Origin of the sequence: Bacillus sp. 22190 (assembly GCF_052045575.1) — a bacterium.
Taxonomy (GTDB): Bacteria; Bacillota; Bacilli; order Bacillales; family Bacillaceae; genus Bacillus; species Bacillus altitudinis.
The window spans coordinates 229,064-286,734 of record NZ_JBQEPF010000001.1 but is presented as its reverse complement, the minus strand read 5'-3'; the positions used below and the strand labels follow the sequence as shown (position 1 = coordinate 286,734).

General features: G+C 42.4%; 56 protein-coding genes (2 of these 56 running past the window's edge). 28 read left to right on the top strand and 28 right to left on the bottom strand.

The genetic code is table 11. The features are described from left to right. The 7 genes from ACTJKA_RS01505 to ACTJKA_RS01475 all read right to left on the bottom strand — a co-directional run. On the bottom strand, positions 1-1,350 hold the 5' portion of the coding sequence (locus ACTJKA_RS01505) for a response regulator transcription factor (RefSeq protein ID WP_440607587.1). 72 nt of this gene lie to the left of the window's left edge; only the first 1,350 of its 1,422 coding nucleotides appear in the window; it begins with the start codon at positions 1,348-1,350; its stop codon lies off the left edge, out of view. Next, positions 1,344-2,786, bottom strand: coding sequence for a sensor histidine kinase (locus ACTJKA_RS01500; protein WP_081114201.1), 1,443 nt, complete (start codon positions 2,784-2,786; stop codon positions 1,344-1,346). Before ACTJKA_RS01500 ends, ACTJKA_RS01505 begins: the two co-directional genes overlap by 7 nt. Further along, on the bottom strand, positions 2,783-3,784 hold the full coding sequence (locus ACTJKA_RS01495) for a sugar-binding protein (protein WP_375830792.1): 1,002 nt from the start codon (positions 3,782-3,784) through the stop codon (positions 2,783-2,785). The genes ACTJKA_RS01500 and ACTJKA_RS01495 overlap by 4 nt, the downstream gene beginning before the upstream one ends. 70 nt (positions 3,785-3,854) lie before the next feature. Continuing rightward, positions 3,855-4,310 carry a GNAT family N-acetyltransferase gene (locus ACTJKA_RS01490; RefSeq protein ID WP_375830790.1) on the bottom strand — a complete coding sequence of 152 codons (456 nt, stop codon included), beginning with the start codon at positions 4,308-4,310 and terminating at the stop codon, positions 3,855-3,857. A 109-nt stretch (positions 4,311-4,419) separates the two neighbouring features. Then, a complete protein-coding gene (locus tag ACTJKA_RS01485; protein WP_058213532.1) occupies positions 4,420-5,028 on the bottom strand; it encodes a bifunctional 4-hydroxy-2-oxoglutarate aldolase/2-dehydro-3-deoxy-phosphogluconate aldolase in 609 nt (202 codons plus the stop codon). Then, positions 5,000-6,016 carry a sugar kinase gene (locus ACTJKA_RS01480; protein WP_039963659.1) on the bottom strand — a complete coding sequence of 339 codons (1,017 nt, stop codon included), beginning with the start codon at positions 6,014-6,016 and terminating at the stop codon, positions 5,000-5,002. Before ACTJKA_RS01480 ends, ACTJKA_RS01485 begins: the two co-directional genes overlap by 29 nt. Positions 6,017-6,102: 86 nt before the next feature. Beyond that, entirely contained in the window at positions 6,103-7,113 is a 1,011-nt protein-coding gene (locus ACTJKA_RS01475) for a LacI family DNA-binding transcriptional regulator (RefSeq protein ID WP_216099177.1), read from the bottom strand. A 257-nt stretch (positions 7,114-7,370) separates the two neighbouring features. Between ACTJKA_RS01475 and kduI the strand changes: the two genes are divergently transcribed. From kduI to ACTJKA_RS01450, 5 genes are all read left to right on the top strand, one after another. Further along, positions 7,371-8,198 (top strand): 5-dehydro-4-deoxy-D-glucuronate isomerase, encoded by an 828-nt coding sequence (gene kduI / locus ACTJKA_RS01470; RefSeq protein ID WP_052320917.1) that lies wholly within the window; start codon positions 7,371-7,373, stop codon positions 8,196-8,198. Between the two features lie 4 nt (positions 8,199-8,202). Next, the gene (kduD, locus tag ACTJKA_RS01465; protein WP_052320916.1) at positions 8,203-8,976 is read left to right on the top strand and encodes a 2-dehydro-3-deoxy-D-gluconate 5-dehydrogenase KduD; all 774 of its coding nucleotides are present in this window, start codon (positions 8,203-8,205) and stop codon (positions 8,974-8,976) included. 104 nt (positions 8,977-9,080) lie between these two features. Further along, positions 9,081-10,547, top strand: coding sequence for a spore germination protein (locus ACTJKA_RS01460; RefSeq protein WP_035389723.1), 1,467 nt, complete (start codon positions 9,081-9,083; stop codon positions 10,545-10,547). A gap of 3 nt (positions 10,548-10,550) precedes the next feature. Then, positions 10,551-11,651 carry a GerAB/ArcD/ProY family transporter gene (locus ACTJKA_RS01455; RefSeq protein ID WP_017368171.1) on the top strand — a complete coding sequence of 367 codons (1,101 nt, stop codon included), beginning with the start codon at positions 10,551-10,553 and terminating at the stop codon, positions 11,649-11,651. Then, complete coding sequence (locus ACTJKA_RS01450; RefSeq protein WP_216099178.1) at positions 11,648-12,793, top strand: Ger(x)C family spore germination protein; 1,146 nt, start codon at positions 11,648-11,650, stop codon at positions 12,791-12,793. Before ACTJKA_RS01455 ends, ACTJKA_RS01450 begins: the two co-directional genes overlap by 4 nt. A 204-nt stretch (positions 12,794-12,997) precedes the next feature. Here the strand turns inward: ACTJKA_RS01450 and ACTJKA_RS01445 are convergent, their stop codons facing one another. Together ACTJKA_RS01445 and ACTJKA_RS01440 are read right to left on the bottom strand one after the other, a co-directional pair. After that, a complete protein-coding gene (locus tag ACTJKA_RS01445) occupies positions 12,998-14,395 on the bottom strand; it encodes a glycosyltransferase (protein ID WP_440607586.1) in 1,398 nt (465 codons plus the stop codon). 285 nt (positions 14,396-14,680) lie between these two features. Continuing rightward, a complete protein-coding gene (locus ACTJKA_RS01440) occupies positions 14,681-16,045 on the bottom strand; it encodes a sugar porter family MFS transporter (RefSeq protein ID WP_089374136.1) in 1,365 nt (454 codons plus the stop codon). A 270-nt stretch (positions 16,046-16,315) separates the two neighbouring features. Between ACTJKA_RS01440 and ACTJKA_RS01435 the strand changes: the two genes are divergently transcribed. Beyond that, positions 16,316-17,281 carry an LCP family protein gene (locus tag ACTJKA_RS01435; RefSeq protein WP_035389731.1) on the top strand — a complete coding sequence of 322 codons (966 nt, stop codon included), beginning with the start codon at positions 16,316-16,318 and terminating at the stop codon, positions 17,279-17,281. 348 nt (positions 17,282-17,629) lie between these two features. After that, the gene (locus tag ACTJKA_RS01430; protein ID WP_265153825.1) at positions 17,630-18,511 is read left to right on the top strand and encodes a Cof-type HAD-IIB family hydrolase; all 882 of its coding nucleotides are present in this window, start codon (positions 17,630-17,632) and stop codon (positions 18,509-18,511) included. Positions 18,512-18,567: 56 nt separating this feature from the next. On the opposite strand, the gene ACTJKA_RS01425 is transcribed toward ACTJKA_RS01430, so the two are convergent. From ACTJKA_RS01425 to pgsB, 5 genes are all read right to left on the bottom strand, one after another. Beyond that, positions 18,568-19,791: a C40 family peptidase gene (locus tag ACTJKA_RS01425; RefSeq protein WP_017360003.1), complete on the bottom strand. Its 1,224-nt coding sequence runs from the start codon at positions 19,789-19,791 to the stop codon at positions 18,568-18,570. A gap of 106 nt (positions 19,792-19,897) precedes the next feature. Beyond that, positions 19,898-20,068, bottom strand: a complete 171-nt coding sequence (locus ACTJKA_RS01420; RefSeq protein ID WP_008343253.1) for a hypothetical protein — start codon at positions 20,066-20,068, stop codon at positions 19,898-19,900. Continuing rightward, the gene (locus tag ACTJKA_RS01415) at positions 20,065-21,231 is read right to left on the bottom strand and encodes a CapA family protein (protein ID WP_017360004.1); all 1,167 of its coding nucleotides are present in this window, start codon (positions 21,229-21,231) and stop codon (positions 20,065-20,067) included. The genes ACTJKA_RS01420 and ACTJKA_RS01415 overlap by 4 nt, the downstream gene beginning before the upstream one ends. A gap of 18 nt (positions 21,232-21,249) precedes the next feature. Next, positions 21,250-21,699: a poly-gamma-glutamate biosynthesis protein PgsC gene (pgsC, locus tag ACTJKA_RS01410; RefSeq protein ID WP_007497520.1), complete on the bottom strand. Its 450-nt coding sequence runs from the start codon at positions 21,697-21,699 to the stop codon at positions 21,250-21,252. Between the two features lie 15 nt (positions 21,700-21,714). Further along, positions 21,715-22,896, bottom strand: coding sequence for a poly-gamma-glutamate synthase PgsB (gene pgsB / locus ACTJKA_RS01405; protein WP_007497522.1), 1,182 nt, complete (start codon positions 22,894-22,896; stop codon positions 21,715-21,717). 747 nt (positions 22,897-23,643) lie between these two features. On the opposite strand from pgsB, the gene ACTJKA_RS01400 reads away from it, so the two are divergent. The 9 genes from ACTJKA_RS01400 (at position 23,644) to rbsB (ending at position 33,107) form a co-directional block, all read left to right on the top strand. After that, entirely contained in the window at positions 23,644-25,125 is a 1,482-nt protein-coding gene (locus ACTJKA_RS01400; protein WP_046526701.1) for a spore germination protein, read from the top strand. Further along, positions 25,115-26,212 carry a GerAB/ArcD/ProY family transporter gene (locus tag ACTJKA_RS01395; protein WP_440607585.1) on the top strand — a complete coding sequence of 366 codons (1,098 nt, stop codon included), beginning with the start codon at positions 25,115-25,117 and terminating at the stop codon, positions 26,210-26,212. The genes ACTJKA_RS01400 and ACTJKA_RS01395 overlap by 11 nt, the downstream gene beginning before the upstream one ends. Next, positions 26,202-27,344 carry a Ger(x)C family spore germination protein gene (locus ACTJKA_RS01390; protein ID WP_025208103.1) on the top strand — a complete coding sequence of 381 codons (1,143 nt, stop codon included), beginning with the start codon at positions 26,202-26,204 and terminating at the stop codon, positions 27,342-27,344. Before ACTJKA_RS01395 ends, ACTJKA_RS01390 begins: the two co-directional genes overlap by 11 nt. Positions 27,345-27,461: 117 nt before the next feature. Beyond that, positions 27,462-28,460, top strand: a complete 999-nt coding sequence (locus ACTJKA_RS01385) for a LacI family DNA-binding transcriptional regulator (protein ID WP_129547924.1) — start codon at positions 27,462-27,464, stop codon at positions 28,458-28,460. Next, a complete protein-coding gene (gene rbsK, locus ACTJKA_RS01380) occupies positions 28,457-29,335 on the top strand; it encodes a ribokinase (protein WP_129547925.1) in 879 nt (292 codons plus the stop codon). Before ACTJKA_RS01385 ends, rbsK begins: the two co-directional genes overlap by 4 nt. Further along, a complete protein-coding gene (rbsD, locus tag ACTJKA_RS01375) occupies positions 29,332-29,724 on the top strand; it encodes a D-ribose pyranase (RefSeq protein ID WP_052320906.1) in 393 nt (130 codons plus the stop codon). Before rbsK ends, rbsD begins: the two co-directional genes overlap by 4 nt. Positions 29,725-29,739: 15 nt before the next feature. Further along, positions 29,740-31,221: a sugar ABC transporter ATP-binding protein gene (locus ACTJKA_RS01370; protein ID WP_025208107.1), complete on the top strand. Its 1,482-nt coding sequence runs from the start codon at positions 29,740-29,742 to the stop codon at positions 31,219-31,221. A gap of 1 nt (position 31,222) precedes the next feature. Continuing rightward, positions 31,223-32,176 (top strand): ribose ABC transporter permease RbsC, encoded by a 954-nt coding sequence (gene rbsC, locus ACTJKA_RS01365; protein WP_007497532.1) that lies wholly within the window; start codon positions 31,223-31,225, stop codon positions 32,174-32,176. 13 nt (positions 32,177-32,189) lie between these two features. Further along, positions 32,190-33,107: a ribose ABC transporter substrate-binding protein RbsB gene (gene rbsB / locus ACTJKA_RS01360; RefSeq protein WP_046526705.1), complete on the top strand. Its 918-nt coding sequence runs from the start codon at positions 32,190-32,192 to the stop codon at positions 33,105-33,107. 233 nt (positions 33,108-33,340) lie between these two features. On the opposite strand, the gene ACTJKA_RS01355 is transcribed toward rbsB, so the two are convergent. Then, the gene (locus ACTJKA_RS01355; RefSeq protein ID WP_171465851.1) at positions 33,341-33,958 is read right to left on the bottom strand and encodes a flavin reductase family protein; all 618 of its coding nucleotides are present in this window, start codon (positions 33,956-33,958) and stop codon (positions 33,341-33,343) included. 59 nt (positions 33,959-34,017) lie between these two features. After that, positions 34,018-34,905 carry an acetoin biosynthesis transcriptional regulator AlsR gene (gene alsR, locus ACTJKA_RS01350; protein ID WP_008343276.1) on the bottom strand — a complete coding sequence of 296 codons (888 nt, stop codon included), beginning with the start codon at positions 34,903-34,905 and terminating at the stop codon, positions 34,018-34,020. 150 nt (positions 34,906-35,055) lie between these two features. Here alsR and alsS point away from each other — a divergent pair, with 150 nt between their 5' ends. The 5 genes from alsS to ACTJKA_RS01325 all read left to right on the top strand — a co-directional run bounded on the left by alsS (position 35,056) and on the right by ACTJKA_RS01325 (position 39,323). Next, entirely contained in the window at positions 35,056-36,756 is a 1,701-nt protein-coding gene (gene alsS / locus ACTJKA_RS01345; protein ID WP_136944600.1) for an acetolactate synthase AlsS, read from the top strand. Positions 36,757-36,800: 44 nt separating this feature from the next. Beyond that, positions 36,801-37,562, top strand: coding sequence for an acetolactate decarboxylase (gene budA / locus ACTJKA_RS01340; protein WP_370529243.1), 762 nt, complete (start codon positions 36,801-36,803; stop codon positions 37,560-37,562). A 153-nt stretch (positions 37,563-37,715) separates the two neighbouring features. After that, a complete protein-coding gene (locus ACTJKA_RS01335; RefSeq protein ID WP_017360010.1) occupies positions 37,716-38,192 on the top strand; it encodes an Lrp/AsnC family transcriptional regulator in 477 nt (158 codons plus the stop codon). A gap of 37 nt (positions 38,193-38,229) precedes the next feature. Continuing rightward, on the top strand, positions 38,230-38,790 hold the full coding sequence (locus tag ACTJKA_RS01330; RefSeq protein WP_212046989.1) for a chromate transporter: 561 nt from the start codon (positions 38,230-38,232) through the stop codon (positions 38,788-38,790). Beyond that, on the top strand, positions 38,790-39,323 hold the full coding sequence (locus ACTJKA_RS01325; RefSeq protein WP_007497548.1) for a chromate transporter: 534 nt from the start codon (positions 38,790-38,792) through the stop codon (positions 39,321-39,323). The genes ACTJKA_RS01330 and ACTJKA_RS01325 overlap by 1 nt, the downstream gene beginning before the upstream one ends. Before the next feature lie 40 nt (positions 39,324-39,363). On the opposite strand, the gene ACTJKA_RS01320 is transcribed toward ACTJKA_RS01325, so the two are convergent. Further along, positions 39,364-40,683 (bottom strand): UDP-glucose dehydrogenase family protein, encoded by a 1,320-nt coding sequence (locus tag ACTJKA_RS01320; protein WP_322536065.1) that lies wholly within the window; start codon positions 40,681-40,683, stop codon positions 39,364-39,366. 114 nt (positions 40,684-40,797) lie between these two features. Then, positions 40,798-40,941, bottom strand: coding sequence for a hypothetical protein (locus tag ACTJKA_RS01315; protein ID WP_003214884.1), 144 nt, complete (start codon positions 40,939-40,941; stop codon positions 40,798-40,800). 186 nt (positions 40,942-41,127) lie between these two features. Here ACTJKA_RS01315 and ACTJKA_RS01310 point away from each other — a divergent pair, with 186 nt between their 5' ends. Further along, positions 41,128-42,735: an SWIM zinc finger family protein gene (locus ACTJKA_RS01310; RefSeq protein ID WP_440607584.1), complete on the top strand. Its 1,608-nt coding sequence runs from the start codon at positions 41,128-41,130 to the stop codon at positions 42,733-42,735. Beyond that, positions 42,722-45,499: a DEAD/DEAH box helicase gene (locus ACTJKA_RS01305; protein ID WP_008343293.1), complete on the top strand. Its 2,778-nt coding sequence runs from the start codon at positions 42,722-42,724 to the stop codon at positions 45,497-45,499. Before ACTJKA_RS01310 ends, ACTJKA_RS01305 begins: the two co-directional genes overlap by 14 nt. 72 nt (positions 45,500-45,571) lie before the next feature. Here ACTJKA_RS01305 and ACTJKA_RS01300 read toward each other — a convergent pair whose 3' ends face one another. The 3 genes from ACTJKA_RS01300 to ACTJKA_RS01290 form a co-directional block, all read right to left on the bottom strand. Continuing rightward, positions 45,572-46,360 (bottom strand): STAS domain-containing protein, encoded by a 789-nt coding sequence (locus ACTJKA_RS01300; RefSeq protein WP_017360015.1) that lies wholly within the window; start codon positions 46,358-46,360, stop codon positions 45,572-45,574. A gap of 153 nt (positions 46,361-46,513) precedes the next feature. After that, positions 46,514-47,374: a Cof-type HAD-IIB family hydrolase gene (locus ACTJKA_RS01295; protein ID WP_025208115.1), complete on the bottom strand. Its 861-nt coding sequence runs from the start codon at positions 47,372-47,374 to the stop codon at positions 46,514-46,516. A 391-nt stretch (positions 47,375-47,765) separates the two neighbouring features. Continuing rightward, positions 47,766-48,122 (bottom strand): hypothetical protein, encoded by a 357-nt coding sequence (locus ACTJKA_RS01290; RefSeq protein WP_025208116.1) that lies wholly within the window; start codon positions 48,120-48,122, stop codon positions 47,766-47,768. 117 nt (positions 48,123-48,239) lie between these two features. Here ACTJKA_RS01290 and ACTJKA_RS01285 point away from each other — a divergent pair, with 117 nt between their 5' ends. Beyond that, positions 48,240-48,650: a YwpF-like family protein gene (locus ACTJKA_RS01285; protein ID WP_003215215.1), complete on the top strand. Its 411-nt coding sequence runs from the start codon at positions 48,240-48,242 to the stop codon at positions 48,648-48,650. A gap of 224 nt (positions 48,651-48,874) precedes the next feature. Here ACTJKA_RS01285 and mscL read toward each other — a convergent pair whose 3' ends face one another. Further along, entirely contained in the window at positions 48,875-49,270 is a 396-nt protein-coding gene (gene mscL, locus ACTJKA_RS01280; RefSeq protein ID WP_007497563.1) for a large conductance mechanosensitive channel protein MscL, read from the bottom strand. Positions 49,271-49,396: 126 nt separating this feature from the next. After that, positions 49,397-49,831 (bottom strand): 3-hydroxyacyl-ACP dehydratase FabZ, encoded by a 435-nt coding sequence (fabZ, locus tag ACTJKA_RS01275; protein WP_007497564.1) that lies wholly within the window; start codon positions 49,829-49,831, stop codon positions 49,397-49,399. A 219-nt stretch (positions 49,832-50,050) separates the two neighbouring features. On the opposite strand from fabZ, the gene ACTJKA_RS01270 reads away from it, so the two are divergent. Continuing rightward, complete coding sequence (locus ACTJKA_RS01270) at positions 50,051-51,106, top strand: tetratricopeptide repeat protein (RefSeq protein ID WP_045033942.1); 1,056 nt, start codon at positions 50,051-50,053, stop codon at positions 51,104-51,106. 14 nt (positions 51,107-51,120) lie between these two features. Here ACTJKA_RS01270 and ACTJKA_RS01265 read toward each other — a convergent pair whose 3' ends face one another. The 4 genes from ACTJKA_RS01265 to spoIIID all read right to left on the bottom strand — a co-directional run bounded on the left by ACTJKA_RS01265 (position 51,121) and on the right by spoIIID (position 54,408). After that, positions 51,121-51,939: a flagellar hook-basal body protein gene (locus ACTJKA_RS01265; RefSeq protein WP_025208118.1), complete on the bottom strand. Its 819-nt coding sequence runs from the start codon at positions 51,937-51,939 to the stop codon at positions 51,121-51,123. 29 nt (positions 51,940-51,968) lie between these two features. Beyond that, entirely contained in the window at positions 51,969-52,808 is an 840-nt protein-coding gene (locus tag ACTJKA_RS01260) for a flagellar hook-basal body protein (protein WP_017360018.1), read from the bottom strand. Positions 52,809-52,942: 134 nt separating this feature from the next. Further along, positions 52,943-53,944, bottom strand: coding sequence for a cell shape-determining protein Mbl (gene mbl, locus ACTJKA_RS01255; RefSeq protein WP_007497573.1), 1,002 nt, complete (start codon positions 53,942-53,944; stop codon positions 52,943-52,945). 185 nt (positions 53,945-54,129) lie between these two features. Continuing rightward, entirely contained in the window at positions 54,130-54,408 is a 279-nt protein-coding gene (spoIIID, locus tag ACTJKA_RS01250; RefSeq protein ID WP_008343327.1) for a sporulation transcriptional regulator SpoIIID, read from the bottom strand. Positions 54,409-54,755: 347 nt separating this feature from the next. On the opposite strand from spoIIID, the gene ACTJKA_RS01245 reads away from it, so the two are divergent. The 3 genes from ACTJKA_RS01245 (at position 54,756) to ACTJKA_RS01235 (ending at position 57,081) form a co-directional block, all read left to right on the top strand. Continuing rightward, entirely contained in the window at positions 54,756-55,169 is a 414-nt protein-coding gene (locus ACTJKA_RS01245) for a MarR family winged helix-turn-helix transcriptional regulator (RefSeq protein ID WP_026050165.1), read from the top strand. Positions 55,170-55,184: 15 nt separating this feature from the next. After that, positions 55,185-56,372, top strand: a complete 1,188-nt coding sequence (locus ACTJKA_RS01240) for an MFS transporter (RefSeq protein WP_007497577.1) — start codon at positions 55,185-55,187, stop codon at positions 56,370-56,372. Positions 56,373-56,481: 109 nt separating this feature from the next. Then, the gene (locus ACTJKA_RS01235) at positions 56,482-57,081 is read left to right on the top strand and encodes an undecaprenyl-diphosphatase (RefSeq protein WP_046526711.1); all 600 of its coding nucleotides are present in this window, start codon (positions 56,482-56,484) and stop codon (positions 57,079-57,081) included. A gap of 33 nt (positions 57,082-57,114) precedes the next feature. On the opposite strand, the gene ACTJKA_RS01230 is transcribed toward ACTJKA_RS01235, so the two are convergent. Further along, on the bottom strand, positions 57,115-57,671 hold the 3' end of the coding sequence (locus tag ACTJKA_RS01230; protein ID WP_216099183.1) for an MFS transporter. It continues 835 nt past the right edge of the window; only the last 557 of its 1,392 coding nucleotides appear in the window; its start codon lies beyond the right edge, outside the window; the stop codon is at positions 57,115-57,117.

Below are 57,671 nucleotides of genomic sequence, written 5' to 3'. Positions count from 1 at the left end.
GTAATTCGGATCAGTATATCCTGCTTGATAGGTGATTTCTTTTAAACTAAGCGAACTCTCTTTCAGTAGCTTCTTCATTTTATCCATCCTACAGGTCGTCACATATTCTTTAAACGTCAGACCTGTCTCATCCTTAAAGCGTTTGGTGAAATACGTCGGGCTTAAATCAACATAGGCGGCCGTTTGCTCCAGCGTGATATGTTCGCAAAAATGTGTTTGAATGTATCGTTTCGCCCGTTCTATATCATTCACCGTCTGGGTTCTTGCTTCATACAGATCAAATAAATGTTCACAGCATTGGCGGCATCCTGTTTCTGTGGTGATAGCTAGAATTGGTACATCTGCACGAAGTCGTGATTTGAGTAAAATGAGCAGCTCTTTCACATGAGAAATGGTTGCCCCTTCTAATTGGAAGGCATCATAGTAAGCAAGAGCATCATCTCTTCTCCCTTCTTCTAGTGCCAGCATCATGTCATCGGCAAGCTCAGGCAAGTTGATCAATACGTAAGGTTGTCTATCTGTATAGTAAAAGCCATAACGAACCGCACCGTCATCTTTTTTTCGCTGATAATAGGAAAGCTTCGCTTCTGCCGCACTTTTCTGAAGTTGAAGTGGATTTGAGACAGGATGACCCATGCCAACAATGACAGGGGAATGCCGTTCGCTTGTCATAGCAGCGCGAATGGCTTGCAGTACATTCGCCTTTAGATGACCAGGTGATTGACGGCTGTAAATCAAGCATGTAAACAGCTCACCGCTCACTTTGATAGGCACTGCTTGAAAAAGAGCAGACTCCTGCAAATGATTCAGGAGTTGATCCCCGCCTGTCCGCTGAACAGCGATCACTAGACCTGCTTGAAAATCCTGAAACAGCCGCTCAAACGCTGTTGAAGTATAAGATTGACCGTTCAACACATGGGCTTCCAGCCATTTTGACTGCTGATTGACTTTCTCCGCCTGCCGCAGGGAGACCTCCTGCTGAATTTCTGCCGCAACAGAACGAATCGCTGTAATGGTTTCGTCTTTATCAGCTGGTTTGACAAGGTATTGTTTGACCCCTTCCTGCATGGCTTGCTTGGCATAATCAAATGTATCGTAGGCAGTCAGCATAATAAATTTAGTATAAGGGCAGCTTGCTTTGATCTGTTTGATCGCTGTGAGCCCATCCATGCCTGGCATCTGAATATCCATGAGCACAAGGTCAATTGGCTTAGACCGCGCCAATTCCACCGCCTTTTTTCCATTCGCAGCTTCCCCTGCAATATGACAGTCTGGCAGCCATTCGGTCATGAACTTACGCATCGCCATTCGTTCAATTTTTTCATCATCCACAATCAGCACGTTCAGCATGCTCGTTCCTCCTTGATTGGTATTGTCAATTGAATCGTGGTCCCTTCGTTTGGCTTTGAATCAATTTGAAGGGCATCCTGCACTCCGTAAAACAAACGCAGCCTCGACATCACATTTCGAAGACCAATTCCTGTCGAGTGACCTTTACTACGTGTGTCTGAAAGATCTTCTTCCTCTTGCGATAGCAATCTCTTTTTCTCTTGATCACTGATGCCAAGTCCATTATCCCGAATCCGAATCATGACAAAGCGATCATCTCGATCAATAGAGAGCTCTACAAGCCCCCCCTCCTCTTTTGGTTCTACCCCATGAATAAAGGCATTTTCGACAAGCGGCTGCAATGTAAGGCTCGGAATGTGAACAGATAGACACGACGCATCTATGGTCGTTTTGCATGTAATACGATCGGAAAATCTTGTTTCTTGTATATGAAAATATTCTTTTACCACTTTCACTTCTTGTTCTAACGTAACAGATGCGCTGAGAGGAGATAGCGAATACCGCATCAGCGTAGAAACGGATTGTATCAATCTCGATGTCGCATCAGCTGATTCTAAGTACGCCATACGTGAAACGATGTTTAATGTATTAAATAAAAAATGTGGATTCATTTGGTTTTGTAGTGTTTTCAGCTTCATGTCTTTAATTTTCTGATCTAAAGCAGCCTTTTGTTTCATCTCTTCAATCATGACCTTCATCTCTCGCCGCATTCGCTCAAAGGCATGATTTAACACAGAGATTTCGTCCTTTGATGACACATGCAAATTCGGACCATCAAAATTCCCTTCTGATACTTCTTTGGCACTTCGAGACAGATGAACGATCGGTCTTGAGATTCCACCCGCAATGATATAGGCCATCCATAAAGCGATGCCTATCGATAATGTAAACAGACATAGAGTAAAAAGCGCATACGTTTGATGTCTTTTTTGAAGGGATTGGTAGAGTACTTGATACTCAGATAATTCATCATCCAAAAGAGTCATTGTCTGCTCTTGTATATAAGAGGACACGGTTCTTACTTCCTTCACACTTGCAGCATATTCTTTGATTTTCCCTTCTTTGACATGATTCATTGTGGCATCACTTTCGTTTATGAGCGTCCGCATCATATATTGATATTTTTCAATGGAGGGGATGGCGGCATGAAGCCCTGCATTTTTGAGCAATGCTTGGTCATATGATGTCATTTTCTGTTTTGATTTTGCATACCCCTTGGCAAACGCCTGATCCTTTTCGATGGCAAAGGCGTTGACCTTTTCATACATCGTTTTTGCCTCTGTCGAAATATCATTCAGCAGGAGAAAGGAACGAAAGCTCTTGCTATATTCTGATGTGATTTTTGAACTGCTCCAATACACAAAAAAAGCGGCCACATTACCAAGGAGCACAAGAATTAAAAATGCCAATAATAATTTACTTCGTATTTTTCTCATGGCTGAACCCCCTGTGGTCTTTCTGTTTGATGAAGGGGCAGGTCTCCTCGCCGAATCACACTCGTCCCTGTGTACTGAAGCGGTTCTTGTTTATCCCCTTGTTGCAAACGAACAAGAGATTCAACCGCTTGATAGCCCATTTCATAAGGGTGCTGTACAACCACTGCATCAATTTTCCCATCATCCAGCGCTTGAATCGTATCAGGCAGAGTATCAAATGCGAGCACATAAACATCTTTAGATGAATGATATTGCTCTGTTGCTTGAATAATGCCGACACCGTCTAATGCACTTGTTCCATAAAATGCGGTGAGCTGCGTATGATCATTTAACAATTTATACGCAGCACCGGAAGCACCTGATTTCGTAATCGCCGACTCTTCTATTCCAGCAATATGAATGCGTTTCTCACCAGAAACGGCATCTCGAAACCCCTTCACGCGAAGCTTCTGGTGAATCGCATCAAGCCGTCCCGTCACAATGCCCACATACTGTTCGCCTTTTGTATCGGCGATGAGTGCCTGTCCGGCGATAAAGCCAGAATAATAGTTATCTGTTCCGACATACACTTGACGTTTGCTCCCCTCTGCATCGGTATCGACTGTGACAACATCTATACCTTTCTCTCTTGCTTTTTGAAAGAGCGGTTTGTATCTCTTTGCATCAAGCCCTTGCGTCATAATGCCATCCACATGACCAGCAATCGCCATATCAATGGTTTTCAGGTGATCATCCAAATCAGCCTGCTTTGGACCTAGGTATTCAAGATACACCCGATGAACTTCCGCCGCATCAGCAGCTCCCTTTTGCACCAATTGCCAATATTCATTATCAAGCTCCTCCGGTACAAGAACAAAGTGATATTGGTAAGTTGATACTGTCTCATCGGAAGCGCTTTCAATTTTAACTAAATCTTGACCTAATACAGATAAAAAAAGAACAGATACGACACAAAATGTGAGAAATGCGCCTATTCCGAACAACTTCGACCTTTTCATTCACATCCGCCTCCTTCCATTGTTGCCGCATAAAAAAAGAGCTGCTTATAAAAGCATACTCTCTCGACCTCTATAATTCCTTTGTCATAAATAAACTGTTCGGATCTTCTTGGTATGAACCAAAAGGCGGACAATATCGAAATCCAAAGCTTTCATATAATCTTCTTGCTGGTTCAAAGAAAGCAATCGCACCTGTTTCAAGGCTGACTCTTTTATACCCCCGCCGCTTCGCCTCTTGGAGAAGGTGGGTCAACAGATGCTTCGCCACGCCTTTTCGCATATGGGCTGCTGCCGTCCTCATCGATTTGAGTTCACCATGTTCACTTGATAGCTCCTTGATGGCTCCGCAGCCAAGAAGCGCCTCTCCATCCCTTGCACTCCATACTGTGACGTCTTGTTTTTTCAGATCGTCTAACGGAAGGGCATGAATGCTTTCTGGCGGTGAATGTTTTTTCATCTCTTCTAAATGAGCTTGAATCAATTGTTCAATTTGACCATCTTTTAGTTCATCTTGTTGAATGTACATATCGACCTCTCCTTTATGCTCATTTTACGTGAAAAGAAGTGCCTTCCCATCTTTTATGTCAGATAAACGAACAAACAACCGGCAGTCATCCGCCGGTTGTTTATGTGAACTACATGATGGTGGAAGAAAGAACAGCCTGTAATTCTTCTGCTGTACTGCTTTCAAGCTGGCTGCCGACACCTACTGCCACGGCTCCTGCTTCAAGCCACTTTGGCACATCGACTGGATGAATGCCTCCTGTTGGGATGAACTCAATCTCTGGAAACGGGCCTTGCAAATTTTTCATATAAGACAAACCGAAAGAGCCGCTCGGAAAAAGCTTTAACACGCTGTATCCATTTGCTTTTGCCTGCATAATTTCACTCGGGGTCAAAACACCTGGAACGTAAAGTGTATCGTGAAAAGATAGGTGCTCTCCGATGACAGGAAGATATCCCGGGCTGACGATAAATTGAGAGCCGGCTTCAATGGCTGATTGTGCCTGCTCAAGCGTTGTAATCGTTCCGGCTCCGACAATCAAGTCGTGGTCATGCTGGTAAGATGCAATGATCCGCTCTGCATTGGGCGTGGTATATGTCACTTCGATGGCCCGCACCCCTTTTTTCTTTAAACGACCAATCATCTCTATCCCCTCTGCTTCACTACCTGCTCTGACCACCGCAATGAGTTTACAAGCTGCGAGCTTCTCTTTAACGCTCATACTTGCTGACTTTCCCATACCTCTCATCTCCCTTCATATCGTGTCGCCTTTGATATCGTTTGGCTTCTTTTATAAATGCCTGAAGCTCTTCCCGAGTCGGCAGTCCCTCGTGATCTCCTGGGGACATGACTGCAAGTGCTCCAATGGCATTGCCTCTTGTCACCGATTTTTCATATGATAATCCGTCCAGCAGACCGCTCATCACTCCCACTGCAAATCCATCACCAGCTCCGACTGTATCCACGACATGAGATACATGAAAACCATCCACTACACCTTGGCCCGATGCACTTTTGAAATAGGCTCCTTCCGCTCCCAGTTTAATGACCACAAGCTTGACACCTTTTTGTAAATAAACATCCGCAATCGCTTCCGGCTCATGACATCCTGTGAGTCTTTGACCTTCTGCAAGCCCTGGGAAAAACCAATCTACTTGAGCAGCCATCTGATTCACCGTATGAATCATGTCTTCTTCCTCTTCCCATAGTTGAAGTCTAAGGTTCGGGTCAAAGGAAATGGTTTTTCCTGCTTCTTTCATTTCTTTAAGGGCATGAAAAGAAAACGCTCTCATTTCACTAGACACAGCAGGCGGGATTCCGGTCATATGAAGATGTCCTGCCTGCTGAAAATAAGTGGACGGGAAATCGCTTGCGTTCAATGTGCTCGCAGCAGAGCCTTTTCGGTAGTACGTCACATCAGGGTCCCCATCGATGACTTTTGATTTAAGCAATATCCCTGTTTTGGCCCCATCATTTGAACGGAGCACTGCCTCAGTATCGACCCCTTCTTTTTGAAGCTCTTCTAAAATAAATGTACCAAGTGAGTCCGCCCCGACCTTGCTCATCCAGCCTACGCTAAAGCCTAATCTTGCCAAGCCGACCGCAACATTACTCTCTGCACCAGCAAGTGCTTTTTGAAACGTATGCACTTGGTGAAGCTCGCCAATTTCTTTTGCATAAAACATCGCCATTGATTCCCCAAATGTGATCACATCCAATGCTTTCACTCATTTCTCCCCTTTCTTGGTACCGGTTTCAAAATAGTTGAAAAAGAGAGAGCATGCACGTATGTATACTCTTCTCTGCCTGACGTTTATAAAGATTTTCTCACAATGATTTCTCCATCAAGTTGAATGGTCTGGGGTGCACTCTTATCCCCTTCAAGACGCGTCTTGATTTTTTGCATCGCCGCTCTCCCCATCTCATGAGATGGCTGCGCCACCGTAGTGATGCCTGGCCCGATCAGCTTATACCATTCTGTATCATCAAATCCGGCAATGCCTATCTCCTCAGGTATCTTCACCCCAAGATCGACGAGTTCACTGATGAGCTTCAGCATGAGTAATCCATTGCCTGCTAAAATCGCTTTTTTCTGATGGTTTGATTGTAAAAAACGACAAATCTCATCTCGCATTTGTTCCTTTTGCTTCAAATTGATTTCTGCAATCATAGGTTTCTTATGTTGACTCATGGCCGTCTGTTCATAGGCTTCTTTTCGTTCTTCACGAGGACTAATCCCATCGACAGGCTCAGTAAAGAAAGCGATATGTTCGTAGCCTTTTTCAACCATTTGATGAAGTAGACGAGCCGTGATGTCACGGTTATTCGTTGTGACGGTATCGACCTTGAGTTCAGGTAACTTACGGTCAACAAGAACAATCGGTACACCGTTTTGCTTAAAGTCTTGCAAAATGTCATTGTTTTGACCGGTCGTATTGATGATCAGCCCTTCAATATAATGCGCATGCAGCTTCAGTAGCATTTCTCGTTCTTTTTCTGGACGATTATCTGTGTTGCATACCATGATGCTGTATCCATATTCATCACAAATCTCTTCCACACCACGAAGTGTCGCAACAGAGAACGGGTTCGTAATATCAGCCACAATAAAACCAATGACCTTGCTCTTTCTTACTTTCAATCCTTGGGCAAGCTGACTCGGACGATAATGGAGCTCCTCAATGGCTTTTTTTATCTTTTTTACCTTTTCAGGAGAAATCTCATTTGTTCTGCCATTGATGTATCTGGATACCGTTGATTTTGAGACACCTGCATATGCTGCAACTTCGTTAATGGTGACTTTCGTTTGCTTTTTCTCTTTCATACAAAAAACTCCCAAGATCGATCTTCTCATTTGTTTCGAAACCGATTTCAAATAAACTTAAAAAAAGCATACCACAAGTTGAGCTGTATCAGAAGATTTTTTTCATGAACATGAAGAAAAAAAGCTTTTATACAAATAAAGAAAGCGATTACAAATTAACGGTTGACGCCGCTCTCTTTTTCCTCTAGAATTTTCCTTGAAACCGATACCAAATAAAATAATCATATGTTTCAGATGGAAAGGGAGGCTTATCTCAAATGGAAAATCGTTATGCTGTACATCCTGAGCAGGTCAAGCGTTTTACAACAGAGGAACTTCGTCGTCATTTTCATATTCCGACACTTTTTGTCAGTGGTGAATTGAAGCTGTATTATTCGCATGAGGACCGTGTGGTGATTGGCGGTGTTATGCCGACATCAGAACCGATCAAGCTAGATGCCGGCGACTTTTTACGTACAGAATATTTTCTTGAAAGACGGGAAATTGGCATTGTAAATGTCGGCGGCCAAGGTACGGTTACAGTCGATGGTGAGTCATTTATGCTGGAGCATAAAGATTTCTTATATATTGGACTTGGACACGAACATGTACAGTTTGCTAGTTCATCAGGTGAGCAGGCCAAATTTTATCTTGTGTCAGCCACCGCTCATAGAGCGTATCCGACACAAAAGGCTGCGATCGCTGAATTAACACCGAATCATTTAGGGGAAGCATCCGCCTCGAACGTACGGAATCTGTATCAGGTCATTCATGCAGACGGCATCCAAAGCTGCCAGCTTATGATGGGCATCACTCAGCTTGAAACCAATAACACATGGAACACGATGCCTGCTCATATACATGACCGGCGGATGGAAGTGTACTTATATCTTGATATAGAGGAAGACGCACGTGTCTTTCATTTTATGGGGGAGCCATCTGAAACGAGACATCTCGTTGTGGCAAATGAAGAAGCCGTCATCTCACCTGCCTGGTCCATTCATTCAGGCTCAGGTACAGCAAATTATTCATTTATTTGGGCAATGGCGGGAGAAAACTATACGTTTAAAGATATGGACTTTGTCCCGATGGACCAGCTGAGGTAATGAGATGACGTCGACATCATATGTAGCGTCCCTCTTTTCCCTCGAAGGCAAAACAGCTCTTGTCACAGGTCCTGGAACTGGAATTGGGCAAGGGATTGCCGTAGCGCTTGCCCGTTCAGGTGCAGATATCATCGGCACCTACCACCATACGCCGCTTGATGAAACAAAAGAACTTGTCGAACAGACCGGCAGATCATTTCATGCGATTCAAGTAGACTTTTCAGATCCTAAGTCCGCAAAGCGGGATGTTGATGCCCTTTTAAAGCAGCATTCAATTGATATTTTGATTAATAATGCTGGGACCATTAAAAGAGAAGAGGCCGCTCAATATTCAGAGGAAAACTGGCATACTGTGATGGATGTGAATATCAACAGTCTCTTTTTCCTCACGCAAAAGGTCGGACAGCAGATGCTGAAAAAAGGGCAAGGGAAAATTGTCAATATCGCTTCCCTTCTATCATTTCAAGGCGGTGTCTTTGTTCCCGCTTATACAGCAAGTAAGCATGCTGTCGCAGGTTTGACGAAAGCTTTTGCAAATGAATGGGCAAGTCAGCATATTCAGGTCAATGCGATCGCACCTGGTTATATTGCAACCAATAACACGCAAGCCATTCGTGACGATGCGAACCGGAATGAAGAGATTCTGAAACGAATCCCCGCTGGACGCTGGGGACGGCCTGAAGATCTAGCAGGTGCTGCCGTCTTTCTCAGCTCCCCTGCCTCTGATTATATGAACGGTCATATTTTAGCCGTAGATGGCGGCTGGCTGGCGAGATAAACATGTGAAGAGAATTCCTATTTTAAGGGATTCTCTTTTTTCTATTTGCATAATTCTTCTCCTTCCGAGTCACTCTATAAAAAAAGACATGAGGGTGAGGTATTATGAAAAGTCGTATTGAACAAGATATAGAGTCCGTCATTCAGCGTGTCAAAAGCTTTGCCGGCAAAAGTGATGATATCGTGTTCCACTCGTTTTCATTTGGTCCTTCCGCTGTCTCTGCATGTCTCGTGTACGTTGAAGGACTCACAGAATTTGAGATGCTTTCCAAACAAATCATTTCACCTATGCAAAAGGAACTGACCATCACCGAGGTCGACCACACCACACTTTCTTCCCTTTCTAAAACGTTCTTTGGCATTCAAAATGATGTGCTGGAAGATATGAACCTTGCCATCGAGCAGTTATACAGCGGCAGGGCTATTTTATTTGTGGATAGAGCCACACAAGCGCTTGCGCTCCATACGAATCTTTTTCAATTTAGAGAAGTAGAGGAGCCGCAATCAGAAGTCCTTGTAAGAGGACCCCGGATTGGATTTATTGAAAATCTTGAAAAAAACACGGCATTGCTTCGTGAAAGAGCAAACGACCCGAACCTTGTCATTCAAAAGGTAAACATAGGAACTCGCAACAAGAAATCTGCTGCTCTTGTGTATGTTCGTGATATCGCAGACCCCAAACTAGTAGATGATGTATTCTCTCGTATGAAGCAAATCAAAATGGATGATATTCCTGAGTCCGGCTATATTGAACAGTTGATTGAAGACAGTCATGTCTCTATTTTTCCGCAGATTCAAAATACAGAACGTCCTGATCGGGTGATTGCCTCTGTGCTCGAAGGAAAGGTGTCTATTTTGCTCGATGGGACGCCCTTTGCCCTCATTATGCCGATGACTCTTACTGCCTTGATGCAATCACCGGAGGATTATTATCAAAGATGGACAAGTGCGACTCTTTTGCGTTTGCTCCGTTATATTGCCGTGCTTTTGACGATCTTTTTACCGGGACTCTATATCGCCCTTGTTTCCTATCATCCTGGTTTATTACCAACACGAATGGCACTGACCATCGCAGGCAGCCGGCAAAATGTGCCCTTTCCTCCTGTAGTGGAAGCCATTTTGATGTCGTTTACGATTGAACTGCTACGGGAAGCTGGACTTCGTCTTCCTAGGGCGATTGGGCAGACGATTGGACTGATTGGCGGCGTCATTATTGGACAGGCGGCTGTCCAAGCCAATATCGTCAGTGCTTTAATGGTCATTATTGTGTCTCTGACGGCACTAGCCGATTTTACTGCTCCATCATATGATTTCAGCTTTCCCTTACGCATCCTGCGGTTTATGGCGATCTTCAGTTCAGCCATGTTTGGATTATACGGCCTCATCATGTGTTATTTATTTGTACTTTGTCACTTGATGCAGCTCAAGACCTTTGGTTTTGACTATTTCACACCTGTTTTGTCTTCACCGTTTTCAGATTTAAAAGATACGTACGTTCGTTTACCAATAGGGCTATTTAAATCGAGACCGAAAACAGCCAAGACAAAAAATCTCAAAAGACAAGGAGAGTAAACGATGTACAGAGCTGAGAAGCTATCATTGTTACAAGTCACCATTCTGTGCAGTTCTACAATGATAGGCGCTGGAATTTTAACCATTCCTCGCAGTTCTGCCAATTCAGGATTCCCTGATGGCTGGATCATTGTATTAATACAGGGAGTCATCTTTGCTTTCGTTGCTTTTTTGCTAGGTTGGATTGCGGAGAAGAATGCACCGGATACCATTTTTGAATCGAATACAAAAGGAGCCGGTGCCTTCTTTGGCACGATTTTTAACCTAATGCTGATCGGTTATTTACTAGCCATTGTTGGTTTTGAGGCGCGTGTACTGGGGGAAGTGGTTCAATTTTTCCTGCTGCAATCGACCCCGATGACCGTGATTGTGATGATTTTTTTACTGGTGGCCACCTATCATTTAAAAAGCGGAATTTTTCCAGTAGTAAAAATGGTGACATACATTTATCCAATGACCATGATCATTTACATTGGGCTCATGCTGTTTAGTTTGAAAATATTTGATTTTGATTATTTACGCCCGGTAATGGCTCACGGGTTTAAAGATTTTAGTAATTTGTTCTCTCAAACATTTATTCAATTTACAGGCTTTGAAGTCATTTTGTTTGTCGTACCGCTTGTCTATAAAGACAAATGGTCAAAAGCGAAATGGGCCGCAGCGATCGGGGTAGGGATCACCACACTTATTTACTCCCTCACGCTCTTTATTGTGATTGGTTCCATGACAGTTGGAGAAACGAAATCACTCACCTGGCCCACTGTCTCACTCATTCAAGCGCTAGAACTAGAAGGGGTCTTCATTGAACGCTTTGATATTTTCTTACTGACGATCTGGACGTGCCAGCAGTTTATTTGTATGCTTGGCTTTTTCCAATTTGCTATTAAAGGCTGTCAAACGGTGTTTAAGACAACCAATTTAACGAGACTGCTATGGTTACTGTTTTTGCTGACCTCAGCTCTCTCTCTTTTTCCGAGAAATATCAATGAAGTCTTTTACTACTCGACTTTACTCGGCTATGCATTATTCGCTGTTTTAGCGATTCCTTTTATAACAGCTATTCTGCTCATGATACGTAAAAAATGGGGAGGTCGATCTGCATGAAAGGACGGCGTTTATGGCTCATCTTTTTGTCTTGCTGTCTTTTGCTTTTATCGACAGGTTGCTGGGACTTAAAAGATATTGAGAAATTATCGTTTGTGCGCGGTGTTGGCATTGACGAGGAAGATGATAACGGAGTCAAACTCACCTATCAAAACCTTGTCCCTAAAATGGGCGGAACACAAGAAGCAGATTCCCCTGGCTATGTGAATGTCGTCTCAAAGGGGAAAAATGTACTGGAAGCAGTCAGCAATGTCGCTTTGAAGGACCCGCCGATTTACAGTGATCACCTCAAAATCTTTTTGTTTGGCAAAAATCAAGCCGAGCATCATGATATTCAAGGAACACTCAACCACTTTATACGAGATGATGAGGTTCGAAGAAGCAGCTACCTCTTAGTGTCACGCCATGAGGCATCAAAAGTCATCAATCAAAAATTAAAATCACAACAAAAGGTGCCAGTTGAGCATATTTTTGAAACATCAAAAAACCGGAGCTTTAACGGGAAGATTTTACTGCCAACACGTATTGGCCGAGCGTCCGATTACTTTCAGATGGGTACAAGCTTTCTTGTCCAAAGTGTGGATGTCGTAAACGGAGAACTCACCTATGATGGTGCAGGCATTATCCATGGAAAAACACGAAAGCTGATAGGGTTCATTCCAGCAAAAGATGTCCAATCTTTAAACTGGGTCATGAATCGCATCTCAGGCGGAGTCGTACCCGCCACCTACAAAGGCTTTCCGATTACGTATGAAATCAAGAAAGCAAAGTCCAAGATTGAACCCTATCTGAAGAACGGAAAGATTTCCTTTAAAATTAGTGTACAAACAAACGGGAAACTATCAGAAGATCAATATCCCCCTGAAAACTCATACGATGAGCAATACATCAAACGATTTGAGCGCATTTTTGAACGCAAAATCAAAGAGCGCATTCAAAAAGCTGTCCACCACATGCAAAAAGAAGTTGGTGTTGACCCGATCCTTTTAAATCGACAGGTGCGCATCAAGTATCCAGACTTTTGGGATCAGCACCGCAATGAATGGGATACACTATTTCAAGAAGTAGACATTGCATATGACGTCAAAGTGAGCATTTTGAACTTTGGTGCAGAAGGCGCAACGAAAAGCTTTAAATGGTAGCACAAAAGGCGGTCATCCGCCTTAGATGGTTGACAAAGGGCTAAAATGAACTTTGTTTTAGCCCTTTGTCTTCTTTTCAGCGTGATAGAAAACCTTTGCAGTCTAGGAAGGACGAGTACCGGAGCGGAGCGAATGAAGGATTCGCGAGCACCGGCGCGCAGGACTGACAAAGAATGCGAGGGTTTGCCTACACGCTGAGGCGGATTACCCGGAGGGGGAACCGCCTTTTTTACGTGCAACGATCAAAAGCTGATAGAGCGTCACTTGATCAGATAATGCTTTTGTTTGAAAGCCAAGTGACTCTCCTACTCTCGCCACTTCGTCAAAAAACAATTGAACGTTTTGATCAATTGGCACATTGATCGGCTGTTCAATCACGCGATGAAATAAATGGTCTGGAAAGAGCGCCCGCATTGTGTTTGGTGTGAAAAATCTCATATGTGTTCGATCTAAAATCCCCACATCTTGATACGTAAAATCACCTGCCATTAAAGGAAGCAGCACTTCCGCATGCATCATATTAGGTAAGCAGCAAATGATGACGCCACCTGGTTTTAAAGACGCATGCGCTTGAGCAATCATCTGCCATGGATCTGACACATGCTCTAACACATCAGAAAAGATCACAGCATCAAAAAAAGCTTCTTTCTCTGACCAAGGATACTCATCCGCTTTTGTCTCAATCACTTCTTTGTAATACGCCTTTGCCATCTCTGCTTTTAATGCATCCGCCTCTACTCCGTACATGTCAGCGGACTGCCGGTTGATCAGTTCAAGCCCTGTCGCCCCAGCACCGCAGCCAACATCCAGCACACATCTGGCATCCTCAGGGAGCAGTGCTGCAAAATATGGATGGGGGGAGATCAGGTTTAAATCAATACCCCATTTATCTAAAAATCGAAGCCTGTTCTCCGCAAACAATGTAGAGATATTCGTTTCTTCATTGGCATTGAATGTGGCATGACCGTGATGATGTACAAATGAATCATGGACGATTTGCAGCTGGTATCCCTTCAGCAACGAACGCAGACAAAGGTCATCATCCTCAAATGATCCAAATACAAACCGCTCATCAAATAACCCTACATCCTCGATCAGCTCTCTTTTGACCAGCAAACAAAAACCAACAAGTCTATGCACATATGTTCTTTGACCTTTTCTCGAAGCCGTATATGCCTTTGCAAAGGCAGGAAGCTCCTTCACATCTGTGTAAGATGGCTGAACGAGCTGAGGACCACTCACATAATTGGAGACAGGGCCTACCATGCCAATACGATCTGATGCAAAAAGGGCTTCTCTTAAAGGCAAAAGCCAGTTTTCGGTCACAATCGTGTCGTTATTTAAAAAAAGAAGACTATCTCCTGTTGCCTTTTTCGCCCCTTGGTTACAGCCCTTGGCAAAGCCTTGATTCTTCTCGTTGTCAATCAACACGACATCTTCCAGTTGTCTCACATATTCCTTTGTTCCGTCTGATGAAGCATTATCCACGATAATGAGTTCATATTCATCACGCCGAGTATGCTTCTTGATACTGTCGATACATTTTTTCGTTAGGTGCAGTTCATTGTACGTCAGCATCACAATGCTCGTTTTTCCTTTCATCTCATTTCCACCTTTCGCCCGCCTGTTCCATATGTATGTCATAGGCAGCACGTTCAGAAGATGAGTGATTGTCCTTTCTTGATTAAACGTTTGTTTAACAAAGGGCTAAAATGAATTTTTTAGCCCTTTGTCTTCTTTTCAGCGTGATAGAAAACCTTTGCAGTCTAGGAAGGACGAGTATCGGAGCGGAGCGAATGAGAGATTCGTGAGCACCGACACACAGGGCTGAAATGCGAGGGTTTGTCTACACGCTGAGACCAGCTGCCTCATGCAGCTGGTCTTTTTTCATACCGTTTCCCCTTCGTCATTCACGACGGCACGGTTTCTCTTTTTTAAATCTTCTTCAATCTCTTCAAGACTTTTCCCTTTCGTTTCTGTGACTAAATATTTCACAAATAAGAAGGCACCTATGCCGATGGCTGCATAAATAAGGAAAAGGTTACTGATGCCAATTGCACTTAACAAGGTTGGGAATGTGAGCGAGATGATCAAATTCCCTGTATGCAGTAGGAAGGTCGATACCCCCGTACCGATTCCCCGGACATGTACTGGGAACAGCTCCGGCAGCATCACCCATACGACCGGGCCCCAGCTGACAGCAAAAATGACGATGAAAAGTCCTAAACATATAATTGTCGTCCACCCTGCAGCTGTTGATCCCTCGAAAAAACGATTGACCACTGCTAGAACAATCAAACTAAGAACCATCCCTACATTTCCAAATAGGAGTAACGCTTTCCGCCCGACACGATCAATGATTTTAATCGCAACAAACGTCATGACAACATTGACTGCACCAATTCCTACAGTTCCTAAAATGGCTGCTGAATCGCCAAAGCCGACACTTGTGAATGTTTTTGGTGCATAATAAATGATCGTATTTGTCCCAATAAACTGCTGTAAAAAGGCTAAACCGACACCAGCAATTAAAGCGGGGCGCACCCATGGTTCGAGTAATTCCTTAAGACCGCCTTTTTCTTCACTTTCTGCTTTTTGAATATCCGCAATTTCGTCTTCAACTTCTTGCTTGCTTTGTCTAAGTTTTGACAATATTTCTTTCGCCCGGTCCGCCTGTCCTTGGACAAACAGCCAGCGAGGACTTTCTGGCATAAACAAAATACCACATAACAAGAGCACAGAAGGAACAACGGCAATTCCAAGCATCAGACGCCATGCCTCTGCATCTGCTAAAACGTAGTTCACAATATAGGCAAGAAGAATACCAAATGTGATCATGAGTTGGTTTAATGAGGAAAGTGCCCCTCTTGATTCCTTTGGTGCAAGTTCAGATAAATATAATGGAACAATCGTCGTCGAGCAACCGACAGCAAGTCCTAGCACGATTCGGAATAAAACCATGACCTCCGTATTCGGTGCAAGGGCTGTTCCAAATCCGCCGATAATAAATAAAATGGCTGCGGCGATAATCGCTTTTTTCCGTCCGAATTGATCTGTCAGTTTTCCAGAAAGAGAAGACCCGAGCATCGCCCCGATTAAAATCGAGCTGACCACAAGTCCCTCTGTAAATGCATTTAAACCTAAATCCTCTTTCATAAATAAGATAGCGCCAGAAATGACACCTGTATCGTAACCATATAAGGCGCCGCCAAGTGCGCCGAAGAAATAAAGCCACCCATTCCGATTTTTCATGATCATAACCCCTCTTTTATCTATGTAATGACTGGATGTTTCTCTATGAAAAATCATTTTCCTCACTTCCTGTCATTTCAAACATTTCGATGTTTTATGACAAATATATTTCATTTGCGTATCATTGAAACTTTTTTAGATAAGGAAACGTCAATTAAGCGTTAGTGAAAAAAATGTCGCACTATATCCCGTTTTAAGGTATATTTGTTTTAGTTTGTAAGCAGGAAGAAGGACATCTTTACTATAAAATCATAGCGAGGGTTTAAATATATGGATCAAACAAGAAGTAAACGCAAAGGCAAAAAGCGTTTAAAACCATGGGTGAAAGTCACTCTTTTTATTTTTGGTATTCTTTTACTGACAACCGCTTCTGTCACCGGCTATGCCTACTATAAAGTGACAACAGCTGCTAAAAAAGCACAAGTCTCTCTAGACCGCGGTGCACAATCTGTCAAACGGATTGAAGCATTTGATCCTGGGAAAGACAGCTTTTCTGTCTTGCTACTTGGCATTGACAGCAGACCAGGCGAAACCGTCAAACAAGCACGAAGCGATGCAATGGTATTAGCGACAGTAAATCGTACGAATAAAACCGTGAAATTATTAAGTATTCCAAGGGACTCATATGTTAATATTCCAGGTCATGGTTATGACAAAATCACACATGCACACGCATTTGGTGATGCAGACCTCACGGTGAGTACAGTTGAGAATTTACTAGATATCCCTGTCGACTTTGTGATTGAAAGTAATTTCAAAGCGTTTAAGGAAATTGTGAACGAATTAAACGGTGTTTCCGTTAACATTAAAGATGAATATGTTGTGAAACAGATTCTCAAAGATACAAAGGGCAAAGTTCAGCTGCAAACGGGCACTCACACACTAGATGGTAATCAAGCTCTCGCTTATGTGAGAACAAGAAAAGCAGACAGTGATCTCATGCGTGGACAGCGTCAAATGGAAGTATTAAAAGCCATTTTCGATAAATCAAAATCAGTAACATCTATTCCGTCTTATGACAATATCATAGATACTCTAGGCGATAACGTCTCAACTAACCTGTCAATGAAAGAACTAGTCGGTCTTTTCCCACTACTCACTTCATTGAAATCTGTTGATACGATTCAACTAAAAGGATCTGATTACCAGCCAAATGGCGTTTATTATTACCAATTGGATCAAAACCAACTGAACGAAGTCAAAACGGAATTGAAGAAACAGCTTGAATTATCATAAACACAGAAAGCGTCCTTTTGGGCGCTTTTTATGTGTTGAAAAAGGTGTTTGCCCTTTTTCTTCTTTTCAGCGTGATAGAAAACCTTTGCAGTCTAGGAAGAACGAGCACCGGAGCAGAGCGAATTTGATATTCGTGAGCACCGGAGCGCAGGACTGACAAAGAATGCGAGGGTTTGTCTACACGCTAAAAGCGTCCTTTTGGGCGCTTTTTCTTATATCCTTGATCAATTGACCATTTTTGTTTAGCCTTAAAGAGAGGAATCCACGATCCGACTCTTTCATGAGAATGAAGGAAATCGTACATACTTTGAAGAGGCTATTGCATGAATGAAGGAGGATATAACAGCAATGAAAAAAATGATTGCGATTGATTTAGACGGTACACTCTTAAATACGAAAAGTGAAATATCCGCTCAAAACCGGCAGGCATTGATTCGTGCGAAGGAAGCTGGATATATTGTGACCATTTGTACAGGGCGCGCGACTTTTGATGTAAAAGAGCTTCTCGAGGATTTGGATATTCCCATCATTGCGGCAAACGGAGGAACTGTCCATACAGAAGGGTACAAGCTCTTCAGCAGAATCACCCTTGATCAAGAAGCTGGTAGACGTGCTGCAAAGGAATTAGTGGAACGGAACATTTATTTCGAGGTCTATACAGACGATGCCCTCCTTTCCCCATTTGATGGAAAAGATAAGCTCAAAGCTGAATTTGATATGATCAAAAGCGCCAATCCTAACGAGGATGTAGCTGATTTATGGGCAGGGGCGATGACTCAATTTAAACAGTTTGGCATCAAACCTGTCGATGACATCCGTCAAATTTTTGAGTCGAATGAACCAACTTATAAATTACTATGCTTCTCATTTGATATGAATAAGCTGCAAGAAGCACGAGATCTTCTTTCTAAGATGCCTGAGCTCTCATTGACCTCATCTGGAGAACATATCATTGAGGTATTGCCAAAAGAGTCAGGCAAAGGACATGCCCTCAAGAAACTTGCAGCCCATTATGGCGTAGACCGATCCAATATTTATGCGATCGGTGATAGCCCTAATGATCTATCCATGTTCGATGAAGCAGGACACAGGATAGCGATGGGGAATGCGGTGGATGTCATTAAAGAAAAAAGCACCTATATCACAAAAGGCAACCATGAAGATGGCGTCGCCTATTTTATTGATCTGCTTTTGCAGAATCAATTTCAAGAAAAAAAGACGCTTGTCTGATCAGCGCCTAGTGAGAAGTCGAGAAGTCCGATCTGAGCATCGATCGGGCTTTTTCTTTATTTTTTAATTCTAACAGCCGTCTCATATTTATCCTTCCAATACGTACTTGTTTTCATATTGGTAATGACAACGCCATTTGAAACCGTCACATGAATGACTTGATTTGAACCAGCATAAATGGCTGGCATCAACGAAGTCCCTTTAAAAAAGACAAGATCTCCTGGCTTTAGTTCCGATCGTTTCACAGGTGTACCTGCTTTAACTTGTCCCGGCGCATAGCGAGGCATCTCCATTCCAAGCACTTCTTGATAGATATACTGCGTGAATCCTGCTGTATCAAAGCCTTGCTTTGGGCTCGCACCACCTTTTACATAGGGTACTTCTCCAATATACGTAGCGGCTTTTGATACGACTGGGTCTTCTTTCGCTAGTTTCAGCTCAGTTAATCGTTTCGCACCTGTCCATTTCTCACGCCAATACGATTCAGACAAATAAGAAATCGTCACACTTTCCGAACGGCTCGCATGAATAAAGCGGTCTCCTCCGATGTACATGCCTACATGTGAAATTCCTTTTTTATACGTGTTGCTAAAAAAAACAAAATCTCCAGGGCGAATATCGTCTCGTGCCACTTTCTCTCCAACCATCCATTGCTGCTCAGCACTTCTTGGCAAATAAATCCCAAGTGATTTTTCAAATAAATATTGTAAAAAACCTGAACAATCGAATCCTACTTTTGGATCTGATGCCCCGAATACATAAGGGATTCCTAAATATTTCATCGCATCTTTCACCAGTTGATCATCCGACATCTCTTGGGAGACAGGCAGCCGTTTGACCGCATAGAACCGATCGGTCCAATATTTACTTTTGCTGACATCTGTTTTCACCACCCCTTGACTGAGTGTGATGTGGATCACCTGATCATTTCCAGCGTACAAAGCAACATGTGTTGGGATGTCTTTTGTTTCTTCAAGACTGCGAAAATAGACAAGGTCTCCGGGCTTCGCTTTTTCCCATGATACGCTTTCACCGATTTGGTATTGATCAATCACCTTTCGCGGCAAATCAAATGCACCGGTTGTTTTATATACATATTGTATAAAGCCAGACGCATCAAAGCCCGTTTTCGGATTGATTCCTCCTTTATGATAAGGCGTGCCTATCAGCGTTTCCGCTTGTTTTAAAGGAGATGTTGTTTGAGCAGACACCTCTGTTTGGGACATAAACATGAGTCCTACAATGGCACATCCTCCAAGCAGTATTCCTTTCCATTTCATCCTCTCTTCCTCCTTTCTTTTATAGTTTCGACATGACCCCTTTCATTTTACACCTTTTTCCGTCAAAAAAGAGCACGCCTCGCGTGCTCTTTTCATCATCATTTCTTTATTTACTCGCTTCCGCTTTTGACTGCTTTTGCTGTTCAATTTTCTGCATTTCAACCGAGATCTTTTGTTTCTCATGATCTGTGAGGCTGTCACTAAATTTAAAAGCAGACATAAAGACAAAGACTAAAATTAACGCAACAAACGGCCAGCTTGCTTTAAGGAATTTCATTTTTTATCCTTCCCTTCGTTTTCTTTTAATGTTTGAACTTTATCAGAATGATCGACTTCAAAGAAAATATGTCCGTCTTTTTCTTTCCAATCCGCATTCGTGCCATTTGTCAGCATACGGATAATCGATTTTGATTCAAGAGATCCTGCTTTGACTGGAGCAGGTGTCGCTTCTTTGATGTACATTGGAACCACTTCAAATGTCGCTTTTCCATCTTCATTCAGATGATACTGAACAATAGCAGAATCACGTGTTCTTGACCAACCTTGGTCAAAAATAAAGTTCCCCAAGCTATAGAAAATCGCTGTTCCGTTATAGACTTCCATCGGCTCAAGAACGTGCGGGTGTGCACCGATAATGATATCAGCACCAGCCTTTGACATCGCTCTTGCCAGCTCTCTTTGTCTGTCGTTTACTTCATTGTTATATTCCTGTCCCCAGTGCGCATGAACAACAACGATATCTGCCTTTTCAGCAGCTTGTGAAATCATCGGAATAAAGATAGATGGATCAGCTGGCAGAATACCTGCCTTTCGATTTGTTGCTTTAAAATCTTTTCCATATACATCTGTAAAACCAAGGGTAGCGATTTTAACGCCATTCACTTCTTTGTATGAAATGTTCTGCTTCGCATCATTGACGTTGCGCCCAGCCCCTGTATAATCCATGTCAGCTTTTTCAAAGGCATCAATCGTGTTATTTAAGCCTTTTTCACCGTAGTCTGCTGCATGGTTATTCGCAAAGTTTAGTACAGAGAAATTCAAATCCTTTAACGCTTGTACAGAATCTTCATCTGTTTTCAAATGAATATTCTTTTGTGCTGCCTGTTCCTTATCTGAAGCCACTGGATGCTCAAAATTCCCAGTTACATAATCTGATACATCAAAATACGGCTTCGCATAGCGGAACAGATGCTGCTTTCCATAGCGGTCTGTTACTTTCTCTACATTTCTTCCAAACATAATATCTCCGACAAACGAAGCGGTCAGGATGTTTTCTGGATTCTTTTCTACAGTTGGTACTTGTGCTTTCCCGATAAATGTAAATAGAAATGTACAAGCAATGACAATCGGTAAAGCAATCAGTACGTGTTTATTCGTCTTTTTCTTTTGGTTCTTTGTGATTTTCAGCAGCTTTTCCTGAAAGCTCAATTTTTTATTCATCATTGGACACACCTTATCTTAAAATAGATAGTAAACATACATGATGGCAAATGTTGCACCACTTAGAAGTAATGTGCTTCCAAGGGTAATCGTAAGACCTTGCTTTTGAATCGTATTCGCAATCAATCCAGGCACGATGATTCCGATTCCGCGGAATTCTGCTATTTCAAACGGAACCACTGGATAGAAGAAATCAAATATGAGCTTTAGGGCAATTCCTGTAATCAGCATCGCCGCAAACTTTCTGCGTCCGTACAAAATCATAAATTTCGATAGACCAAAACGAACGATCACATATGTCAGCAAGCTGACAGATAAAACAACTAAAATGAAGACTGGCTGGTTAAAGACGAGCGCCAGATAACCTGGAACAACCAACCCAGCTGGTACGATTCCTGTTTTTTCTGCAAAAATTAAACTGAGTAGAACACCTAAAATTAACGAGATATAAAGATCTGATCCGAACATTTTCTATATTTCCTCCTAGCTGACAAGCTGCTTAATTTTGTATTCTTGAATTTTTTCGATTAAAGGTTCAGCGGCGCCGTGAATATTGCCGACTCCATAAACCACTCGATTATGAAGCTTTTTCTCAAGCATGTTCATAATTTGTTCTGTAGATTGATATTCAAGGTTGTGTAAGTGGTCAGCCGGAATTTTTCCATCCTCAAATGCCTTCACAATTGGATCTGTCGTTTCACCAATTAAGACAAGATCACTTGCTTCAATATAAGGAAGTACATCCTCCGCAAACTGGATCGTTCTATCTACACGATCCGCACGACAGTTCATGATAATAATCGGTTCATCTGTTGGATACCCAATTTCCTTCACACGCTTCCAAATGTTCAATGTAGATGCTGCGTCATTAGCCGCAAATCCATTTACAAAATGTCCAGGTGTTTTTGCGTCCATTAATGGAAGAATTCTCATCGCTCCTGGATCAGGCGGCGCATTTAACATGCCTCTAAATGCCGTATCTTCATCAATTCCCAATGCTTGTGCGACACCAAGTGCAAGTGAAGCATTATCCGGGAACACCATATACTCAAATTTCCGTAAATACTCATCGGTAATCTTGGAATTATCTGCAACAATCACTTCAGTATTGCGTTTTTTCGCAATCTCTTTAAAGAAATCTGTATATTCACTATCCGTAATAACCAAGTGCCCATTGTAAGGAATTGTCGCTGTAAAGGCTTCAGCTATTTCATCAAGAGTTGGCCCCATCACATCCATATGATCTTCAAGAACGTTTACGATCACGCCAATATTCGCTTGAAGCAGCTCTTCCTGAAAGATAATTTGGTAATCTGGATTCACCGCCATACATTCACTGACGATGGCATTTGCTCCTCTTTCAACTGTTTCTCTCATAACTTCTTTCTGCTCTCCGATATTTGGTCCTTGCGGTTTCCTTTTAATCGGTTTCTCTTCTGGCGTATCCCAATAAATCATTCTTGCATCCGTTCCTGTTGTTTTGCCGACAGTTTTATAACCTGCCTCCATTAAGATACCGGTTGTCAATCTTGTAACGGTAGACTTTCCGCGTATACCATTAATATTGACGCGTACCGGCAGGGCATCGATATTTTTCTGATGACGCTTCTTTTCAATAAAGCCAATCCCTAACATGATGACACAGGCTATAACGATTAACCACATCGCTTATCTACATCTCCTTTTTTTATGAGTGTGATATGTAAATTCAATCAACAGTATATAGGTTCAGCATAAAATCACAATCGGTATTATGTAACATAATCTTTCACTTCCTCGTATGCCAAATTCCTCTAATCAGAAGGCGTATTTGCCTACCTCATGCTCAAATGAAAAGGCCAAAAGACGGACAAAATGACGACTGAATTTCTGCTTCAAACAAGAGAAAGCGTTACCATCAAACAGTGAAAAATCTTTTGTCCTTTTCTCCCTAAATTTTTCGACAATTATTAAGATGTATTTTGAATCAATGTTTTAAAGTCCTTTCATCTCTATGAAATCAGTCATATCAGTGCTTTAAATGAATAGTGCGTGTTTTAGAATATTTTATATTTTTAAATGAACAGGTTAGAAAGTCATCCTCATCGGTCAGAACGCTATGTGTTGACCTATGACAAAGGTCACCTGTCAAAAAATCAAGTCATCTGCTTATTTTCAGGTCACAAAAAATTGGGATAAGATGTCAAATATTAATCATTTTGTTATAGCCTCTCTTTACGATATTCACTCCTTATGACCTAAACAATGAAACATTATTCATTTCTTTTTATCAAGATTCATCATTTCTTAACATTTTTAATGTGATTTTAGTTGAAAGTTGTCGGTTCGTGTCATGCTTTCCCCAAAGATGACGCATAAAATCATCTTCTCGGCTTACACTATGGTTAAAAAATCTGTGAGAGGAGGCTAAAGATGCCAAATACGAATGAGCAAACACGCTTACACTTTTTATCAGGCGGTTTTGAGGAAAAGATTCGGATTCTGAACAAAGCATTTCAACAAAGCGCTGATTTTGAATACCGGGAATTGATGGTGAATGAAACGAAATCAGTGCTGTTTTTTATTAAAACTAGAGTCGATGAAAGCAAATTAAACGACTTCATTATCGGCAACTTGCTCGGTCCTCCTGGAGAGCAGAACTATACAAAATCTCTTAGTTCACTCGAAACAGGTGACTTGACGCTGATTGTCGACAGCATTATTGCCGGAAGTATTGCCTTCCTTGATGAAAAATCCGCACAGATCAAAATATTTGCTGTTGGGCAGCCGCCGCTGCGTTCCATTTCTGAACCTTCTTCTGAAAGTATTATTGCAGGCGCACATGATGGGTTTGTTGAGAGTTTAGATACCAATTTATATTTGCTGCGTTCACACTTAAATGATCGAAAACTTGCAATCCAGTATCATAAGGTCGGTACAAAATCCGAAACAAAGGTTGCAACGGTTTATATTTCTGATATTGCCAATCAAGAAAAGATAGATGAGGTTAACAAACGAATTTCTTCTATTAAAGTAGACACGCTGCTTAGCCCCGGTTCTATTGTAGAGGCGATTGAAGATGATTCGTATTCCATCTTCCCGCAGCTTATTGACACAGAACGACCTGACAAAGTGAGATCTGCCATTCTTGAAGGAAGAATTGTCGTCTTAATGGATGGCAGCCCAATGGCTATCATTTTGCCTATTACGTTCTTTAGCTTCTTTCAATCACCAGATGACTATAATAGCCGCTGGATTCCGGCTACATTTATTCGTATTCTTCGTTATATTGCCTGTATCATCGCTGTGATTTTGCCTTCTTTTTATATTGCAGTCATCGGCTTTCATTATGAGGTAGTCCCGGATGAATTAGCGATTACGATGAAAAATTCCATTATCGGCATTCCTTTTCCGCCGTTAATTGAAGCAATGCTGATGGAGATTACGATTGAGCTCATACGAGAAGCAGGGGTGCGACTGCCAAAGCCAATTGGTCAGACGATTGGGATTGTAGGCGGTTTGGTGATTGGAGACGCTGTGGTAAAAGCTGGACTCATTTCGAATGTCCTTGTCATTGTTGTTGCCGTGACAGCTGTTGCATCCTTTGTCCTCCCATCCTTTGAAATGACGTCCACCATTCGTATGCTTCGTTTCCCTCTCATGTTTATGGCATCGATGTTTGGGTTTATTGGCATTTCATTCGGCCTGTCGATCGTATTGATGAATTTATGCCGCCTCGAATCACTAGGTGTCCCGTACTTATCACCAGTGGCTCCATTTAACTGGCAGGACTTAAAAGATACTGTGATTCGATTACCGATGTGGATGTACAAAAAGCGCCCTGTTTACTTAAATCCAAAAAAGAAAGAGCAAATTGAAAATTTGAGAGGATGGAAAAATAAAGATGAAAAATAAAATATCTCCACCTCAAGCTGTCTTTTTTATCATTCAATCTCAAATTGGTGTCGGTATTCTAGCCCTGCCTCATTTGCTGATGAAAGACATGGGACACGATGGGTGGATGGCGATTATCTTAGCCTGTTTTTTCATTCAAATCATTAACACCATTTTTATTTACATCATTCAGAAGTATCCTGATATATCATTTTTCCAAGCCTTAATTGAAGTGTTCGGAAAATGGATCGGCCGGACTTTGGTGGCACTATATACGTTATACTTCGCCTCCGTCTGCATTGTTGTTTTATCCATTTTCACAAGAATTCTTGGCATTTGGGTACTGCCGCTCACACCAAATTGGGTCATTAATCTGTTACTGATGATCTCCATCATTTACATTGCAAAGGAGCAAATTACGGCCATTGTCAGGTTTAACTTCGTTTTGACGCCCTTTTTGCTCATGCTGTCTCTCTTAATGCTCTATTCATTAAAAGGAACCAATATCGACTACCTCATGCCTTTTTTCCAAGTGGATCTTTCTCAAGTTTCACTTGGATTAAAAGACGTCGTTCTATCTATGAATGGGTTCGAGATGATCCTCATTATCTCTCCATTGATGAAAGGAACCATTAAGGAACGATATAAAGTCATGACCATTGCCAATATATGCACGGCGCTTTACTACCTATTTATTACATTGATTTGTTTTATGTTCTTCAGTCCGATTGAGCTCAATATCATTCCCAACCCAGTTCTTTATCTATTAAAAACCATTTCGTTCGGTGTGATTGAGCGGACGGATTTAATTTTTCTTAGTTTCTGGGTATTTGTCATTTTAGCCACACTCAGTAATTATCTTTACTTTTGTGCAAATGGCGTAGCAAGTATTCTCAAGAAAAAAGACCACAAAAAATACGTCTTTTATTTTGCCATTTTGATCTATGCGGCTAGCTGTTACCTTGCAACCGATAATTTTAGAATTCAGCGTTTTAATGATTTTACCACCATCGCTCAATATTCATTTATTTACACACTCCCAATCTTTATGGCCATTATCATCTTTATCAAACATCGCAAAGGGAAGGTGAAATCACATGCGTCATAAGTACATACTGACGTTGCTCATGTGTGTGTCTCTCATATTCATGCCTGGCTGCTGGGATCAGAACCTATTAAAGAATATCTCTCTTGTTTTAACCTCTGCTGTTGATCAAGGAGAAGATGACAATGCGAAGTACTCGATTACTTATCGAAAGGTGCAGCAGTCTCAAAGTATGGAGCAAGGAAATACTGGCAGCTTTTTAACCACTCTTCTCACAACGGAAGCACCTACTTTAAGAAAAGCAAGAACCAACTTCAGCCGGATAGTGGATCAAAAAATAGACATGTCGAAAATGCGGGTGATGCTGATCGGTGATGAATTTGCCCAAAATCGTCTTCTGCCCTATTTAGATATGTTTTATCGTGATCCGAAAAGCCCCCTCCTCGCAAATCTTGCCGTTGTTCAAGGGGGAACTTGTGAAGAAGTGATTAACTCGCTACTGAAGGAAAAGCTCATTGTGAGTGACTATTTAAATAACTTGATCACAACCGCATCACGCTCATCCCAAGTAGCACCTAAAAACATTCAAAGTATTCGATCTAAAATGCTCCAAACTGGAGAGGACTTCACATTGCCCTTAATCCATTTTGATCAATCGAAGAAATTAATCAGTGTAAAAGGTGTTGCCCTATTTGATAATGAGAAAAAGAAAGGCGAGTTGTACGGTCAAGATGCGATCTTGCTCACCATCATGGACGGAAAAATGGGCAAGTATGCCAACTTCACAAAAAAAGTGAGAAGCGACATGAAGTCAAAAGAAAACAATTACATTACGATTCAAGTCACTGATGTAAAGAGAGACATCGAGATTCTAAATCCTGATCATCGAAACTTAACATACTCACTCAAATTTGAATTTAATACTTCTGTCATTGAGTACCCAAAAGATAACCTTGATACTGACAAAAAAATTGAAATGCTCAACAAAAAGCTATCAGTCATTTTGACAAAAGAAGCAGAAAAAATTATCGCTGCCCTGCAAGATGCGAATTCCGATGTGCTAAGCCTCGGCAGAAAATACAGAGTCAGACATTATGATGAGTATATGAAAATGAATTGGGTCACCGATTATCCAAAAGTGAAGATCATTCCAAAAATCAAAGTGAACATTACTCAAACAGGCATTATTAGTTAAGAAAAGGAAGACGTCCTCTTTCTTTTCTTTTTTTATTTTTTTAAGATTGTTTTTTCAATGCTTTCGTGATAATCTATCTGTGTAAACGGTTACACATCAAAGAAGGGAGGCACTCCATTGGCTACAATTAAAGATGTTGCAAAAGCTGCTCAAGTGTCTGTTGCAACTGTTTCACGCGTGCTCAATGATACTGGATACGTCCATATTGATACGAAAACCCGTGTGACACAAGCGATGCAGGAGCTCAACTACTTCCCCAATGAAGTGGCACGATCCCTTTTTAAAAGAGAATCAAGATTAGTTGGTCTCATCTTACCTGATATCACAAACCCCTTCTTCCCTCAGCTGGCTAGAGGCGTTGAGGATGAGATTCATGCAAACGGTTTTCGTTTATTATTCGGAAACAGTGATGAAGATCGGGAGAAGGAAATGGCCTATTTACAAACCTTTAAGCAAAACCAGGTGGTCGGTGTCATCGCTGTCACAAACGAACCTGAATCGGATTTATACAATGATGATGAACTGCCTGTTGTCTTCTTAGATCGTACCGTTCCAAATGCACCTTCTGTGTTTGCAGATGCTACGGCAGGTGGGAAAATGGCTGCAATGGAATTAATCAAACGCGGCAGTCAGCAAATCACATTGCTAAAAGGGCCCGCTCATCTTCAAACGGCGCGGCAAAGATTCAAAGGCGCACTTGATGTTCTGACTGAAGAAGGTGCTAACTTTCATGTGATGTCTAACGCTTCTTTTTCTTTTCAGGAAGCCCGAAAAAGCGCCAAGGCTCTTTTCAAGCTGTACCCTGAAACAGATGGCATCATTGCCAGCAATGACATCGTCGCAGCAGCCGTCGTACACGAAGCGCTTCGTATTGGAAAAGCCATTCCAGAAGACGTCCAAATCATTGGATTTGATGATATTCCGCAAAGTGAACTGCTCTTCCCTTCTTTATCAACGATCCGGCAGCCTGCCTATGATATGGGGAAAGAAGCCGCAAAGCTGATCATTAAAGCCATTCAAAAACAGCCAATAGATCAAGCAGTTATTCAAATGCCCGTCTCTTTTATTGAACGAGAGACCACAAGAAAGACCACAAGAAAGGTGGATTCACAATGAGTCAAATAGTTGTCGTAGGAAGTTGTTCCATGGATCTAGTTGTCACATCGAATAAGCGTCCTAGTGCCGGAGAAACCGTCCTAGGCGAATCATTTAAAACGGTTCCTGGGGGAAAAGGAGCCAATCAAGCAGTAGCAAGCGCAAGGCTCGGTGCAGATGTATATATGATCGGCCGAGTTGGTGATGACGCGTATGGTCAGGACATTATGAGCAATTTGCAAGCACAAGGTGTTCGCACCACCTATATGAAACCGGTTACCGAAATGGAAAGCGGAACAGCTCATATCATTTTAGCTGAAGGAGATAACAGCATTGTTGTCGTCAAAGGAGCAAACAATGAGGTAACACCTCATTATGTAAAAGATGCTCTTTCTTCTATTGAAAATATCGGAATCGTCCTCATCCAGCAGGAAATTCCTGAAGAAACAGTCGAAGCCGTCTGCGCCATTTGCAGCGAAAAAGGGATTCCAGTCATCTTAAATCCCGCACCAGCTCGCAAAGTCTCTCAGCAAATATTAGATCAAGCTGCCTATATCACGCCAAACGAACACGAAGCAGCTCTTATGTTTGATGGACTCACCATAGCAGAGGCTTTGCGCCAATATCCAAACAAATTACTCATTACAGAAGGAAAAAGTGGTGTTCGATACTTTGACGGATCAAAAGAAGTGTTGGTACCGGGCTATCCTGTGAAAGCCGTCGACACTACAGGCGCTGGCGATACTTTTAACGGCGCTTTAGCTGTAGCACTAACAGAAGGAAAATCCCTATACGACGCACTTGCCTTTGCTAACTTAGCCGCATCTATCTCAGTCACAAAATTTGGTGCCCAAGGCGGCATGCCAGCAAGAGAAGAATTGGAGAATAAGAAATGAAGAAAAATGGTATTTTAAATAGTCATATCGCCAAGGTGCTTGCTGATCTTGGTCATACAGATACGATTGTCATCGCAGACTGCGGCCTGCCCATTCCAGAAGGCCCGGTCAAGATCGACCTTGCATTATCCATCGGCACACCATCCTTTCAGGAGGTTACTTCCCTTCTTCTTGAGGAAATGGCCGTTGAACACATCACGATCGCCAGTGAAATCAAAGAAGCCAATAAGAGAGATCATTTATTTCTAAAGAAAGCGTTCTCACATCCGTTAGATGAAGTCGATCACGAGACATTTAAAGACATGACCAAACAGGCAAAAGCAGTGATTCGAACGGGTGAAGCCACCCCATACGCAAACTGCATTCTTCATGCCGGTGTCATCTTTTAAAAGGAGGAGCCACTTATGAACATTGAAATGCATAACATCCATAAGGCCTTTGGAAAAAACACCGTTCTCGCCGGGGTCTCCTTTGACCTCGTCACAGGTGAAGTCCATGCACTTATGGGTGAAAACGGGGCAGGAAAATCAACGTTAATGAATCTGCTGACAGGACTCTATTCCCTGGATCAAGGAACGATTCAAATCGACGGAAAAGAAACCGCTTTCAAGAATCCGAAAGAAGCCGAGCAGAACGGGATTGCCTTCATTCATCAGGAGCTGAATATATGGCCTGATATGACGGTACTAGAGAATTTATTTATCGGGAAAGAAATCTATACAAAACTTGGTCTCCTAGACACCAAGAAAATGAAAACCCTCGCCCAAGCGCAGCTCGACCGATTGTCTGTCAACCTCTCGCTCGATCAAGAGGCAGGAAGCTGTTCTGTCGGACAAAAGCAGATGATTGAGATTGCGAAAGCGTTAATGACCGATGCGAAGGTCATCATTATGGATGAACCAACAGCTGCTCTCACAGACCGTGAGATTGAAAAGCTATTTCAGGTCATTGAATCACTCAAAAAAGAAGGCGTTTCCATCGTCTACATTTCTCACCGGATGGAAGAAATCTTTGCCATCTGTGACCGGATTACGATCATGCGTGACGGAAAAACGGTCGATACGAAAGCGATACCGGACACGAATTTCCATGAAGTCGTCAAAAAAATGGTCGGCCGCGAATTAACAGATCGTTACCCTGAGCGCACACCTTCTACTGGTGATATCGTCCTAGAGGTGAAGCAAGCAACGAGGAAAGGCCGCTTTCAAGATGTCAGTTTTTCCGTCAAAGCTGGGGAAATTGTCGGTGTTGCAGGCTTAATGGGCGCTGGCCGGACAGAAATGATGCGGTCGCTCTTTGGACTCGATCCCCTGGATCAAGGAGAAATTTGGGTTCATGGGAAAAAGGCTGTTATTAAAAAACCAAGTGATGCGGTCAAGCTTGGCATCGGTTTTATTACGGAGGATCGCAAAGATGAAGGACTGATGCTAGATGCATCCATCCGGGAAAACATCGGCTTGCCTAACTTAGACAGCTTCTCTCCAAAGGGGCTGATCGATAAGAAAAACGAGCAGGATTTTGTTGACCTGCTCATCAAACGACTCACGATCAAAACCGCTTCATCTGAAATTTCTGCACGCAGCCTGTCCGGTGGAAATCAGCAAAAAGTCGTCATCGCCAAATGGATCGGCATTCAGCCGAAGGTGCTGATTTTAGATGAACCGACAAGAGGTGTCGACGTCGGGGCGAAACGAGAAATTTATCAGCTCATGAACGAGCTGACGGATCGAGGCGTTGCGATTTTGATGGTCTCCTCTGAGCTCCCAGAAGTTCTTGGGATGAGCGATCGAGTGCTTGTCATTCATGAAGGAACCATCAGCGGAGAATTAAGTAAAACAGAAGCTACACAAGAACGAATTATGACACTAGCTACAGGAGGGAAGTAACATGAAACCACTTACTTCAAATGGACGATTTGACAACATCATGCAAAAGCTTGGGCCATTCTTAGGACTCATCATCCTTGTTGCCATTGTTTCTATTTTAAATCCGGCCTTTTTAGAACCATTAAACATTTTAAACTTACTCAGACAAATCTCCATTAACGCCCTCATTGCCTTTGGCATGACGTTTGTTATTTTAACCGGAGGAATTGATTTGTCTGTCGGTGCCATTCTAGCGCTGTCTAGTGCTCTGACTGCCGGCTTTATTGTATCTGGTTTGGACCCGATTCTTGCCATCATTGTTGGATGTATCATCGGTGCCATCCTTGGAATGATCAACGGTCTTTTAATCACAAAAGGAAAGATGGCTCCTTTTATCGCAACACTTGCGACGATGACGATTTTTAGAGGATTGACACTTGTTTATACAGACGGAAACCCTATTACTGGGCTTGGCTCTAACTATGCATTTCAGCTATTTGGCCGTGGATATTTCTTAGGCATTCCTGTTCCAGCGATTACCATGCTTCTCACCTTTATCGTACTTTGGGTCTTGCTTCATAAAACACCTTTTGGCAGAAGAACGTATGCCATTGGCGGAAATGAAAAAGCAGCCCTCATTTCAGGTATTAAAGTACCACGCGTCAAAATCATGATTTACTCATTAGCGGGCTTTATGTCTGCTTTAGCAGGTGCGATCTTAACATCTCGTCTCAACTCAGCCCAGCCAACAGCTGGTACGTCGTATGAACTTGATGCAATTGCTGCCGTTGTACTTGGCGGGACAAGCCTATCCGGTGGAAGAGGGCGAATTGTCGGCACACTCATCGGGGTGCTCATTATCGGTGTCTTGAACAATGGTATGAACTTACTTGGTGTTTCATCATTTTATCAATCTGTTGTGAAAGGGATTGTCATCTTGATTGCAGTCCTACTCGACAGAAAGAAATCTGCTTAAGGAGGCAGCTGCTATGAAAAAATATGTAATCTTGATCGTGACTCTCTCATTATTCATGCTTTCTGCCTGCTCGCTCGAACCGCCAGAGTGGGCCAAATCAACAAAGGATGGCAAGAAAAAAGACATAAAAATCGGACTGTCGATCTCGACTTTAAATAACCCATTCTTCGTTTCTCTTAAAAACGGTGTGACAAAAGAAGCGAAAAAGCTTGGCATCGAAGTTGTCATTGCCGATGCACAAAATGATTCAGCCAAACAAACAAGTGATGTAGAAGATTTAATTCAACAAGGGGTCGATGCATTACTCATTAACCCAGCCGATTCCTCTGCCATATCAACGGCTGTCGAATCTGCGAATGCTTCAGACATACCGGTCATCACATTAGACCGCTCGGCAGAAAGCGGAAAGGTTGAAGCGCTCGTTGCTTCCGATAACATCAAAGGCGGCGAAATGGCAGCTAACTTTATCATCGACAAGGTTGGTAAAGGTGCAAAAGTGGCTGAACTAGAAGGTGTACCAGGTGCTTCTGCGACACGTGAACGAGGAAAAGGGTTCCACCAAATCGCAGACAAACAGTTAGATGTCACAGCAAAACAAGCCGCTGACTTCGACCGGACAAAAGGGCTCAACGTGATGGAAAACCTTCTTCAAGGAAACCCTGACATCAAAGCCGTTTTTGCCCACAATGATGAAATGGCACTTGGCGCACTAGAGGCCATCCAAAGCTCTGGAAAAGACATTCTTGTCGTCGGTTTCGACGGTAATGAAGATGCACTCAACTCGATCAAAGCAGGAAAACTATCTGCAACAGTCGCGCAGCAGCCAGAGCTGATCGGTCAACTGGCAGTCGGCGCTGCTGACGATGTATTAAAAGGCAAAAAGGTAGAAAAAAATATCGCCGCACCATTGAAACTAGAACAAAAGAAATAAACACTAAACCCCCGATAGCCTCGGGGGTTTTAGATTATAGACAAAGGCTGAAATGAACTTGATTTTAGCCCTTTGTCTTCTTTTCAGCGTGATAGAAAACCTTTGCAGTCTAGGAAGGACGAGCACCGGAGCAGAGCGAATTGACATTCGTGAGCACCGAAGCGCAGGACTGACAAAGAATGCGAGAGTTTGTCTACACGCTGGACCCCCGATAGCCTCGGGGGTTTTAGATGTTATTCCGGTCTCTTCAGTACAAATGGCGTGCCTAAATGGGCATAATCATTCCCCGCTAAACGTGCAACTGGCTTTAATTCATTCGTAAAAATATATCCTTTTTCCGCATCATAGACGGATTCATCTAAATGCGCACACACCACCCGGCCAATGATATGATCGACTGTGATCTCCCCTTCATCATTTTGAAAGGTCAGATGTTTTTCCAGCTGACATTCAAAGCGAATGCGTGCTTCCTTGATTCCTGGCACTGACACCACGCTGCTCTTCACTTGATGAAGACCGGTACGAGTCAGCTCACTCTCATCCTCTGGCAATGTAGCAGCTGTTTCATTAATATCTTCAATCATCGCTTCATCACTCACATGGACAACAAATTCTTCCCTGTCGATGATATGTTTTGCTGTATCTTTCATCTCTCCTTGACGACGTCCAATAGAAACAGCGATCAGCGGAGGATGACCGCTGATGACATTAAAGAAACTAAATGGTGCAGCATTGACGATTTCTTCTTTAGAAAGGCTTGTAATAAATGCAATGGGTCTTGGAACGACGGAACCAGATAATACTTTATATGCTTCTTTTCGTGACAACTGATCCATTTGTAATGTAATCACTTCAGACATGCCTCCTCTTGTATGTAACGACATCATACCATACCCCGTTCTCTCTTCCCTTATTCCGGCTCAGCACGATGGAGAATATGATGGACAAGATGAAACAATGCCGGATTATGATTTTCTCGTCTATAAGAAATGGTCCATTCCGCGAGTAGCTGCTCACCTTCAATTGACCGATACACCACATCTAAATTAAATAAACGCCGGGCCGATGTTGGAATGATAGCAATTCCGATTCCCGCTGTGACAAGACCAATGACCATTTGATATTCTGCTGCTTCCTGCACGATATTGGGTGAAAATCCGTACTTTTCACAAAGTAGGACAAAATGCTGATAAAGGGACGGCCATGATTCCTTTGATAAAGAAATAATCGGCTCATCACGAATATCTTCAATCGTGACCGCTTCTTTTTCCGCCAGCGGATGGTTTTTCGGAATCGCAAAAATACATTCACTTTGCTTCATTAAACGACTGACCAATTCTTCTTGCGGTGATGTAGGATGCAAAAAACCAATATCAATCTCACCATTCAAAAGCGCCTCAAGCTGCTGCGGGACAGAGAGCTGTTGCAGCTCAATACTGACAGAGGGGTACAGCTCTCTGAATTCACGGACAACTGGCGGCAGAATATCATATGTCGCTGTACCAACGAAACCGATGATAATCTTCCCAAGCTCCCCTCTTGCCGTATGCCGGGCATGATCAACGGCTTTATCAAGCTGATGCAGCACCCCCCGGACCTCATGTAAAAAAACCTTTCCAGCAGCTGTTAACTCCACCACCCGTTTAGACCGGTGAAACAAAGGAAATCCCAATTCTTCCTCAAACTGCTTAATTTGCTGACTAAGTGGAGGCTGTGTCATGTTCAATCGTGCGGCCGCTCTGCCGAAATGCAGCTCCTCCGCGACTGTGACAAAATACTGCAAATGTCTCAGTTCCATCCTTTCACTCCTCAAACACTTATTCGTGAAACATATTAAAACTACGTTAAACATATATTGGAAAATTTATTTTGTGAAATGTATAGTAAATCATATCATGAAAATATATTTTCATAAAAAATTTTACTTGCCGAAAGGAGTGCGGGGTAAATGAATTCTCAAACACAACCCCTAACAAAACGAGGAGCAGAGTTGATTGTCGATACGCTCATTGCCCAAGGTGTGACCCATGTTTTTGCGATTCCAGGTGCAAAAATTGATGCAGTATTTGATGTATTAAAAGACAGAGGTCCAGAGCTTGTGCTGTGCAGACACGAACAAAATGCGGCATTCATGGCAGCAGCTGTCGGTCGTTTAACTGGCAAACCAGGCGTTTGTCTCGTCACATCAGGTCCTGGCGCATCCAATCTAGCGACAGGTCTATTAACAGCCAATACAGAAGGTGACCCTGTTGTTGCAATTGCTGGAAACGTCATCCGTGCGGATCGACTCAAACGAACACATCAATCACTCGACAATGCGGCATTATTCAAACCAGTGACAAAATATAGCGTTGAAGTACAAGACGTAAACAATATACCAGAAGCATTAACAAATGCTTTTCGCGCGGCACAAAGAGGTCAAGCTGGAGCAGCATTTATCAGCTTTCCACAAGATGTCGTGACCGAACACACCACACAAACACCAGTGTCTGCTCACCCTTCTCCAGAACTAGGTCCTGCACCGGATGCTCTCATCAGTTCGGCCATCGCCAAAATTCAAAATGCGCACTTACCTGTTGCAATTGTGGGAATGAAAGCTAGCCGTCCAGCTGCGGCAAATGCGACAAGAACATTATTAAAAACACTTGGTATCCCATTTGTCGAAACGTACCAAGGAGCCGGCGTTCTCTCAAGAGAGCTTGAGCCTCAATATGTGGGCAGAATCGGCTTATTCCGTAATCAGCCAGGGGACCTTCTCATTGAGAAAGCGGATGTGATTTTAACTATTGGCTTTGATCCAATCGAATACGATCCGAAGCATTGGAATTTGAAACCGCAGCAGCGTCACATCATCCATGTAGATGACATGCAGGCAGATATTGACCATTTCTATGAACCGACGCTTGAGCTTGTGGGCAATATATCTGAAACGGTGCAACATCTAGCCCACGACAGCGTTCCACTTTCATTATGCAAAAAGAACGTAGATCTCGTCACAGAATTACAAGAGCTGTTAAGTGATATCGAAAAAACACCAGAAAGAGAAAGTCATTTATCACACCCGCTGGATGTCATTCATACGTTGAGACGTATCATCCCAGATGACACGAAAGTGACATGTGATATCGGATCTCATGCCATTTGGATGTCTCGCCACTTCCGTGTTTATGAACCGAACACGTTCCTAGTGAGTAACGGAATGCAAACACTTGGCGTGGCATTACCATGGGCAATTGCAGCCTCCATATTGAATCCAGATGAAAAGATCATTTCAGTCTCAGGTGATGGCGGTTTTCTCTTCTCCGCCATGGAATTAGAAACAGCCGTGCGCATGAAAACAAATCTCGTTCATCTCGTTTGGAACGACAGCACATACGATATGGTGGCATTCCAGCAGGAAATGAAGTATGACCGTACGTCTTGTGTTGAGTTCGGTCAGATCGACTTAGTGAAATATGCAGAAAGCTTTGGAGCAACTGGATTACGTGTCAACTCACCTGAAGAGCTTTCAACTGTCCTTCAAAAGGGTATAAACATAGAAGGACCCGTTATTATTGATATTCCGATAGACTATCAAGACAACCCAGACCTCGCCAGTCAAAAATGGCCAGAAGTCTTTCGTGAAAAACACACAACGAACGTCAGATAAGACTTCGATACATTACTTTAAAGGAGTGAGCGGATATGGGTATGATGCACCCAATGAATCAACAAAACAACACAATACCGCAGGACAAAAAGCAAGAGGTCTATCAAGTATCAACCATGACCTCCTTGCTGGAAGCCGTATACGATGGAGATTTCTCCCTATCACATATTCCCGAGCACGGTGATTTTGGCATTGGCACATTCAATCAATTAGATGGGGAACTAATCGGCTTTGATGGCGCTTTTTATCGACTGCGCTCTGATGGAACAGCCACACCAGTAACCGATCAAGATTATTCACCATTCTGCTCTCTAGCATTCTTTGAAACGGACATCGTTCATCGAATTGATGCACCGATGACGTCCAAAGAGCTAGAGGAAGAAATCGACCGAATCTTACCAAGCAAAAATGTCTTTTATGCGATCCGCATCGATGGGTCATTCAAAAAGGTTCAAACCCGTACGGTTGAAAAACAGGAAAAACCTTACGTTCCGATGGTGGAAGCAGTCAAGTCACAGCCTATTTTCGATTTTGAAAATATTCGCGGGACGATCGCAGGCTTCCGTACACCACAGTACGCACATGGCATTGCGGTAAGCGGATATCATCTCCACTTTATTGATGATGATCGCAGCGTAGGCGGGCATGTATTTGATTACACTGTGGATCAAGTGACCATTCGAATTTCCCAAAAACGTCACATGAATTTACACCTTCCAAATACGCAGGAGTTCTTCCAAGCAGACATTGATCGTGCTGACCTTGCACAACAAATTGCCAGTGCGGAAAGCAGCCCAGAAAAATAAAATGAACACACCCCGGTGATACTGGGGTGTTTTTTCATGCAAAAAGATATGTTATCTTCTTTTATTATTTCATTTCGTTACTCAATTAAAAATCAAACATTCTATTCGTAATAAAATATGATAGAATATCAACAGAAGAAAGGTGGTTATACGGTGGCACATGAATATCGCATTCCAAACTTAACATTAGATGAAAGAGATAAACAAATTCTTTCCTTATTACACGAGGACGGGCGTATGTCCTACACGGATCTAGGGAAACAAGTCGGCCTTTCCCGTGTTGCTGTACAAGCCCGTATTCAGCAGCTCATTGAAGCAGGTGTCATTGAACGATTCACCGCTGTCATTAATCCAGCAAAGATCGGCATTCATGTCTCTGTCTTTTTTAACGTAGAGGTTGAGCCGAAATGTTTAGAAACAGTCGCCCTTCAGCTTGAGCAGGAAACAGCCGTCACAAGCCTTTATCATATGACAGGACCAAGCAAACTGCATATGCATGGCATTTTTCAAAATGAACAGGAAATGGAGACGTTCCTGACAAAGAAGCTGTACCCGCTTGAAGGCGTCGTCAGTGTTGACTGTCAAATGCTCATTAAACGATACAAAAGCCGAATGGGCATGAAATTGTAGATAGGAGTTGAACCACTTGCAATCATATCTTGAACTCATGATCGCCATGGTGCGAACCGGTATTCTGGGATTTGGCGGAGGACCTTCCGTGATCCCACTCATTCGCCATGAAGCGGTCGTCAAATACAAATGGATCAATGATGACGAGTTTGGAGAAACACTCGCCATCGCCAACGCATTACCCGGACCGATTGCTACGAAAATGTCGGCATACCTCGGCTATCGATTAAAAGGTGTATCTGGCGCCATTGTTGCAACAGCTTCACATATTTTACCGACATGTCTCGCTATGGTGGCACTTGTTACACTTGTCAGCGTCTTAAGCTCTTCAGTCATCATTCAAAATATGATCGGTGCTGTGACACCAGTGATTGCCGTTCTGTTAGGAATGATGGCATATGAATTTGGACAAAAAGCGTTGAAGGGCTTCGGCATGATCCTCGGAATCGCCCTATTCCTTTTGGCATTTGTCGGTCTTCAAGTACTCTCGATTCATCCAGGAATCATTGTCATCATCTTTTTATGTTATGGTGCCTTTCATTTTAGACTGAAAGATCGCTGGAATCGAACAAATAAAGAGAAAGGAGTGTCTTCGTGATGCTGATTCTCTTTTTATTCTGGGCATTCTTCTTATCCAATCTGTTAGGGTATGGTGGAGGACCTGCCTCCATTCCACTCAATTATGAAGAAATCGTCAATCATTTTCATTGGATGACAAACGAAGGGTTCTCCAATATGCTCGCATTAGCCAACGCACTTCCAGGTCCAATCGCTACGAAAATTGCGGCTTATGTAGGCTATGATGTCATGGGATGGCCAGGCTTTATCGTTGCACTGCTTGCGACGGTCCTACCGTCTGCTATTGGATTGATTTTATTGCTAAAACTCATTGATCGTTTTCGCCAATCTTCTGTCGTCAAAGGCATGACTCTATCTGTACAGCCTGTCATTGCGATGATGATGCTTTTATTAACATGGGAAATTGGCGGAGATGCCGTGAAAGCCATTGGCTGGACGCAATCACTTGCCATTGCCGCCATTTCATTTTTCTTTATGACCAAATTCAAATTGCACCCTGCTTTTCTAATAGTGGCTGCATTTTTATATGGCGGATTCATTCTTCCGCATTAACGCAAAAACCGATAACACGTGAAGTTATCGGTTTTTCTCATTACATATAAATAGGAGAGACAGGCCTACGCCCAATAGAATGATACTCGACCCCAGCTACTTCTGCCGCTTCAAGCGTATGACAATTCCGGCCATCAAAAATGATCGGCTGCCTCATGAAATCTTTATAAGCTGAAAGTGGAAATAACTGAATATCCTCCCACTCAGTTAATATACAGACAGCATCAGCATCCTTGATCGCCTCTTCAATCGTTTGAGCAAAAAGGACTTGATCAGGCAGTTCTTGAGCTGCATTGCGAGCGGCAGCAGGATCATAGGCTACGATCTCCGCTCCTAATTGATGGAGCTGATGAGCGATCGGGATTGACGGCGCCTCTCTCATATCATCTGTATTTGGCTTAAAGGAAAGGCCAAGAAGAGCCATTCTCTTCCCTTCCAAGCTTTCTCCCATCCGCTCCTTCACACTTCGAACAAAACTTGCTCGCTGCTCATTGTTGACTTTGATGACAGCCTTCAATAGCTCAAAATCATGGGACACATGCCCTGCAATTTGGACAAGGGCATTTGTATCCTTCGGAAAACAGGAACCTCCGTAACCAATGCCTGCCCTAAGAAACGAAGCACCAATCCGCTGATCGAGTCCCATCCCCTCTGCAACTCTCTCAACATCAGCTCCCGTTTTTCCACAAATCGAAGCAATTTCATTCATAAAGCTGATTTTTGTGGCAAGAAATGCATTTGATGCGTATTTGATCATCTCTGCGCTTTTCCGATCTGTTCTCACGAATGGAATGTGGAAATCCGCATACATAGACTCTAGCTGATCTAACCCGTTCTTTGTTTCGGCTCCAATCACCAGCCGATCCGCTCGCAGCGTATCTGAGATAGCAGACCCTTCTCGTAAAAATTCTGGATTCGATGCGATAGATAATGGCTCCTTACGACCTAACACGTGATGAATCAAATGATCAATTTGATCGCCCGTTCCGACAGGCACTGTACTTTTCACGGCAAGCACTGCGCCTGGCTTTGCTTGTAAGCCCATCTCCTTTGCCGCTTGAAAGACATACTGCAAATCAGCTTGACCGTCTGCCTGCTGCGGGGTACCGACAGCAATCATTAACACGTCAGCCTGCGAATAGGCTGACGCTCCATTTATGTGAAAACGAATGCGTCCTTGCTCCATATTCCGTTTGAGCAGTTCTTTTAATCCCGGCTCGTACATCGGAGGATTCCCTTGCTTCAGCTGCATGACCTTCCGCCGGTCAATATCCATACATGTCACATCATGTCCCGCCTCAGCTAAACACACCCCTGTGACAAGCCCTACATACCCACAGCCTGCAATCGCAACCTTCATGACACATCAGCTCCCCATACTCCTTATGCTTGTAATGTCATCGTATGCCGGGGATTTTCGTTCCATTCATAAAAGCATACAAAAACCCCCTGCTGAGAGAGCAGGGGGCTACTTTTATGAAACAAGGCCATTTCGAATATGAGCAATCAGATTTTCAAGCATTTCTTTTGTTGTGACATCATTGGAATTTTCACCAATATCATGAGCGTACATCAAAATCTTTAAAAACTCTTCTTGATTTAAACCCTTATTATCCATGTCTGTATCCTTTCGATTCCACTAATTTCATTATTATATGCTGTATGGTTGGTTTATGCAATACTCTAATACATCATTCGACAGCTTTTGAAATTTATGACCATTTTCATGAAAAACTTTTTTATAAATCACCATTGAGCTATAATAAAAGAATTGGAATCTTTTACTTGGTTAGGAGCGGATCAAATGCTTCAGCACAACATCAACGAAGAAGAAATCAAACAAACAGCCGAACAGATCAAAGAACTTCTTCCTGCAACAGATGAAAACAAGCAACTCATCAAAAAAGCATTGATTACTTATAGACAGGACAGCGTATATCGGCTCAAGCAAGAGTCTGATACCGAATGGTCAGCTTATGTACATGATGTCGTGGCAGCAAGAGTCCACCTTCATGTGCTGTTTCCAGCGAGAAGCAACTGCTCATGTCCAGCTGATGGACTATGTAAACACATCCTCGCTGTCTTCTTTTCGCTATACGCTCAAGTAGAGAGTGTGACCGGCTTTACAGAAAATTGGTCAGAGAAGGATGAATTACAGCGCAGCAAAGAACTCATTCGTCAGCACTTCCAAGTGAAGCGCCCAGATGAACAATCACTTCAGAGCTGGCTGAATTTTTTCCAGGAGGAATTTCACCTCTGGCTGAAACGGACACCGAAGCACCAGCAAACACCACAGCATTTGTATTACGGCTATTTATCGATCCTGAAAAAACACGCACCCACTTCACCTGAATTCAAGAGTTTGTATGCGATTCATACGTCCATCGATGTGTGGTTAAGGCTCCATGAGCTAATCGATCTCGGCCGTCTTGATGCCGAAAAAGACTTTTATTCGATGAATCCATATGTAGAACAGCTCATGAACACCATTTTTGATTCAGTGGATCATTTGAGGACATACGCCCTTTCCTTTTCCCTCGATCCGTTTCTTGAAAACACACCAACTGCCGTTCGGACACTTCTTCAAATCAGCGGACCTTTCCAGCATGAACGAGTTGCGGTCTTTATGGAAATGTGGGGAACTATATTAAATAGAGGGAAATGGGTCAAAAAAGAAACAGAATTACTCAAGAGCGCCCAACAGCAGGAGCAAACGGTTGAGCGCACCATTGGGCTGATGCATATGGATTATTTGCTAAAAGAAGACGAAAGACTCTTCCAGCAATTAAAATTGCTCAATGCAGATATGCTGCCAAATGTGCTCAATTGGCTAAAGGATCTCACAAACCGCAAGGACTGGAAGCGTCTCAAACTTTGGTATCAAGAGATCACATATGTATTAGAAGAATATTGCCAGCTTGATCTCTCTTATAGAGAACTGCGTGGAGCCGTCAGCGATTTCTTCTTTTATTTAGACGCGTACTTTAAACAGACGAAAGATCATTTCTTGTATGAACGCTATCTCCAAATCTGTATGCCTTATGCATTTACTGAATATAGTCAGCTCTTATATGCACAACAACGCTATGCAGAATGGATTGAAATACACAGCCTCGTTGGTTTCTCCATCAGTGAATTGGAGAAAGAACTGATCAAACAGATTGCAAAGGAAGAGCCTGAAGCACTCATTCCTTCGTACCACCGGGAAATCTCACTGCTTCTCGATCAAAAGAATCGAAGTGCTTACCGGGAATCTGTGAAAATGCTCAAAAAACTGCGTACGCTTTATCATAAAACGAAAAAAAACGCAGTGTGGGAAAGATATGTACAGCAGCTGCAAGATTCAACAAAACGGCTGCGTGCGTTCCAAGAGGAAATGAAGAAAGGAAAATTAATTGATGACACGCCATAAACAAATTGTCATTCATGCAGAACAAACCGAAGATTTCTCTTTCACCATTTCAGCGCAAGCAGAGGACGGACAGCCTGTACCGCTAAATGAAATGAAGAGGCAGCTTTTCCAATGGCACGAATCATCTTTTTACGGAACATTCTTAGAAGATGTGAGCTTTATTGGCACACCTGCCTTCCTGTTAAGTCCTTGGATGACCGTTGAATTGCTAGGGAAGAATTCATTCAATACTTTCAGCCATGTGACGTTAACGGATGAAACAGAGCCGCTTATGAAAACAGCCTCAACCATTTACGAATTCATCGAGGATGAAGATTTTGTCCCAGATTTCGAGGCATGGACACAAGGCATGCTTCGCTTTAAAGACAAAGAAGGTCTGTTAGATGGCTACACAGCTGATTGGTTCTCCTTTGCCGTACAGGATTACATTCAATATGATGATGCCTTGCAGCACAAATGGAACCGAATGACTGCTCAATCGCCTGCTCTTTCCTCCTTCCAGGGACATTTTTTAGATGAACAGGATTTCTTGGAAACGATCGGCTGGATCGATGATGAGACGCCTTTCACCGTCGGCTTGCGTTTAAATGAGCCTGATTTCGACGGGGATGATTGGAAAATTGAACTGTTTTTGCGTGATAAGAAAAACAGTGATCTGCATTTCTTTGAAGGCATCCGTTCTTTAAAAAAATCATGGCGTCCGTTTCAAGAAAAAATCACCAGAGAGCTGGAGCGGTTCGGTCAGATTGTCCCTTGGCTCTCATTTACATCTGGTACCACCCTCATGTCAGAAGAAGAAGCGTGGCTCTTCCTATCTGAAGCGAGTGAAACACTTGTGAACATGGGGATTGAGATCCTGCTCCCATCATGGTGGCAAATCGTCAAAGAAAGCACCATGATGCTAAAAGCACGGATTTCCTCCACACCACGAGGCGAATCGCACGTTGGAATGGATGCCCTTATGGACTTTAATTGGCGCTTTGCCACAAACGGTATTGAGCTGACAGAAGATGAGTTCAACGAGCTTGTTCAAAGTAAACGTCGTCTTGTCAATATTCGTGGACAGTGGATTAAAATCGATCCGACCTTTATCCAGCAAATGAAGAAATGGATGGAGCGCGCTGAGAACGAAGGACTTCATATGTCGGATATTTTGTCACGTGAACTCGCAGACCAAGAGGCCTCTTCTGAGTCGATTCCTGAGCTGCTAGACAGTTCGGCCTTTGCCCATATTCAATTTGAACTTTCGTCTCAATTACGAGGGCTTGTTCATCAGTTAAATGATACACAAGAGCTGCCATCCTACGAGATGAGTGAGTCCTTTAAGGGCACACTGCGCCCGTATCAGCAGCACGGTGTCAACTGGCTTCTGTTCTTAAGGTCTCATGGATTCGGGGCTTGTTTAGCAGATGATATGGGTCTTGGAAAAACGATTCAAATGATCGCTTATTTCACCTATTTGAAGGAGCATCAACAAGACGCCGCTCCATCTCTCATCATTGCACCGACTTCCGTATTAGGGAACTGGCAAAGAGAGCTAGAAACATTCGCACCACATTTGAATGTCGCTCTGCATTATGGACCATCACGTCCACAAGGTGAGAACTTTACAAAAGCGTACGAATCAACAGATATCGTCCTCACTTCGTATGGTCTCTCACATTCTGACCGTGATGAATTAACAGCAGCCAAATGGAATACCATTTGCTTAGACGAAGCCCAGAACATTAAAAATGCCCATACGAAACAATCGAGAGCCATTAGGCAATTAAAAGGACAGCACCACATTGCCCTCAGCGGGACACCGATGGAGAACCGTTTGACAGAGCTTTGGTCTATTTTCGACTTCGTGAACAAAGGATATCTCGGCAGCCTGACCAGTTTTCATAAAAAATTCGTCCTTCCGATTGAAAAAGACCGTGAAGAAAAAAGAATCCAACAGCTGCAGCAGCTGATCAAGCCATTCTTATTAAGACGGACAAAACAAGATGAAGAAGTCGCACTCAATCTGCCAGAGAAACTAGAAGAAAAAGAATTCATCCCGTTATCTGCAGAGCAGGCATCTTTATATGAACAGCTGGTCAAAGATACATTCGAACATATGGCCTCATTAACAGGGATGCAGCGGAAAGCCATCATTTTAAGTATGCTTGGCAGACTCAAACAAATTTGCGATCACCCTGCTCTTTATTTAAAAGAGAGCGGAACAGATGTAAAATTGTTGAAACGTTCATTAAAAATGGATAAATTAGCAGAGCTGTTAAAAGCCATACACGAACAAGGAGAAAGCTGCCTCATTTTTACGCAGTATATTGAAATGGGCAACATGATCAAACAGCTCGCCGAAAAGATGTTTGGAGAACCAGTTCAATTTTTAAATGGGAGCTTATCAAAACATGATCGGGACAAAATGGTGGAACGCTTCCAGAAAAAAGAGTTCAACATCTTAATTCTTTCTTTAAAAGCAGGAGGAACCGGACTAAACTTAACCGCCGCCAATCATGTCATTCACTACGATAGATGGTGGAATCCTGCTGTAGAAAACCAAGCAACAGACCGTGCTTACCGCATCGGGCAAAAGCGGTTTGTTCATGTCCATAAGATGATCACAACCGGCACGATAGAGGAAAAAATTGATCAAATGCTCGAAACAAAACAAACGTTAAATGATCAAATTATCCAAAGTGAAAGCTGGATTACAGAGCTGTCAACGAACGAACTAGAAGATTTATTCACGTTAAGTGCAGCCGCTCAATCATCGTAATGACAGCAAAAAGAGGACTTTTCTCAGGGCGTGATGAAAAGTCCTCTTTTTTAATCTCATCTAAAGGAATGCTTAAATTTGCAGCTTTTTCAATGCAGATTTCACATTCATATACGTGTTCAACTCACGGAAGTCCTCTCTCATTTCTCCCATTTTCATCGCAAGATTTGGTTTAATACCTGTCACGATCAGTTCTGTGCCAGTCATTAAAATCAAATCATTCAGCTTAAAGATCGCATCCGCCACAAATGAATCCACCTCTAATAAACCAGACAGATCCACAATGAAGTAATCGTCTTTGGATTGAGAGATATAAGTGGAGACTGTTGAGATGATTTTATCAAATCTTGGCGCTGTTAACGTACCTATGATCGGCAGGACAGAAATACCATCCTTCACCGGAACAATCGGGACAGAAATATTCAATACTTCATCAATAGATTGCTCAAGAAGCTCTTGCTGTTCCTTCTCTTTCGTAACATCCTTTTGCAGACCAACGAAATAAAGGCGTTTCCCTTCATTTTCATCAATCCATAGAGGCGCCACACTTAATTCGTTCCAAAACATTTGACCGGATTTTTTATAGTTTTTCAACTGAACAGTGACAGCCTCTTTGTTCTCAATGGCTGCCCTAATTTGTTTGAGAGCAATCTGTTCAGTTTCATCTCCTTGAAGGAAACGACAGTTCTTTCCTAATACTTCGGTTTCTTGATAGCCTGTCATATCTAAAAAGCCCTTGTTCACATATATTAAAGGATTATCAGGTAAAGACGGGTCCGTCACCGTCAGGCCAACCTGAGTATAGTCTAAGGCTTCCTTGATTAAATGCAGATTGTCGGACTTATAAGATTCCAGCGCCATTCGTTTACTCTCCTTAACTTCCTTACAAGCGGGTTATATTCATAATTAAATTATATGATGTTCCATAGCGGGTGTAAATAGAAGTAGTTCTGAATTCCTCTTTTGTAGAATGCGCTTCACCCTATGTCATTTATACAAATACATACGATTCAATTATTTCAAAAGATGTTGAATCATATGTGCCACCCCATGTTCATCATTTGTTAACGTGACGTGATCAGCTAATTCTTTTATATCCTTTCTCGCATTCCCCATTGCAATTCCAACCCCAGCTGCCCGAATCATCGATTCATCATTTAAACTGTCTCCTACAGCCGCTGTTTGGCTTAATGGAATACCGAGCTTTTCTGCCAGCCTGGTTAACGCCTGCCCTTTCGACGCTTCCTTTGCACCAATTTCAAAGTTATGATCAGCCGAACTAACCAATGTTAATTCAGAATCATGTCCAAACGCATCCCATCCGGCTTTCAATCTGTCTTGAAAAAATGAGAAACCTAAGATGTTATAAAACGAAAGATTCTGATCCTCACGAAACAATTCTTGATATGTATCAATATAAGCAAAACCTGACTGGCTGTATTGAACTTCAGCCGCTTGCTCAAGAACACGCTGATCCGTTTCTGGATTTGCACTCTTTAAGCGGTCCATTTCTATCGCCAGAAGCTCTCTGCCGCGGTTTGGTGTGTAAATGGCTTCATTCGTAAACACTTCATAGTAATAATCACGCTCCTCAAGCCATGATAAGATGTGTTTTGCTTTTTCTTCTTCTAGAACAGCCGAATGATATACCTGACCTTTGGGATCATGAATCACAGCTCCATTTGCACTGATGACCCACGTATTCATCCCAAGCTGATCAAAAATAGATTTCACATCAAAATACGCTCTTCCTGTTGAAACGACAACCTCAATCCCACTCGCCGCTGCTTCCTTTAACGCCTGCTCGTTTTCCTGACTCACTTTGTGCTCACTGTTCAATAAAGTTCCGTCTAAATCCGTTGCGATTAATTGAATGTTTGTCATCGGTCTCTCCTTTTTTGCCTGCATTTTCAGTTGACCTTCCGTTTATCAAATCCATCATCATTATGAAATGAGTATCCACTATTTGCAAGGGATGATCGGCTTATCAATGAATATAAGAGTACCCGGTCACGCTACATGACCGGATACGCATAAGGGGATTCACAGGGGACACATGACTGATACAAAGAAACCTTGGTTCTACTATTACGCAGTGAATATGTGTACAAGACAAAGTCTATCAGCTATAGCTAGAGGGGGGCCGCGAGATGATAGACCTTTGCCTTTTGCCTCCTTTCCTTTCAGCTAACCCTAGTCTACTGAGAAATAGCACAAGAGACAAAAAACGAAAATGACAAAATCGTTCTTCAAATTCTTTATTTCCTCAATCATTTTTACTTTTTACCGCTTGCGTATAAAACATCATCTTATTTTGTTTGACGAAATACTTATTTTTCATAAATTGATAAAAAACATCTGAATGAATCCAATTACTAGAAGGCATGTGAATATAGTCAGACCCGTCCCACGCGAACCAATAAAAACAAAGCCTTCCATCATGAATTGACAATTGAAATTCAAAACAGTCCATTTGATCGTCTGTCACGTATTGAAAAGTGAGGGACTCCCCTTCTTCCATATACACATCACAAAATGAGAGAATATCTCCCCATGTATAGACCCTCACATTGCTTTCCTTTTCCTCACCAATCTGTATGTTTCGAAGTTGATAGGACTCCATAAAACATCTCCTTTCACTTATATGCAGCTAGTTCTGAGTAGGCAGCGGTTTCATTTATACAGATGTTGTATGCTATAATGATACTTACGAATAATGAACGCTTGTGAGGTGATAAATATGAAAACCTTTAGGCTGATTGATTTAAAAATCGAACTTGATCCAAAGCAAGATAAAATGTCCAGCATTCCCCTTCGTGACGGCTTAATCATTAATAAAGAAGATGGCGAAAATCACTGGATGATCGAGGCACTGATTCCAAAGAAGCATAGACAAGTGTTTGAGGTGCTCTTCCAGCAGCATACAGAAGTAAAGATTCTCGTGACGATTACAAAAGAAAACAACCGCCCTGTTCATCTATCGGTCCAAGTCAAAAACATCGTTGCCTTAGAAGAAAACATATCTGTATTACTCGACGGTAAAATGATCACAAATCGTTACAGAACAGAAACCGAAGAAGTATTAAAAGACCTCGTCAAAGAGGGGCTGTCAGGAGAAAAACTGCTGGATGCTTTTAAACAGAACACATAAAAAAAGAGCGGGATGAGCCGCTCTTAGATGATTGACAAAGGGCTAAAATGAACTTTATTTTAGCCCTTTGTCTTCCTTTTCAGTGTGATAGAAAACCTTTGAAGTCTAGGAAGGGCGAGCACCGGAGCAGAGCGAATTTAATATTCGTGAGCACCGGAGCACAGCCCTGACAAAGAATGCGAGGGTTTGTCTACACGCTGAGAGCGGGATGAGCCGCTCTTTTTCTATTGCACATCTTTCGATTGGCTTTGATTTTTCAATAAATCTCTAATTTCGGTTAACAACACTTCCGTTTGATCTGGCGTTTCAACCACTTCCTCTTCCTCTACCTTTTTCCGTTTTAATTTATTTAAATAACGAATAAAGATAAAAATGGAAAAGGAGATAATCAAGAAGTCGACCACTGTTTGAATGAAACTTCCATACAAAATTTGAGCAGAACCGATTTTAATAGACAATCCACTAAAATCATGCCCCCCAACAATAATACCAACAAGCGGCATAATTAAATCATTCACAAGAGAAGTGACAATTTTGCCAAATGCTCCCCCGATGATGACACCGACAGCAAGGTCAATCACATTCCCCTTGACGGCAAACTCTCTAAATTCTTTCAGCATTCTTTATCACCTTCATCTTTTTTTGTCTAATATGACGTTTTTTTGTCAAAAAAGCAAGTCCTTATCCGCTCTGGCTGAATGTTTCCATATAAAAAACGGTTCATACAAGATGAACCGTCAGACACATTACGATACTTTCGGACCGATAGAAAATGTCAGTTCTGCTTCACATGCCACTTCGCCATCTACTGTTGCAACTGCTTTTCCTTTGGCAACTGGACCGCGAAGACGTGTGACTTCAACCTCTAAACGTAGCTGATCGCCTGGCTTGACCTGTCTTTTGAATCGGCAGCTGTCAATCCCTGCAAACAAACCAATTTTCCCTTTGTTCTCTTCTTTACCTAACATGATGACCCCAAAAACTTGAGCAAGCGCTTCTACAATAAGCACACCCGGCATGACGGGGTATCCTGGGAAATGGCCATTAAAAAATTCTTCATTTACTGTGACATTTTTGATTCCAACCGCTCTTTTCTCACCATCAACTTCTAAAATACGGTCAACCAATAAAAATGGATAACGGTGTGGAATAATGTCTTGAATTTGCTGAGCATCAAGCATGTCTTGATCTCTCCTTCTTTTCTATATCGCTAATCTTCATTTGATTCCTATTGAAGTATATTATGAATGCAGTCATTTTTCAATGTTCAGCCAACATTTATGGTAAAAAATAGAATCTATCATTACCTATTGTCATGAAATATAATCCACTCTACACTCATCGTTTTTTCACAAATATGGTAATATATATTACATCATTGATTGAATAAGAGGGTAAAAATGAATTTTATAAGCGATAAATCCATTAAAAAACTTCTCCATTCGTGGTATACAATGCTAAAACATCGACATTTTTCGAAGGCTGAAGAGATCAAAACGTCCTTAACCAAATATAAACGTAGATTGTCAAAGAAACAGGAGCTTCATTTACATTATCAGCTTATGCTTTTTCGGCACCAGCTCTGGATGAACCAAACAGAAGACTTAGAAAAACTGAAGCATGAACTCATGCTCCACAAAGATCAAATGAATGATCAACTGCAATATTATTTTTACTTTTTTCTCGGTTTATACGAATCTTTAAAGAGCGATCAAAATGATGCCATTCATTATCTTGAAAAAGCAGAAGAAAAACTGCCCCTGCTAGACGATGAACTTGAGGAAGCGGAGTTTCATTTCCGTACAAGTGGTGTTTATTATAACAACCGCTATTCACTGTTATCCATTCGACATGTTGAAAAAGCCATGGATATCTTTGCAAAGCACGGGGATATCCACAGCATTTATCGGTGCAAAATTGTGCTCGCCCTTAACTTTAGTGATCAAAAAAAATATGAAGAAGCAGAAGCTATTTTGATTGAAATTATCGAATACGTGAAAATGATTGATGACCAAGAACTGCTTGGTATCGTGTATTATGACGCTGGTTTTATCAAGTCGAGACAGAATCGTCATAAGGAAGCACTAGAATACTTTAAAAAAGCGCTTCGGCTCCCAGCATACCGGAAATCTGCCCACTCCTATGTATCGTGTCTCTATGAAACTGTGCGTTCCTGCTTTAAAGAGAATTTAACTGATGAAGGAATGAAGTATATTCAAAAAGGGCTAAAAGAAGCCGTTGATGCCCAATTTGATTTATTAAGAATCAAGTTCCAAATTTTATTCCTTCTCTACAGCCAAACGCCCAAGGCAGATGAACAGATTGCTACACTCGTCACATGTCTTGAACGAAAAGAAGCCTGGATTGATCTTGAAGATCTGCTTGCAGATGTCTCAGATTTTTATAAAAAAAAGGGCGACTTTGAGCGAGCCGCCTTTTTTATCATGAGAGGCTGACATCCGCCTGCTCATTATCGAATGGTATTAATGAGTCCTAGCATCTGATCGCCCATCGTAATGGTTCTTGAGTTCATCTGATACGAACGCTGTGTTGTCATGAGGTCTGTTAATTCTTTAGACATGTCCACATTCGACGTTTCAAGTGCACCTTGCTGAAGTTGAATGGCCTGACGGTTTGCCCCATTCAGTGCCATTAAAGCGCCTTGATAGTTGCCGTCGACTGAGAACAAATTTTCTCCTTCAGAGATGAGTGCTGAAGAATTATTCACTTGAACAACCCCAAGATTCACCTGCTGATTCGGTTGATTGCCTCGAGAAATAGCTGTAAGCCGGCCATTTTTATCGATAGAAATATCACGGAAATTCGCATTTAAGACAATCTCATTCCCGTTTTCGTCAAGAATCGGATGGCCTTCGCTTGTCACCAGCTGGACTTGATTCCGATTATTTCCTGGCTGTAAATAAAGAGAGCCATCTCTTGTATACCGGATGTTACCGCCAGCATTAACCTGCAAATACTGAGATGGCGCACCAAATGCAACATCAAGGTCACGGCCTGTTTCTTTAATAGACCCTTGCAATGAGTTAATGGATGCATTGACCATCGTTCCAGTTCCAAGCCTTAAACCAGCAGGTGTCAGACGACTGTTTGCCACCTGCTCATTTTTTTCATCTACCTGATTAAACTGTTGTCTGACCAGCTCTGAAAAACGGGTGTTTTTCGCGCGATACCCTGTTGTTTCACTGTTTGCGATGTTATTACTAATGATATCAAGCTGCTTTTGCACCTCGTTCATCGACACAGCTGCATTGATCATCGTTCTAAGCATGAGAATCCTCCTCTCTCTTCATTTCTTCATTAATACACTCTTCCGATTTCGTTCACTGCTTTTTCTAAACTCTTATCATATGCCTGAACCACTTTTTGGTTTGTTTCAAATGCGCGATAGGCTGTTGTCATTTCTGTATATGATTTCGTCACATCAACGTTCGACAGCTCTGATACACCTTGGCTTAATGTATAGGACATTTGACCGTTATTGACCGCACTTGGAAGAGGCTGATTATCAGCTGTACGGTATAAATCATTTCCTTCACGCGCAAGGTTTCTTGTATCCATTGCAACACGTACATCAATTTGTCCAAGGTTTTGTCCGTTTTCACTCACGGTTCCATCTGCGTTCACTTTGAAATTCTCACTTTGAACGGTAATCGGCTGGCCCGTCACGGAAAGAAGGGCACGTCCATTGATCGTCAACTGATTTTGATCATTCAATGTAATGGAACTGCTTTTCGTATAACGAACGCCTTCTGGTGTATTCACAGCATAAAAAAGCGCTGACTTTTGATTTGTCTCTGGGTTGATGGGTACATTATTTTCTACTAATGCGATATCCGTTGTTTGATCCGTTGTTTTTAATGTTCCTTGTGTAAATTGAGGAATTAACTCCTGCATGTATGTTCCCGTATTAATTCCGCCAATCGCCGTTTGCTGCGGGATACTAAAGCCTTTGCCTGAAGATGTTTGGAAACGTCCTGATTCCATTCGGCTTAGCAGCATTTCTGGAAATGCGCGCATGGCCCCTTCATCTGCTTTATAGCCTGGAGTATTCGCATTTGCGATATTATTTGAAAGCATTTCTGTCCGCCGCTCTTGAGCGATCATGGCAGATGTTGCGGTGTATAGTCCTTTTAACACGTGCTCACCTCATTCAAATTCTTTCACATGACCTAAAATCATCAGTACACAATCTTCTATGAAATATATCGGCATATTGGCAGGCTTCTTTAATAAAAATCCCCCATTCTTTCTAAAAAGAATGAGGGAAATCATTAGCTGAGTTTACGCTTTGGCAGCTTGTCCATATTATCAAGCATCACGCCAGTACCAACTGCTACACAATCCATTGGGTTTTCTGCAACGAAAACTGGTACTTTCAGCTCTTCTGCAAGCAATTGATCAAGCCCGTTTAGAAGCGCTCCGCCACCAGTAATGATGACGCCGCGGTCAATGATATCAGCTGATAATTCAGGTGGTGTTCTTTCAAGAACTTGTTTCGCAGCCTGAACAATGGCAGATACAGATTCACGTAATGCTTCTTCTACTTCTTTGCTTGTGACGGTAATCGTTCTTGGTAATCCTGTCACCATGTCTCGTCCACGAATCGAGATCTCTTCGTGACGTGCGTCTGGGAATACCGTTGCAACTTGGATCTTAATGTCCTCTGCAGTTCGCTCACCGATCAACAGCTTGTACTCTTTTTTGATGTAGTTGAGAATTTCCAGATCAAATTTGTCTCCAGCCATTTTAATAGAAGAGGCGGTTACAATGTCACCCATCGAGATGACAGCGATATCTGTCGTTCCGCCTCCAATATCTACGACCATGTTTCCACTTGGCTGAAAAATATCCATACCAGCACCAATTGCTGCTACTTTTGGCTCTTCTTCAAGAAATACATGCTTCCCGCCGCTTTTTTCAGCAGCTTCTTTGATTGCCTTCTGCTCAACAGATGTAATGTTTGTCGGGCAGCAGATGAGCATACGCGGCTTAGAGAACAGCCCTTTCACATTCAATTTGTTAATAAAATGCTTGAGCATCGCTTCAGTTACTTCAAAATCAGCAATTACGCCATCTTTTAATGGACGAATCGCAACAATATTCCCAGGCGTACGTCCAACCATACGTCTCGCTTCTTCTCCAACAGCTAATACTTTCCCGCTGTTTTTATCAAGAGCGACAACAGATGGTTCATTTAACACAATTCCTTTTCCTTTGACATGAATCAGTACATTTGCAGTACCAAGATCAATTCCAATATCCCTAGCAAACATCTATATATATCCTCCTTGAAAATCTGTTTCCATAGCAAATACCACATTCTGCCCTAATTATATATTCTATCATAATTTGAAGAAAAAAAGATATTTCTTTACAAAAGTCTTTACAAAATTTGTGGTTAGAAACTACCGATAAGAGGAAGATATATATATCATGTTTATGAACAAAGAACTAAAGCTTACTGTTTTACAGGCTCACCTTCTAAAATTTCTTCTTTTTTATACTTTAACTTTGTGGCTTCTCCCCCTCGCAGGTGACGGATTGATTTATGATAATCCAGTATCTCCTTCACTTCGTTAGCCAGATCTGGATTAATTTCTGGCAGTCTTTCTGTTAGATCCTTGTGTACAGTACTTTTAGAGACTCCAAATTCTTTCGCAATTACACGAACGGTTTTCTTTGTCTCCACGATATACTTTCCTATCTTGATTGTTCGCTCTTTGATGTAATCGTGCACACCACTCGACCTCCCTAAAATGGATGTGAGAAGTGTGAAATGAGATCCGTATCAATATTATCCATTTTCAGCGGCGCTTGTTCGTCTTAATTTCTCATCCATTAGGTAGCAAATGCCAAACACGATCCCTCACCTCAAACACTCTCTTTGTCAGGTTTGTAACAGTGTATTAGCATTGCATAGGGAATATGCTAAAAATGAAGATGGGACAAGGGATTTATCAGAAAAGACAAAACAAAAAATCATTTCGAGTGCCGAAAATTTTCACTTTACAAGCATCGGTGTAACACGTAAAATAGGAAAGGTGATTTTATTTACCTAGATAAATAATGAATAAAGGTGAGCCTATGGATACGTTAAACAGAGAGTGTTTACATCAAATACATCAAAGCGCGCGGCTGCTGTCTAAAAAAGCGAACGAAGCGCTTGCTGCTTATGACTTGTACATGTCCCAGTGGACTGTACTTTTTTGTTTGGATACATTCGGTCCTAAAACGCAAAAAGACATTTGGACCTATTTGAACGTCGAAGCACCGACGATTACCAGAACCGTGACGCGTCTAGAAGCAAACGGCTGGGTGAAACGAGTCCAAGGAAAAGACAAACGTGAGAATCTCATCGTCATGACAGACGATGCAAAAGCAAAGTTTAAAAAAATCAAACAGACGATGGAACAATTTGAAGAAGAATGTCTTTCAGATTTTACCTACGAAGAAAAACAACTCCTCCATACACTTTTACACAAATTATCAACTGAATAGGAAGTGACTTACACCATGAACGAACGCATTTGGACAAAAGACTTTATCATGATTGTCCTGGTGAATTTATTTACATTCACCTCTTTTTATGCCCTTTTGACACTACTCCCCATATACACAATGGATGAATTAAATGGAACAGAATCACAGGGCGGCCTCCTTGTGACGGTCTTCTTATTATCAGCAATTGTGACAAGACCATTTTCAGGGGCCATTATTGAGAAATTCGGCAAGAAACGCATGGCGATTTTTTCTTCAACGGCTTTTGCCCTGCTCACTTATTTATACATTCCAATTGATCAATTCCAAACACTTCTCATGTTGCGTTTCGTGCAAGGAATCTTCTTCAGCATTTTGACAACCGTAGCAAGTGCTATTGCAGCTGATATGATTCCGAAACATAAACGAGGAGAGGGTCTTGGATACTTTGTGATGTCGATGAACCTCGCCGTGGTCATCGGTCCGTTTATCGCACTGAATCAAGTCGGAAAAGTAGGATTCCATTCTTTATTTCTGCTCTTTTCCATCATCGTCTCCATCGGTGCAGCTTTCACGATGCTGATTAGACAGCCAGAGCCTGAAAACGGCGGAAGTGTCATCTTTCGATTCACTTTTTCTCACCTGTTTGAAAAAGGTGCTTTAAAAACGGCAGCAGTTGGAATCATTATCTCCTTCTGTTACTCGCCGATCATTTCATTTATTTCAGTCTATGCCAATTCCCTGAACCTAATGGGTGCAAGCAGTTATTTCTTCATTGTTTTTGCAGCTGCAATGCTTGGATCACGTCCATTTACAGGCAGACTGTTTGACCGAGTCGGGCCTCATATTGTGATCTATCCATCGATTGCTCTCTTTGCGATTGGTTTATGGATGCTGACCGCTACCCAAACAGCCACCATGCTTCTTTTATCCGGCGCTGTCATCGGCCTTGGCTACGGCTCTTTGGTGCCATGTCTACAAACACTTGCGATACAGCACTCACCAGCACACCGTACAGGCTACGCCACAGCAACTTTCTTTACCCTGTATGATACGGGGATTGCCGCTGGATCATTTGTCTTCGGACTGCTTGTCAGCTTCACAGATTTTTCAAATGTATATCTCATTGCCGGCGTTGTCGTGTTACTCAGCATGGGCGTTTTTTATTGGAGCGAACGAAAACCGCAAGAAGCAAAAGCACAAAAGGTTTCCCTATCAGAATAGGATACTGTTTTAAACTTCACTGAAAACATGCTAAAATATAGGATATTTCAAATGAACAGATAGGTCTTTTGAAAAATAGTTGGCGTTAAGCGAAAGTATAGGTGATGTTTTGAATTACGAATTATTTAAAGTCATACACGGGATGGCTCATCATTCTGAGTTTTTAGATCAGGCCATGATTTTCATTACGAAAAAGGCCATTCTCGTATATGCCCTCGTCTTATTGATTTGCTGGTTTTTAGGTAATCACAAATTTAAGAAGCATGTCTTCTTTTCTGGTGTAACAGGCATCGTGGCACTCATCGTCAATTTTGCCATTACGCTGTTTTATTATGAAGAGCGGCCGTTTGTGGCGCACAAAGTCGACACACTCATCCCGCACTCAGCAGACGCTTCCTTCCCAAGTGACCACACAACAGGTGCACTGGCTCTTTCACTAGCCATTCGATCCCGTAATAAAAAACTCGGCAATATGTTGCTTGTTTTTGGATTACTGACAGGGTTCTCCCGCATCTGGGTCGGTCATCATTATCCATTTGATGTATTAGGCAGCTTGATCGTATCGATTGTGGTTGTCTTTATCATGAATAAATTATGGAAGTTCTTTGACTCTCCAATTGACCGCATCGTGACATTTTACGAGAACATTGTGGGCAAAATTTTCAGAAGGAAGCAAAAGGACCAAGGATCAGACCTGTCCAACTCTTAAGCGGCTTGCGATAAAGTATGGAAGACCTCTCTTCTACTTTATCCCAGCCGCTTTTTTCATTGTTTGTTTCCCTCTGACCATACTCGAAAAATAAAGGCTGACGCTAATGCCGACAAGAGAAAACATGATCAATGTCCAGCCTAATTGTTCAAAATGAGAACCTGCAATTTCCTCACCAAACAGCATGCCAAGCACGGCAGATGACAGAATGGAGCCAAGGTACCTGCATGTTTGAAAAAGCCCAGAGGTCGTGCCAATCATTTGTTGAGGACTCGCTTTTAACATCGCAGCTTGAAGCGCAACATTTCCAATCCCGTAACTGAGTCCAAGCAAAGCAAGAACCAGTCCTTTCCCCCAGAATGGCGCAGGAATAAAAAAGAAAGTCATGGCGGAAGCGCCGGCCAGCATCAGCACAGCACTTGCCAAAACAGGATGCCGTTCATCGCCGCGATCTACCCACTTGCCAGTCAGCGGCGATACCATAATGCTCACGCCAGACATGCAAAGCATAAAGAGACCCGTCATCTCCACACGCCAGCCCAATTCATCCTGAAAATAACTTGGCAAGCCAAAAAAGAGACAATAGAAGA

What these genes read in the sequence shown, in the direction of transcription:
- ACTJKA_RS01500 (WP_081114201.1), bottom strand. Translation starts at nt 2,786, where the DNA reads ATGAGAAAAATACGAAGTAAATTATTATTGGCATTTTTAATTCTTGTG.
- ACTJKA_RS01495 (WP_375830792.1), bottom strand. Translation starts at nt 3,784, where the DNA reads ATGAAAAGGTCGAAGTTGTTCGGAATAGGCGCATTTCTCACATTTTGT.
- ACTJKA_RS01490 (WP_375830790.1), bottom strand. Translation starts at nt 4,310, where the DNA reads ATGTACATTCAACAAGATGAACTAAAAGATGGTCAAATTGAACAATTG.
- ACTJKA_RS01485 (WP_058213532.1), bottom strand. Translation starts at nt 5,028, where the DNA reads ATGGGAAAGTCAGCAAGTATGAGCGTTAAAGAGAAGCTCGCAGCTTGT.
- ACTJKA_RS01475 (WP_216099177.1), bottom strand. Translation starts at nt 7,113, where the DNA reads ATGAAAGAGAAAAAGCAAACGAAAGTCACCATTAACGAAGTTGCAGCA.
- kduI (WP_052320917.1), top strand. Translation starts at nt 7,371, where the DNA reads ATGGAAAATCGTTATGCTGTACATCCTGAGCAGGTCAAGCGTTTTACA.
- kduD (WP_052320916.1), top strand. Translation starts at nt 8,203, where the DNA reads ATGACGTCGACATCATATGTAGCGTCCCTCTTTTCCCTCGAAGGCAAA.
- ACTJKA_RS01460 (WP_035389723.1), top strand. Translation starts at nt 9,081, where the DNA reads ATGAAAAGTCGTATTGAACAAGATATAGAGTCCGTCATTCAGCGTGTC.
- ACTJKA_RS01455 (WP_017368171.1), top strand. Translation starts at nt 10,551, where the DNA reads ATGTACAGAGCTGAGAAGCTATCATTGTTACAAGTCACCATTCTGTGC.
- ACTJKA_RS01450 (WP_216099178.1), top strand. Translation starts at nt 11,648, where the DNA reads ATGAAAGGACGGCGTTTATGGCTCATCTTTTTGTCTTGCTGTCTTTTG.
- ACTJKA_RS01445 (WP_440607586.1), bottom strand. Translation starts at nt 14,395, where the DNA reads ATGAAAGGAAAAACGAGCATTGTGATGCTGACGTACAATGAACTGCAC.
- ACTJKA_RS01440 (WP_089374136.1), bottom strand. Translation starts at nt 16,045, where the DNA reads ATGAAAAATCGGAATGGGTGGCTTTATTTCTTCGGCGCACTTGGCGGC.
- ACTJKA_RS01435 (WP_035389731.1), top strand. Translation starts at nt 16,316, where the DNA reads ATGGATCAAACAAGAAGTAAACGCAAAGGCAAAAAGCGTTTAAAACCA.
- ACTJKA_RS01430 (WP_265153825.1), top strand. Translation starts at nt 17,630, where the DNA reads ATGAAAAAAATGATTGCGATTGATTTAGACGGTACACTCTTAAATACG.
- ACTJKA_RS01425 (WP_017360003.1), bottom strand. Translation starts at nt 19,791, where the DNA reads ATGAAATGGAAAGGAATACTGCTTGGAGGATGTGCCATTGTAGGACTC.
- ACTJKA_RS01420 (WP_008343253.1), bottom strand. Translation starts at nt 20,068, where the DNA reads ATGAAATTCCTTAAAGCAAGCTGGCCGTTTGTTGCGTTAATTTTAGTC.
- ACTJKA_RS01415 (WP_017360004.1), bottom strand. Translation starts at nt 21,231, where the DNA reads ATGAATAAAAAATTGAGCTTTCAGGAAAAGCTGCTGAAAATCACAAAG.
- pgsC (WP_007497520.1), bottom strand. Translation starts at nt 21,699, where the DNA reads ATGTTCGGATCAGATCTTTATATCTCGTTAATTTTAGGTGTTCTACTC.
- pgsB (WP_007497522.1), bottom strand. Translation starts at nt 22,896, where the DNA reads ATGTGGTTAATCGTTATAGCCTGTGTCATCATGTTAGGGATTGGCTTT.
- ACTJKA_RS01400 (WP_046526701.1), top strand. Translation starts at nt 23,644, where the DNA reads ATGCCAAATACGAATGAGCAAACACGCTTACACTTTTTATCAGGCGGT.
- ACTJKA_RS01395 (WP_440607585.1), top strand. Translation starts at nt 25,115, where the DNA reads ATGAAAAATAAAATATCTCCACCTCAAGCTGTCTTTTTTATCATTCAA.
- ACTJKA_RS01390 (WP_025208103.1), top strand. Translation starts at nt 26,202, where the DNA reads ATGCGTCATAAGTACATACTGACGTTGCTCATGTGTGTGTCTCTCATA.
- rbsK (WP_129547925.1), top strand. Translation starts at nt 28,457, where the DNA reads ATGAGTCAAATAGTTGTCGTAGGAAGTTGTTCCATGGATCTAGTTGTC.
- rbsD (WP_052320906.1), top strand. Translation starts at nt 29,332, where the DNA reads ATGAAGAAAAATGGTATTTTAAATAGTCATATCGCCAAGGTGCTTGCT.
- ACTJKA_RS01370 (WP_025208107.1), top strand. Translation starts at nt 29,740, where the DNA reads ATGAACATTGAAATGCATAACATCCATAAGGCCTTTGGAAAAAACACC.
- rbsC (WP_007497532.1), top strand. Translation starts at nt 31,223, where the DNA reads ATGAAACCACTTACTTCAAATGGACGATTTGACAACATCATGCAAAAG.
- rbsB (WP_046526705.1), top strand. Translation starts at nt 32,190, where the DNA reads ATGAAAAAATATGTAATCTTGATCGTGACTCTCTCATTATTCATGCTT.
- alsR (WP_008343276.1), bottom strand. Translation starts at nt 34,905, where the DNA reads ATGGAACTGAGACATTTGCAGTATTTTGTCACAGTCGCGGAGGAGCTG.
- alsS (WP_136944600.1), top strand. Translation starts at nt 35,056, where the DNA reads ATGAATTCTCAAACACAACCCCTAACAAAACGAGGAGCAGAGTTGATT.
- budA (WP_370529243.1), top strand. Translation starts at nt 36,801, where the DNA reads ATGCACCCAATGAATCAACAAAACAACACAATACCGCAGGACAAAAAG.
- ACTJKA_RS01330 (WP_212046989.1), top strand. Translation starts at nt 38,230, where the DNA reads ATGATCGCCATGGTGCGAACCGGTATTCTGGGATTTGGCGGAGGACCT.
- ACTJKA_RS01325 (WP_007497548.1), top strand. Translation starts at nt 38,790, where the DNA reads ATGCTGATTCTCTTTTTATTCTGGGCATTCTTCTTATCCAATCTGTTA.
- ACTJKA_RS01320 (WP_322536065.1), bottom strand. Translation starts at nt 40,683, where the DNA reads ATGAAGGTTGCGATTGCAGGCTGTGGGTATGTAGGGCTTGTCACAGGG.
- ACTJKA_RS01315 (WP_003214884.1), bottom strand. Translation starts at nt 40,941, where the DNA reads ATGGATAATAAGGGTTTAAATCAAGAAGAGTTTTTAAAGATTTTGATG.
- ACTJKA_RS01310 (WP_440607584.1), top strand. Translation starts at nt 41,128, where the DNA reads ATGCTTCAGCACAACATCAACGAAGAAGAAATCAAACAAACAGCCGAA.
- ACTJKA_RS01305 (WP_008343293.1), top strand. Translation starts at nt 42,722, where the DNA reads ATGACACGCCATAAACAAATTGTCATTCATGCAGAACAAACCGAAGAT.
- ACTJKA_RS01300 (WP_017360015.1), bottom strand. Translation starts at nt 46,360, where the DNA reads ATGGCGCTGGAATCTTATAAGTCCGACAATCTGCATTTAATCAAGGAA.
- ACTJKA_RS01290 (WP_025208116.1), bottom strand. Translation starts at nt 48,122, where the DNA reads ATGGAGTCCTATCAACTTCGAAACATACAGATTGGTGAGGAAAAGGAA.
- ACTJKA_RS01285 (WP_003215215.1), top strand. Translation starts at nt 48,240, where the DNA reads ATGAAAACCTTTAGGCTGATTGATTTAAAAATCGAACTTGATCCAAAG.
- mscL (WP_007497563.1), bottom strand. Translation starts at nt 49,270, where the DNA reads ATGCTGAAAGAATTTAGAGAGTTTGCCGTCAAGGGGAATGTGATTGAC.
- fabZ (WP_007497564.1), bottom strand. Translation starts at nt 49,831, where the DNA reads ATGCTTGATGCTCAGCAAATTCAAGACATTATTCCACACCGTTATCCA.
- ACTJKA_RS01270 (WP_045033942.1), top strand. Translation starts at nt 50,051, where the DNA reads ATGAATTTTATAAGCGATAAATCCATTAAAAAACTTCTCCATTCGTGG.
- ACTJKA_RS01265 (WP_025208118.1), bottom strand. Translation starts at nt 51,939, where the DNA reads ATGCTTAGAACGATGATCAATGCAGCTGTGTCGATGAACGAGGTGCAA.
- mbl (WP_007497573.1), bottom strand. Translation starts at nt 53,944, where the DNA reads ATGTTTGCTAGGGATATTGGAATTGATCTTGGTACTGCAAATGTACTG.
- ACTJKA_RS01245 (WP_026050165.1), top strand. Translation starts at nt 54,756, where the DNA reads ATGGATACGTTAAACAGAGAGTGTTTACATCAAATACATCAAAGCGCG.
- ACTJKA_RS01240 (WP_007497577.1), top strand. Translation starts at nt 55,185, where the DNA reads ATGAACGAACGCATTTGGACAAAAGACTTTATCATGATTGTCCTGGTG.